This is a genomic window from Pseudonocardia sp. GCM10023141, from assembly GCF_042653605.1.
This window is the reverse complement of the sequence record NZ_JBHSIR010000075.1, coordinates 1-55,277: the sequence shown is the minus strand read 5'-3', so window position 1 is coordinate 55,277 and position 55,277 is coordinate 1. Positions and strand designations below refer to the sequence as shown.

General features: G+C 66.7%; 58 protein-coding genes and 3 pseudogenes (1 of these 61 running past the window's edge). 50 read left to right on the top strand and 11 right to left on the bottom strand.

Going from position 1 to position 55,277, the window contains the following annotated elements:
- The 12 genes from ACFPFQ_RS42700 to ACFPFQ_RS42645 form a co-directional block, all read left to right on the top strand.
- A protein-coding gene (locus ACFPFQ_RS42700; RefSeq protein ID WP_379628988.1) for an amidase crosses the window boundary here: on the top strand, positions 1–1,401 show its 3' portion. Its footprint begins 84 nt before the window's first position; the window shows 1,401 of its 1,485 coding nt (coding positions 85–1,485); its start codon lies beyond the left edge, outside the window; its stop codon occupies positions 1,399–1,401.
- A gap of 106 nt (positions 1,402–1,507) precedes the next feature.
- Positions 1,508–2,353, top strand: a complete 846-nt coding sequence (locus tag ACFPFQ_RS42695; RefSeq protein WP_379628987.1) for an ABC transporter substrate-binding protein — start codon at positions 1,508–1,510, stop codon at positions 2,351–2,353.
- A 179-nt stretch (positions 2,354–2,532) separates the two neighbouring features.
- Positions 2,533–3,768: an IS110 family transposase gene (locus ACFPFQ_RS42690; protein WP_379628986.1), complete on the top strand. Its 1,236-nt coding sequence runs from the start codon at positions 2,533–2,535 to the stop codon at positions 3,766–3,768.
- A 94-nt stretch (positions 3,769–3,862) separates the two neighbouring features.
- Complete coding sequence (locus ACFPFQ_RS42685) at positions 3,863–4,372, top strand: ABC transporter substrate-binding protein (protein WP_379628985.1); 510 nt, start codon at positions 3,863–3,865, stop codon at positions 4,370–4,372.
- Complete coding sequence (locus ACFPFQ_RS42680; protein ID WP_379628984.1) at positions 4,369–5,115, top strand: ABC transporter ATP-binding protein; 747 nt, start codon at positions 4,369–4,371, stop codon at positions 5,113–5,115. Before ACFPFQ_RS42685 ends, ACFPFQ_RS42680 begins: the two co-directional genes overlap by 4 nt.
- Positions 5,112–5,834, top strand: a complete 723-nt coding sequence (locus ACFPFQ_RS42675; protein WP_379628983.1) for an ABC transporter ATP-binding protein — start codon at positions 5,112–5,114, stop codon at positions 5,832–5,834. Before ACFPFQ_RS42680 ends, ACFPFQ_RS42675 begins: the two co-directional genes overlap by 4 nt.
- Before the next feature lie 4 nt (positions 5,835–5,838).
- Entirely contained in the window at positions 5,839–6,705 is an 867-nt protein-coding gene (locus ACFPFQ_RS42670; RefSeq protein WP_379628982.1) for a branched-chain amino acid ABC transporter permease, read from the top strand.
- Complete coding sequence (locus ACFPFQ_RS42665; RefSeq protein WP_379628981.1) at positions 6,705–7,709, top strand: branched-chain amino acid ABC transporter permease; 1,005 nt, start codon at positions 6,705–6,707, stop codon at positions 7,707–7,709. The genes ACFPFQ_RS42670 and ACFPFQ_RS42665 overlap by 1 nt, the downstream gene beginning before the upstream one ends.
- Positions 7,710–7,771: 62 nt before the next feature.
- Positions 7,772–8,446 carry a type 1 glutamine amidotransferase gene (locus ACFPFQ_RS42660; RefSeq protein ID WP_379628980.1) on the top strand — a complete coding sequence of 225 codons (675 nt, stop codon included), beginning with the start codon at positions 7,772–7,774 and terminating at the stop codon, positions 8,444–8,446.
- Positions 8,447–8,573: 127 nt separating this feature from the next.
- Positions 8,574–8,900, top strand: coding sequence for a hypothetical protein (locus ACFPFQ_RS42655; RefSeq protein WP_379628979.1), 327 nt, complete (start codon positions 8,574–8,576; stop codon positions 8,898–8,900).
- A gap of 884 nt (positions 8,901–9,784) precedes the next feature.
- Positions 9,785–9,922 carry a hypothetical protein gene (locus ACFPFQ_RS42650; protein ID WP_379628978.1) on the top strand — a complete coding sequence of 46 codons (138 nt, stop codon included), beginning with the start codon at positions 9,785–9,787 and terminating at the stop codon, positions 9,920–9,922.
- A gap of 68 nt (positions 9,923–9,990) precedes the next feature.
- The gene (locus ACFPFQ_RS42645; RefSeq protein WP_379628977.1) at positions 9,991–10,203 is read left to right on the top strand and encodes a hypothetical protein; all 213 of its coding nucleotides are present in this window, start codon (positions 9,991–9,993) and stop codon (positions 10,201–10,203) included.
- Positions 10,204–10,400: 197 nt separating this feature from the next.
- Here ACFPFQ_RS42645 and ACFPFQ_RS42640 read toward each other — a convergent pair whose 3' ends face one another.
- Positions 10,401–11,321 carry a LysR substrate-binding domain-containing protein gene (locus ACFPFQ_RS42640; RefSeq protein WP_379628976.1) on the bottom strand — a complete coding sequence of 307 codons (921 nt, stop codon included), beginning with the start codon at positions 11,319–11,321 and terminating at the stop codon, positions 10,401–10,403.
- 111 nt (positions 11,322–11,432) lie between these two features.
- Positions 11,433–12,395 (bottom strand): iron-containing alcohol dehydrogenase, encoded by a 963-nt coding sequence (locus ACFPFQ_RS42635; RefSeq protein ID WP_379628975.1) that lies wholly within the window; start codon positions 12,393–12,395, stop codon positions 11,433–11,435.
- A 186-nt stretch (positions 12,396–12,581) separates the two neighbouring features.
- Between ACFPFQ_RS42635 and ACFPFQ_RS42630 the strand changes: the two genes are divergently transcribed.
- The 12 genes and pseudogenes from ACFPFQ_RS42630 (at position 12,582) to ACFPFQ_RS42575 (ending at position 22,201) form a co-directional block, all read left to right on the top strand.
- Positions 12,582–13,136 carry a flavin reductase family protein gene (locus ACFPFQ_RS42630; RefSeq protein ID WP_379628974.1) on the top strand — a complete coding sequence of 185 codons (555 nt, stop codon included), beginning with the start codon at positions 12,582–12,584 and terminating at the stop codon, positions 13,134–13,136.
- 43 nt (positions 13,137–13,179) lie between these two features.
- A complete protein-coding gene (locus ACFPFQ_RS42625; protein WP_379628973.1) occupies positions 13,180–14,751 on the top strand; it encodes a 4-hydroxyphenylacetate 3-hydroxylase family protein in 1,572 nt (523 codons plus the stop codon).
- 44 nt (positions 14,752–14,795) lie between these two features.
- The gene (locus ACFPFQ_RS42620; protein ID WP_379628972.1) at positions 14,796–15,569 is read left to right on the top strand and encodes a dioxygenase; all 774 of its coding nucleotides are present in this window, start codon (positions 14,796–14,798) and stop codon (positions 15,567–15,569) included.
- 46 nt (positions 15,570–15,615) lie between these two features.
- Positions 15,616–16,380, top strand: coding sequence for a dienelactone hydrolase family protein (locus ACFPFQ_RS42615; RefSeq protein WP_379628971.1), 765 nt, complete (start codon positions 15,616–15,618; stop codon positions 16,378–16,380).
- Positions 16,377–17,495 carry a muconate/chloromuconate family cycloisomerase gene (locus tag ACFPFQ_RS42610; RefSeq protein ID WP_379628970.1) on the top strand — a complete coding sequence of 373 codons (1,119 nt, stop codon included), beginning with the start codon at positions 16,377–16,379 and terminating at the stop codon, positions 17,493–17,495. The genes ACFPFQ_RS42615 and ACFPFQ_RS42610 overlap by 4 nt, the downstream gene beginning before the upstream one ends.
- A gap of 27 nt (positions 17,496–17,522) precedes the next feature.
- Positions 17,523–17,828 (top strand): muconolactone Delta-isomerase family protein, encoded by a 306-nt coding sequence (locus ACFPFQ_RS42605; RefSeq protein ID WP_379628969.1) that lies wholly within the window; start codon positions 17,523–17,525, stop codon positions 17,826–17,828.
- Between the two features lie 73 nt (positions 17,829–17,901).
- Positions 17,902–18,375 (top strand): helix-turn-helix domain-containing protein, encoded by a 474-nt coding sequence (locus tag ACFPFQ_RS42600; RefSeq protein ID WP_379628968.1) that lies wholly within the window; start codon positions 17,902–17,904, stop codon positions 18,373–18,375.
- 263 nt (positions 18,376–18,638) lie between these two features.
- Positions 18,639–19,081, top strand: a pseudogene (locus ACFPFQ_RS42595) (transposase); the annotation flags it as partial.
- Positions 19,082–19,160: 79 nt separating this feature from the next.
- Positions 19,161–19,412 (top strand): annotated as a pseudogene (locus tag ACFPFQ_RS42590) (integrase); the annotation flags it as partial.
- A 175-nt stretch (positions 19,413–19,587) separates the two neighbouring features.
- Positions 19,588–19,935, top strand: a complete 348-nt coding sequence (locus tag ACFPFQ_RS42585; RefSeq protein WP_379629001.1) for a hypothetical protein — start codon at positions 19,588–19,590, stop codon at positions 19,933–19,935.
- A gap of 594 nt (positions 19,936–20,529) precedes the next feature.
- The gene (locus tag ACFPFQ_RS42580; protein WP_379628967.1) at positions 20,530–21,090 is read left to right on the top strand and encodes a hypothetical protein; all 561 of its coding nucleotides are present in this window, start codon (positions 20,530–20,532) and stop codon (positions 21,088–21,090) included.
- Positions 21,083–22,201 (top strand): XRE family transcriptional regulator, encoded by a 1,119-nt coding sequence (locus ACFPFQ_RS42575; RefSeq protein WP_379628966.1) that lies wholly within the window; start codon positions 21,083–21,085, stop codon positions 22,199–22,201. Before ACFPFQ_RS42580 ends, ACFPFQ_RS42575 begins: the two co-directional genes overlap by 8 nt.
- A 321-nt stretch (positions 22,202–22,522) precedes the next feature.
- On the opposite strand, the gene ACFPFQ_RS42570 is transcribed toward ACFPFQ_RS42575, so the two are convergent.
- Positions 22,523–22,798 carry a hypothetical protein gene (locus ACFPFQ_RS42570; RefSeq protein ID WP_379628965.1) on the bottom strand — a complete coding sequence of 92 codons (276 nt, stop codon included), beginning with the start codon at positions 22,796–22,798 and terminating at the stop codon, positions 22,523–22,525.
- Between the two features lie 287 nt (positions 22,799–23,085).
- Between ACFPFQ_RS42570 and ACFPFQ_RS42565 the strand changes: the two genes are divergently transcribed.
- Positions 23,086–23,280 carry a hypothetical protein gene (locus ACFPFQ_RS42565; protein ID WP_379628964.1) on the top strand — a complete coding sequence of 65 codons (195 nt, stop codon included), beginning with the start codon at positions 23,086–23,088 and terminating at the stop codon, positions 23,278–23,280.
- On the opposite strand, the gene ACFPFQ_RS42560 is transcribed toward ACFPFQ_RS42565, so the two are convergent.
- From ACFPFQ_RS42560 to ACFPFQ_RS42525, 8 genes and pseudogenes are all read right to left on the bottom strand, one after another.
- Positions 23,267–23,392: a hypothetical protein gene (locus ACFPFQ_RS42560; protein ID WP_379628963.1), complete on the bottom strand. Its 126-nt coding sequence runs from the start codon at positions 23,390–23,392 to the stop codon at positions 23,267–23,269. The two genes, ACFPFQ_RS42565 and ACFPFQ_RS42560, sit on opposite strands and share 14 nt — an antisense overlap.
- A 31-nt stretch (positions 23,393–23,423) precedes the next feature.
- Complete coding sequence (locus tag ACFPFQ_RS42555; RefSeq protein ID WP_379628962.1) at positions 23,424–23,831, bottom strand: hypothetical protein; 408 nt, start codon at positions 23,829–23,831, stop codon at positions 23,424–23,426.
- Positions 23,832–24,029: 198 nt separating this feature from the next.
- Positions 24,030–24,251, bottom strand: coding sequence for a hypothetical protein (locus ACFPFQ_RS42550; protein ID WP_379628961.1), 222 nt, complete (start codon positions 24,249–24,251; stop codon positions 24,030–24,032).
- A gap of 99 nt (positions 24,252–24,350) precedes the next feature.
- Positions 24,351–24,602 carry a three-helix bundle dimerization domain-containing protein gene (locus tag ACFPFQ_RS42545; RefSeq protein WP_379628960.1) on the bottom strand — a complete coding sequence of 84 codons (252 nt, stop codon included), beginning with the start codon at positions 24,600–24,602 and terminating at the stop codon, positions 24,351–24,353.
- Between the two features lie 572 nt (positions 24,603–25,174).
- A pseudogene (locus tag ACFPFQ_RS42540) lies at positions 25,175–26,279 on the bottom strand (aldehyde dehydrogenase family protein); the annotation flags it as partial.
- Positions 26,280–26,422: 143 nt separating this feature from the next.
- Positions 26,423–27,118: a type 1 glutamine amidotransferase domain-containing protein gene (locus ACFPFQ_RS42535; RefSeq protein WP_379628959.1), complete on the bottom strand. Its 696-nt coding sequence runs from the start codon at positions 27,116–27,118 to the stop codon at positions 26,423–26,425.
- Positions 27,119–27,273: 155 nt separating this feature from the next.
- A complete protein-coding gene (locus ACFPFQ_RS42530; RefSeq protein ID WP_379628958.1) occupies positions 27,274–27,516 on the bottom strand; it encodes a hypothetical protein in 243 nt (80 codons plus the stop codon).
- 113 nt (positions 27,517–27,629) lie between these two features.
- Positions 27,630–28,013, bottom strand: coding sequence for a MarR family winged helix-turn-helix transcriptional regulator (locus tag ACFPFQ_RS42525; RefSeq protein WP_379628999.1), 384 nt, complete (start codon positions 28,011–28,013; stop codon positions 27,630–27,632).
- 1,315 nt (positions 28,014–29,328) lie between these two features.
- Here ACFPFQ_RS42525 and ACFPFQ_RS42520 point away from each other — a divergent pair.
- The 25 genes from ACFPFQ_RS42520 to ACFPFQ_RS42400 all read left to right on the top strand — a co-directional run bounded on the left by ACFPFQ_RS42520 (position 29,329) and on the right by ACFPFQ_RS42400 (position 55,212).
- Positions 29,329–30,792, top strand: a complete 1,464-nt coding sequence (locus tag ACFPFQ_RS42520; RefSeq protein WP_379628957.1) for an MFS transporter — start codon at positions 29,329–29,331, stop codon at positions 30,790–30,792.
- Between the two features lie 482 nt (positions 30,793–31,274).
- Positions 31,275–32,900, top strand: a complete 1,626-nt coding sequence (locus ACFPFQ_RS42515; protein ID WP_379628956.1) for an ABC transporter substrate-binding protein — start codon at positions 31,275–31,277, stop codon at positions 32,898–32,900.
- 175 nt (positions 32,901–33,075) lie between these two features.
- Positions 33,076–34,239: an amidohydrolase family protein gene (locus ACFPFQ_RS42510; protein WP_379628955.1), complete on the top strand. Its 1,164-nt coding sequence runs from the start codon at positions 33,076–33,078 to the stop codon at positions 34,237–34,239.
- A gap of 53 nt (positions 34,240–34,292) precedes the next feature.
- Positions 34,293–35,462 carry an amidohydrolase family protein gene (locus tag ACFPFQ_RS42505; protein ID WP_379628954.1) on the top strand — a complete coding sequence of 390 codons (1,170 nt, stop codon included), beginning with the start codon at positions 34,293–34,295 and terminating at the stop codon, positions 35,460–35,462.
- Positions 35,463–35,479: 17 nt separating this feature from the next.
- On the top strand, positions 35,480–35,833 hold the full coding sequence (locus tag ACFPFQ_RS42500; RefSeq protein WP_379628953.1) for a Rieske (2Fe-2S) protein: 354 nt from the start codon (positions 35,480–35,482) through the stop codon (positions 35,831–35,833).
- Positions 35,834–35,941: 108 nt separating this feature from the next.
- Complete coding sequence (locus ACFPFQ_RS42495) at positions 35,942–36,700, top strand: hypothetical protein (RefSeq protein ID WP_379628952.1); 759 nt, start codon at positions 35,942–35,944, stop codon at positions 36,698–36,700.
- Positions 36,701–37,060, top strand: coding sequence for a Rieske (2Fe-2S) protein (locus tag ACFPFQ_RS42490; RefSeq protein ID WP_379628951.1), 360 nt, complete (start codon positions 36,701–36,703; stop codon positions 37,058–37,060). It begins immediately after the preceding gene.
- Between the two features lies 1 nt (position 37,061).
- Positions 37,062–38,159: an amidohydrolase family protein gene (locus ACFPFQ_RS42485; protein ID WP_379628950.1), complete on the top strand. Its 1,098-nt coding sequence runs from the start codon at positions 37,062–37,064 to the stop codon at positions 38,157–38,159.
- Positions 38,159–39,214, top strand: a complete 1,056-nt coding sequence (locus ACFPFQ_RS42480; protein ID WP_379628998.1) for a ketopantoate reductase family protein — start codon at positions 38,159–38,161, stop codon at positions 39,212–39,214. The genes ACFPFQ_RS42485 and ACFPFQ_RS42480 overlap by 1 nt, the downstream gene beginning before the upstream one ends.
- 40 nt (positions 39,215–39,254) lie before the next feature.
- On the top strand, positions 39,255–40,430 hold the full coding sequence (locus ACFPFQ_RS42475) for an amidohydrolase family protein (RefSeq protein ID WP_379628949.1): 1,176 nt from the start codon (positions 39,255–39,257) through the stop codon (positions 40,428–40,430).
- A 146-nt stretch (positions 40,431–40,576) separates the two neighbouring features.
- Positions 40,577–41,824 (top strand): CaiB/BaiF CoA transferase family protein, encoded by a 1,248-nt coding sequence (locus ACFPFQ_RS42470; RefSeq protein ID WP_379628948.1) that lies wholly within the window; start codon positions 40,577–40,579, stop codon positions 41,822–41,824.
- A gap of 7 nt (positions 41,825–41,831) precedes the next feature.
- Entirely contained in the window at positions 41,832–42,956 is a 1,125-nt protein-coding gene (locus ACFPFQ_RS42465; RefSeq protein WP_379628947.1) for an FAS1-like dehydratase domain-containing protein, read from the top strand.
- A 36-nt stretch (positions 42,957–42,992) separates the two neighbouring features.
- Positions 42,993–44,210, top strand: coding sequence for an acetyl-CoA hydrolase/transferase C-terminal domain-containing protein (locus ACFPFQ_RS42460; protein WP_379628946.1), 1,218 nt, complete (start codon positions 42,993–42,995; stop codon positions 44,208–44,210).
- Positions 44,210–45,172, top strand: a complete 963-nt coding sequence (locus tag ACFPFQ_RS42455) for a PDR/VanB family oxidoreductase (protein WP_379628997.1) — start codon at positions 44,210–44,212, stop codon at positions 45,170–45,172. Before ACFPFQ_RS42460 ends, ACFPFQ_RS42455 begins: the two co-directional genes overlap by 1 nt.
- 92 nt (positions 45,173–45,264) lie before the next feature.
- The gene (locus ACFPFQ_RS42450) at positions 45,265–46,056 is read left to right on the top strand and encodes an IclR family transcriptional regulator (protein WP_379628945.1); all 792 of its coding nucleotides are present in this window, start codon (positions 45,265–45,267) and stop codon (positions 46,054–46,056) included.
- Positions 46,057–46,388: 332 nt separating this feature from the next.
- Positions 46,389–47,393: an isocitrate/isopropylmalate family dehydrogenase gene (locus ACFPFQ_RS42445; protein ID WP_379628944.1), complete on the top strand. Its 1,005-nt coding sequence runs from the start codon at positions 46,389–46,391 to the stop codon at positions 47,391–47,393.
- An 83-nt stretch (positions 47,394–47,476) separates the two neighbouring features.
- Complete coding sequence (locus tag ACFPFQ_RS42440; protein ID WP_379628943.1) at positions 47,477–48,460, top strand: ABC transporter permease; 984 nt, start codon at positions 47,477–47,479, stop codon at positions 48,458–48,460.
- Positions 48,457–49,332, top strand: a complete 876-nt coding sequence (locus tag ACFPFQ_RS42435) for an ABC transporter permease (RefSeq protein WP_379628942.1) — start codon at positions 48,457–48,459, stop codon at positions 49,330–49,332. The genes ACFPFQ_RS42440 and ACFPFQ_RS42435 overlap by 4 nt, the downstream gene beginning before the upstream one ends.
- A gap of 8 nt (positions 49,333–49,340) precedes the next feature.
- Positions 49,341–50,300, top strand: coding sequence for an ABC transporter ATP-binding protein (locus ACFPFQ_RS42430; RefSeq protein ID WP_379628941.1), 960 nt, complete (start codon positions 49,341–49,343; stop codon positions 50,298–50,300).
- The gene (locus tag ACFPFQ_RS42425; protein ID WP_379628940.1) at positions 50,297–51,169 is read left to right on the top strand and encodes an ATP-binding cassette domain-containing protein; all 873 of its coding nucleotides are present in this window, start codon (positions 50,297–50,299) and stop codon (positions 51,167–51,169) included. Before ACFPFQ_RS42430 ends, ACFPFQ_RS42425 begins: the two co-directional genes overlap by 4 nt.
- 286 nt (positions 51,170–51,455) lie before the next feature.
- Positions 51,456–52,244, top strand: coding sequence for an alpha/beta fold hydrolase (locus ACFPFQ_RS42420; RefSeq protein ID WP_379628939.1), 789 nt, complete (start codon positions 51,456–51,458; stop codon positions 52,242–52,244).
- Between the two features lie 34 nt (positions 52,245–52,278).
- Positions 52,279–52,542: a hypothetical protein gene (locus ACFPFQ_RS42415; protein WP_379628938.1), complete on the top strand. Its 264-nt coding sequence runs from the start codon at positions 52,279–52,281 to the stop codon at positions 52,540–52,542.
- Complete coding sequence (locus ACFPFQ_RS42410; RefSeq protein ID WP_379628937.1) at positions 52,539–53,672, top strand: amidohydrolase family protein; 1,134 nt, start codon at positions 52,539–52,541, stop codon at positions 53,670–53,672. Before ACFPFQ_RS42415 ends, ACFPFQ_RS42410 begins: the two co-directional genes overlap by 4 nt.
- 46 nt (positions 53,673–53,718) lie before the next feature.
- Complete coding sequence (locus ACFPFQ_RS42405; protein ID WP_379628936.1) at positions 53,719–54,813, top strand: amidohydrolase family protein; 1,095 nt, start codon at positions 53,719–53,721, stop codon at positions 54,811–54,813.
- Positions 54,814–54,828: 15 nt separating this feature from the next.
- Positions 54,829–55,212, top strand: a complete 384-nt coding sequence (locus tag ACFPFQ_RS42400; RefSeq protein ID WP_379628935.1) for a Rieske (2Fe-2S) protein — start codon at positions 54,829–54,831, stop codon at positions 55,210–55,212.
- The last annotated feature ends 65 nt before the right edge of the window (positions 55,213–55,277 follow it).

The following is a 55,277-nucleotide window of genomic DNA, read 5'->3' as shown; positions in this document are numbered from 1 at the left end:
GTCGACGCGGTGCTGGACCGCATCGAGAAGCGCAACCCGTCGCTCAACGCGGTGGTCCACCTCGGCGTGGACGACGCGAAGGCCGCCGCACGTGCGGCCGAGCGGGACCTGCGGTCAGGCGAGACGACCGGGCCGCTGACCGGTGTGCCCGTGCTGATGAAGGACCTGTTCGACTTCAAGCCGGGCTGGCCGTCCACAATGGGCGGTGTACCGGCGCTCGCGGCGAACTCGGTCAACGATCGCTGCGTCTTCGTCGAGCGGATGGAGGCCGCGGGCGCGATCGTCGTGGGCAAGACCAACTCCCCGGCGCTGGGCGCGCGGGCCGTCACGGACAACCGGCTCTTCGGACCGACGTCCACCCCGTTCGACACGACCCGCAACGCGGGCGGATCGTCGGGTGGCAGCGCCGCCGCGGTCGCCGACGGGCTGGTCCCGCTGGCGGAGGGGACGGACGCGGGCGGCTCCATCAGGATCCCGGCCGCGTGGACCGGAACGTACGGGTTGAAGCCGTCGGCGGGGCGCGTGCCGACTGTCGCGCGCCCGCTCGGTTTCCTGAACTCCGCTCCGTTCGTCACCGAGGGGCCGATCACCCGTACCGTGGCGGACGCGGCACTGGCGATGACGGTGCTGGCCGGGCCTGATCCGCGGGCGCCCCACGGGCTCGACGGCAGCGTGGACTTTCTCGCCGCGCTGGACCGGCCGGTGACCGGGATGCGGGTCGGCTACAGCCCCGACCTCGGGACCTTTCCCGTGGACCCGGCCGTCGCCGCGGTCGTGGCCGAGGCCGTCGAGTCGCTGGCGGACACGGGCGTGGAGGTCATGCCCGTGGAGGTCGTGCTGCCGGTGGACCGGCTGGAGCTCGCGGCACTGTGGCATCGCACGATGGCGCAGCTCTACCTCGCGGGTCTGGAGGCCTTGCGCGACAACGGCGGCCCGGACCTGTTGGCGGCTCCGCACGTCCACTTCCCGCGCGCCCTCGCGGCGCAGCTCGACGAGGCCGCGGTCCAGTCCGCGGCCCGACTGCGGCAGGACGACGTGCTGCGCACCGAGATCTACGACCGGTTGCTCGTGGCGTGGGCGGGCATCGACGTCCTGGCGACGCCGACCGTGGGAAGCCTTCCGGTGTGCAACGCATCCACTGGGGACACTGTCGGTCCGGGTGAGCTCGCGGGCCGCGCGGTGGACCCGTTGATCGGCTGGACGCTCACCTTCCCGTTCAACTTTACCGGGAACCCGGCCGCGTCGGTGCCTGCGGGCCTGGCCGGGGGACTGCCGGTGGGGATGCAGCTGGTGGGCCGTCAGTTCCGGGACGACGACGTCATCTCGCTCAGCGCGGCCTATGAGCGCGTGCGGCCGTGGGCTGATTCCTATGCCGTGTGCGAGGCACGGTTGAACGGCTGACGGTTCAGCAGTCGAAGGGCGTAGCCGCGATTCTCTCCCGTCCGCATAAGAATAGACCGCATACGAAATGTGACATTCGGCCGAGGTAGTCCGAGAGAGGCGTCCCATGTCCGGTGATCTGCTAGCCAACTCCTTCAACCGCCGCGGTTTCCTGCGCGCGACCGGCCTGGGTGCCGCCGTCGCGGGCAGCTCCGCGTTGCTGGGTGCCTGCGGTGTCAAGGGCATCGCGGGCACGAGCAGTGACGTGCTCAAGATCGGTCTCGTCAGCCCGCAGACTGGGGCGCTGTCCAGTTTCGCGGCGTCCGACAACTACGTCGTGAAGCTGGTGCAGGAGTCCCTGCGCAACGGGTTCACCGCGGGTGGGCGGAAGCGCCGGATCGAGATCGTCGTCAAGGACACCCAGTCGAACCCGACCAGGGCCACCGAGGTGACCAAGGAGCTCATCGCCGGCGACGGCGTGGATATGGTCGTCGCGTCGAGCACTCCGGACACCGCGAACCCGGTCGCCGACCAGTGCGAGATCGACGGCGTCCCCAACACGACCACCATCGTGCCGTGGCAGTCCTGGTACTACGGCCGGGGCGGCAAGCCCGGCGGCGACGGATTCCAGTACGGCACGAACTTTTACAGCGGCATGTTCGAGTTCGCGGACGCCTATACGGCGATGATGGGCCGCATCGGGGCGGACTCCAAGAAGATCGCGTGTCTCTGGCCCGCCGACACCGACGGCAACGCGTTCCGCGACGGAATCGGTCCGTACTTCGCGAAGAAGGGCTATCAGGTCGTCGACGGCGGCCGCTACCAGAACGGCACCGCCGACTATGCCGCGATGATCAACAAGTTCCAGTCCGAAGGTGTCGAGCTCTTCAACGGCATCCCGATCCCGCCCGACATGCAGACCTTCTGGAAACAAGTGATCATGCCGGCTGGCGTCGGCACCCTGGCCGCATGAGAATCGGTGCGGTCGTCCGGCTCTGACGTCGGTGCTGCTTGGTGCCGTGAGCCCGTAAAAAAGTGTGACGCGGGGAGCCTGAGGCACCCTGACCTGCTGCTTCGAGCGCGAATATCAGTTTCTTGATCGACAGGTTCCCCATGCCGGGCGGCCCCTCCCATCGGCAGAAGGGGTGCAGCATGGATGTGTTGATCGAGCGGTGCGCGGGGTTGGACGTGCACCGCGACACGGTGGTGGCCACCGTCCGACGACCGGGCCCGGGTGGGACGCGCCGGTCGGAAACCCGGACGTTCGCGACGATGACCAGCAGGCTTGAGGAACTCTCCGACTGGCTGCTGGTGGAGCAGGTGACGCTGGTCGGGATGGAATCGACCGGCGTGTATTGGAAGCCGGTCTACTATGTTCTGGAGGACCACTTTTCGATCTGGGTGATCAATGCTCAGCATTTACGGAACGTGCCGGGACGCAAGAGTGATGTCGCGGACTCGGTGTGGATCGCGCAGCTACTTGAACATGGCTTGGTGTCGCCGAGTTTCGTGCCACCACGATCCGTTCGATTGCTACGCGATCTGACCCGGCATGGACGTCGGCTCACCGAGGAACGCACCCGGACGATCCAGCGCCTGGAGAAGGTGCTGCAGGACGCGGGGATCAAACTCACCTCGGTCGCCTCGACGATCCTCGGCAAGACCGGGCGGGCAATCCTCGCGGCGCTGCTCGAGGGCGAGGAGGACCCGGCGGTGCTGGCCGAGCTGGCGAAGGGCCGGCTGCGCCCGAAGATCCCCGCGTTGCGTGAGGCGTTGACCCATCGGTTCCGCTTGGAGCATCACGGCGTATTGGTCGCGCAGATGCTTGCCCATGTCGACTTCCTGGAGGCGTCGATCGCCGAGACCTATCAGCGAGTCGACCTGCTGCTGGGCCCGGTGGCCGACATCGTGGAGTTAGTGACGAGCATCCCTGGGGTTGGGCGTCGCGTCGCCGAGGTGTTGATCGCCGAGGTCGGTATCGACATGACCGTCTTCCCGTCCTCCGGACACCTGGCATCGTGGGCCGGGATCTGCCCGGGCAACAACTCCTCAGGCGGGAAGCGTCGGGCCGCGCGCACCCGGCACGGCTCGATGTGGCTGCGGATCGGGCTGACCGAGGCGGCGCAGGCCGCGGCCCGCACCAAGGGCACCTATTTCGCGGCGCATCATGCTCAGATCCGCGGCCGGCGGGGCACACAGAAGGCGATCGGCGCTACCCGCCACGACATCCTCATCGCCTATTATCACGTCGTCCGAGATAAGGTCCCGTTCAATGATTTGGGACCGGACTGGAACGATCAGCGCCGATCCACTGAACAGCAGGCCCGACGGTTGGTGCGGCAACTCGAGCGACTCGGATTGAATGTCACTGTCGAACCGGCGGCATAGGTCCGACGAGGCCCTGTCGGACAATAAGATTCCCAACCCTTCCGGGGCTTCGCCCCGGGGCACTGCCGTGCCCTGCGGTGGCCGGGTGATTCACATGTCAGCCGCGTCGCTGAACTTCCGCCCGAGGTTCGCCACCATCGCCAAGTCGATGCTCTTCCCGTCCGAGGCGCAGGCACTCGGCCCGCTGGCGAACAACCTCTCGGTGTGCGTGTGGTGGACGGACACGCTGCCCTACGTCTCCAGCATCGACGGCACGAAAGCCGGTGACCTGGCGAAGAACTTCAGCGCCGAGACCGGCGCCCAGTGGACGCAGGCGCTCGGCTCGCTCTACTCCCTGTTCGAGGTCGCAGTCGAGGCGTTCAAGGCGGCGAGTGACCCGAAGGACCGCGCCGACGTGGCCGACAAGCTCAAGAACCTGTCCTACCAAGGCATCAGCGGCCCGCTCGACTTCACCAACGGGCCGGAGAAGGGCATCGCGGTGATCAAGTGCGTAGGCGGCCAGTGGCGTCCCGGCGCCAAGTACCCCTACGAGATCGTGGTCGTCGACAACGCGACCAACCGGGACTTCCCGGTCGGTGGCGACCTGGAACCGCTGACCTCGTGAACCCGCCTCTTCTGGAGCTGCGCGGCGTCGGCAAGCGGTTCGGGCTCCTCGTCGTCGCCGACGAGCTGGACCTCGTGCTGCGCACGGGAGAGACGCTCGGGATCGTCGGGCCGAACGGCGCGGGGAAGAGCACGCTCTTCGCGATGATCTCCGGCGAACTGAAGCCGGACGGAGGCACCGTTCACATCGACGGGCGTGAGATCACCCAGCTGGCCGCGCACGAGCGGACGGTTGCCGGCATCGGCCGGACCTTCCAGATCCCCCGGCCTTTCGAGGGCATGACGGTGTTCGAGAACGTCCTGCTGTTCGCCACCGCGGGCGGTGGACTCCGTGGCACCGCGGCGATCGTGCGGGCCGCCGAGACGCTCGACCGCACGGGTCTCGGCGCGCGGGCGAACAAGCGCGCGGGCGAGCTCGGCCTGCTGCAGCGCAAACGGCTCGAGGTCGCGCGAGCGCTGGCATCCGGGCCGCGCGTCCTCCTGCTCGATGAGGTCGCGGGCGGTCTCACCGACCCCGAGGTCGCCGTGTTCCTCGACCTGGTCGAGGAGATCAAGGAGCAAGGCCTGGCGATCGTGTGGATCGAGCACGTGGTCCATGCCCTGCTCGCGGCCGTCGACCGGCTCGCCTGCCTGGCCGGTGGCCGCCTGATCGCCGACGGAGACCCGCACGAGGTGCTCAGGGACCAAGCGGTCCGCGACCTCTACGTCGGACACGCCGTGACGACCGAGGAGGACCTGGTATGAGCCTGCTGTCGATCAAGAACATCGATGTGCACCACGGACTCCTCAAGGCGATCAGCGACTTCAGCGTCGAGGTCGACAGCGGCAGCATGGTCGCGGTCATCGGCGCGAACGGCGCGGGGAAGTCCACGCTCATGCGCGCCGTCGCCGGAGTGCTTCCGGTCACGACGGGCAGCATCGAGATAGCGGGCGAGGACGTCACGAAACTCCCCGCGCACGCCAGAGTCCACAGTGGAATTGCACTCGTACCGGAGGGGCGCAGGCTGTTCAGGTCCCTGTCGCTGGAGGAGAACCTCCTCACCGGGGCGTACCGCGCGCGGCCGGGACCGTGGAATCTCGACGCCGTCTACGACCTGTTCCCGTGGATGCCCGAGCGCCGCGACCAGAGCTCACGGCTGTTGTCGGGCGGCGAGCAGCAGGCGGTGGCCATCGGCCGGGCCCTGATGAGCAACCCGCGCGTGCTGCTGATCGACGAGCTGTCACTCGGGCTCGCGCCCATCGTGGTCAAGCAGATCTACGCGTCGCTGCTGGAGATCGTCGCCAACGGCTGTGCCGTCCTGTTCGTCGAGCAGGACGTCACGCAGGCCCTCGCGATCGCCGACGACGCGCTGTGCCTGCTCGAGGGCCGCACCGTGCTAGCAGGCACACCCGCCGAGCTGAACCGACATGACGTGGAGACCGCCTACTTCGGCACCGCGGCCGCCGCTCCCGGAAGGCAGTGACGCCATGGACATCCTCAACGCCATCCTGCAAGGCGCACTGCTCGGCGGCGTCTACGCGCTCTTCGCCACCGGACTGTCCATCATGTTCGGCGTCATGCGGATCGTGAACCTCGCACACGGTGATCTTGCCGTGTTGGCGGCGTTCCTCGCGTTCACCCTAGCCACGGAGACCATGTTCCCCTTGTGGCTGGTGGTCCTCGTGACGATCCCGCTGTTCAGCGTCGTCGGCTACCTCGTCCAGCGGCTGCTGATCACCCCGAGCCTGTCCGCGGGCCCGCTGGCCACGCTGCTGTCGACCTTCGGCCTCTCGATCGTGATCCAGAACGCTTTGGTGGAGGGCTTCTCCGCGAACGTCAGGTCACTCGACGCGGGTGGTCTGGCGAGTGCGTCACTCGGCGTCGGCGGCGGGATCGCCCTCCCCGTCGTCGGGCTGGTCGGTCTCGCCGCCGCTGTCGTCGTCATCGCCGCGAGCCAGGTCTTCTTTGCGCTGACCCGGACCGGACGCATGATGCGAGCGGTGTCGGACGACGTGGAGACGGCAACGATCACAGGCGCGAACTCCAAGCACGTCTACGGTGTCGCGACTGCTCTCGCGTTCGGCACGCTGACGCTGGCGGGCCTGCTGTTCGCCACCCGTTCGTCCTTCAGCCCGACGTCTGGGACGATGACCTTGGTCTTCGCGTTCGAAGCGGTCGTCATCGGTGGACTCGGCTCGTTGTGGGGCACGCTGCTCGGCGGGCTGGTCCTCGGCCTCACCCAGAGCGTGGTCGCGAACTACGACCCGGCGGGCGCGATCCTCGCGGGCCATCTGATCTTCCTCGCGGTCCTGGCGTTCCGTCCGCAGGGCCTGGTCCCGGCTAGGAGCATTTGATGACGCTTATCGCACCTTACATCGTGCGCCGCTCGGAACGCGGCTCGAAGTTCGGCCCGTGGATCGGCGGAGTGGTCGTCGTCGCCCTCGCCTCGCTCCCGTTCGTTGTGTACCAGTCGACGACGAGCTCGTTCGTGATGTTGTTCGTGCTGATGGTGCTCGCCGGTATGTGGAACCTGCTGGCGGGTTTCGGTGGGCTGGTTTCGATCGGCCAGCAGGCGTACATCGGCATCGGCGCCTACACCGTGGTTGCCCTCGACGCGCAAGGCGTCAACCCGTTCCTCGCGGTGCTGTTCAGCGCCGTGACCGCGGTCCTGCTCGCCTACCCGACCTCGCTGCTCGCGTTCCGGTTGCGCGGCGACTACTTCGCCGTCGGCACCTGGGTGATCGCGGAGGTCTACCGGCTCGTTCTGATCAGGTTCGACAGCCTCGGCGGTGCCAGCGGCAAGACCCTGACCGGTCTCGGTGGCATCGACCCGGCTATGCGGGGCGCGATCGTGTACTGGCTCGCGCTTTCCGTTGCCGTGGTCACCGTGATCGGCTGCTTCGTGCTGTTGCGCGGCAGGATCGGGCTGTCGCTCACGGCCATCCGCGATGACGAGGTCGCGGCCCGTGCGGGCGGCGTCGACGCCACGAAGGTGAAGCGGATCGTCTACCTGGTCTCGGCGGCCGGCTGCGCGGTCGCGGGCGGCGTACTCGCCGTCGACTCCGTTCGAGTCCAGCCCGACGCGATCTTCAGCGTGCAGTGGGCGGCCTACATGATCGTGATCGTGGTCATCGGCGGCATCGGCCACCTCGAAGGCCCGATCGTCGGCGCGATCGTCTTCTTCGCGCTGCAGTACTTCCTGGCCGACCTCGGCACCTGGTACCTCATGATCCTCGGCCTGCTGGCCATGTTCTTCGCGATCGTCGTGCGCAAGGGGATCTGGGGTCTGCTCGTCGGCGCGACCGGCTACCGGATGTTCCCGACCGTTCATACTCTCAGCACGAAGGCGAGGAAATGATGACGACCCCGTTCACCGCTCTGGTGATCACACACGACGACGACGTGAGCCGAGGTCGGCGCATGCTCGGCTTGTTGCGCGACGCGCTGGTGGCCTCGGGTTACGAGCCGCGGACCTGTTCCGTCGTGGCAGGGGAGCCGCTCCCGCGGGAGGTCGACATCGTCATCGCACTCGGCAGCGAGGCGTCCGCGTGCGACGACGGTCTGCCCTGGCTGAACGTCGAGCTCGACTACCTCCGCGGGGCGATCGAGAGCGAGATCCCGATCCTGGGTGTCTGCTTCGGGGCACAGGTGCTGGCCCGCGCGCTGGGTGGAACCGTCAAACCGGGCGACGTTCCGGAACTCGGCTTCATCGAGGTCGACACCGATGTCCCCGACCTGCTGCCCACGGGTCCGTGGGTGTCGAGCCACTACGACGTCATCGACCCACCTCCTTCGGCTCGTGTCATCGCACGCACCGAGCTGGCTGTGCAGGCGTTCGTCTACGGACCGCATCTCGGCATCCAGTTCCATCCGGAGACCGATATAGGTGTCCTCCACGCTTGGCGAGGACGTCGGCTGGTCGGCCTTGAGGCGGGCGACGCACAGCTGGCCACCTGGCTGGACCTTGACGCGGTCGCCGAGGTGCTGGCCGCCGAGAGCGAGCGCAGGGCCGCGATGTGCCAAGGCATCGTCGACGCGTTCACCAGCGGCAAGTTCGCCGCGCTGCAGCCCTCATCCGGCGACTCGCGCGCGTAGGAAGACCCGTGCGGTCGCACGCTATAAGCCCGGTGACGTCGGTGGTCATCCCCGCGGCAATGGCCGATGTGGAGAAGGTCGAGTCGTCGTCGCCCATCACGAGCGCGCGACCCAGCGCGCCGGCGACGTGTTCCTGAAGATCGACGCTGATCAGACGCGCACCGACGTCGAGGTCGAGGCGATGGCCATGGCGCCGATCCCGACTCCGGAGGTCCTGTGGCGGAAGCCGCCCGTGCTCGCGCTCGCCGCCCTCCCAGGGGCGGCGCTCGGCCGCCTCGGCGAGCCGTCGGTCGCGTCGTCGTCGGCGTGGGGCGCGGCGGGTGCCGCCGCACGGATGCTGCACGACGCGCCGCTGCCGCCATGGCCCGGTCGGAGCCCCGACGGGGTCACGTCGCACCTCGACGGCGAATGCGAGTGGCTCGTCATGAACACTGCGTCTGGCGCAGCGCTTTGACCGGGTCCGCCAGGGTTGACAAACAACGTGCCGATCCGCTTGTTCTTGTCAGCAGCGGGTTTCCGTGCCATCGCGATCTGCGTCTTCGGCCCACGCGGGTCGCCGTAGTCCAGCGGTACATCGACTTTCGCGCACTCGAAACCGGGGCGGTCCGGTCCGCACCCCTCCCAGGTGATGAACGGGACGACCGGTTTTGGGGATGCGGCAACGGGAAGGGCCTGGAGGGTACTGCCGAGCAGCGCCCCCGCGAGGCGAACGTCGGAGCGGAAGCCTCCGTGCTGCGCACCGGGGTGAGCGAGCCGCCTGCGGCGCGGCCTGTCGGCCCCTAGCACGGCCGCACTCACGGTCAAGGGCGCTGCGCTGCGCATCGCTTCGCGACGACCGGTGGGCCGCCCTTGACCGTGAGCCTCCGCGGCCGCGCTGGGTCGCCTTACGGCGGCGGGGAACACAGCGGCCCGGCCACCCCACGGGGACGGGCCGACAGGCCCCACGGCATCGGGAGGCCACCTTGACCACACGTACCCAGCCCCTCAGCGGCACCGACCCGGCGCGGATGATCGACCGCGTCCTCGGTCGTCACAAGCCTGGTCGTTCGAGCTGCCGGGAAGGTCCGGGCCCGGATCGACCTCAACCACGTCGGCACACCAGACCAGCAGCTCGGTCTGGTTCTCGGTACCGCTTGGTCTACGTGCGGACCGGGGGGCACCGCGCGGGCGGCGGCGGATGGGTGGAGCGCTGCGGCGGTGCTGGCTCGGCCGGTGGGCCCGGCGGTGGCGGGGCGGCGCCCGCTACCTAGTCGGGCCGACGAAGGTGGCGGCGATGGTCAGGTTCGCCGGACTGCGCCGGGTGAGTCGGCGTTCTAGCCTGCCCGGGCTGGGGGAGCGGTGCCCGCGGTGTTGCGGATTGCGATCGGGCCGGTCACATGGGAGGTCGTCGAAGCGACCGCCTATACCTCGATGCTGCGGGCGTGGCGTCAGGCGGCCCGGCTGCTTGGGGACAACCTGACCGACGACGAGGAATAGCCGCCTGGTTGTGGACAACCCGCTACGGTCGATGATGCGGCCGCGCCGGAATTGGCCATCCTCGCCGGATGGACAACACTACGACGTGGACGGTGGGCGTGCTCTGCTCGGGGGCGGAGCGCACGCTGGCACTTGCCGGAGGTGTCGAGAACCAGCCGTGTCGAGGCGATCGAGACGCGGCCGGCGCTCTCGTCGTGGCCGCGACCGATCGCGGCCGTCAGGAGTACCGGCTGACCGTGGCCGACACCTGCGTCATCGTTGTTCCCGGCCTGACCGAGTAGGCCAGGTCGATCTCATTGATCTGTACGAGGCCCTGCGGTCAGTCGTCTGAGGCCGCTGATCCTCGTCGTCCTGGAGGACGCGGCATGCAGCAACGTCGGCTTCCCGACGGTCGAGGTGTGCGCCCGCGGCGCGAATGAGCGCGCCGTCCGCATCCGCGCCGCCGACGGTGGGCTCACAGCCCCGGCCCACGCCAGACTCAGCTCCTGCGCAGCCCCCGGTCCGGCGCCGACCTCGCCTCGAAGATCCGCTCCGCCGTCTTCAGGAATCGCGTAACCACCGGCGACGGCCGGCCCCGCAGCCACGCCACGGCCAGCTCGATCTGGGTATCCGACGGGGTCAGCGGCCGCAGAACGGCCCCGGTCACGTGGATGTAGCGGACCGAGAGCGGTAGCAGCGCCACCCCGACCCCGGCCGCAACGAGGCTGGCGATGACTGCTGTCTCCGACGCCTGCTGGACGACCTTCGGCCGGAACCCGGCGTCCAGGCACGCCTTGAGGGTGATCGAGAACATGGCGCCGCCGACGTTCGCCGGATGGGTGATGAACTGCTCCTCGGCGAGATCGGACAGGTCGATCTCGGCCTGCTGGCAGAGCCGGTGCCGTTCCGGGAGTAGCACGCCCAGGCTTTCCCGGCGCAGCACGCGCAGCTCCAGGTCGGGGGCCGTCACGGGTGGCCGCAGGAACGCGACGTCGAGGGTGCGGGTGAGCAGCGCCGTCACCAGATCGGGCGTCAGCATCTCCCCTTGCAGCACCAGCTCGACGTCCGGTGCTTCGGCGCGGAACTCCCGTGTGACGATTGGCAGCAGCTCGTAGGTCGAGGTTCCGGTGAAGCCCACGGCGAGCCGGCCGAGCTCGCCGCGCGAGGCCCGCTCGGCGGCGACGACCGCGTCGTCCACCGAGGCGAGGATCGAGCGGGCGCGGTCGAGGAATTCCCGGCCCGCCGAGGTCAGCTCCACCTTGCGCGTCGTCCGCTCGAATAGCACGACGCCGACGTCGCGCTCGAGCCGCTTGATCTGCTGGGTCAGCGACGGCTGGGTGAGGTGCAGCAGCTCCGCCGCGCGGTTGAAGTTGAGCTGCTCGGCCAACACGGTGAACGACCGCAGGTGACGAAGCTCCATGCCACTACCGCCTCATCCGGTGCGCATCGCCGGCCCACGCGGCGTGCACGGTCTCGTGCAACGATGCTTCGGTCACGGGCACCGGCCTGTCCGGGGGGACGACCGGCAGGGTCAGCGAGACGACCGTCCCGATCTGCTCGTCGCGCATCCCCACCTCCCGCAAGGCCATCGGCGCGCCCACCACTTCGGCCAGCTGCCACCGGCCGTCGACGGCGTCGAGCGCGCCGGTGGCGTGTGCGAGGCTCCTGGCAGTCCCGGCATCTGCGACCGGGTGAACGCCGCGACGTGAGGCAGCACGATCGCGTGCGTGGGGGCGTGCGGCAGCCCGACGGTGCCGCAGGACACACGACACAGCTTGTGGTGCAGCCCGCTACCGGTGACCGCGATCGCCGACGCCGCCAGCCAGCCGCCGCGCATTTTGGCCGCGCGGTCGTTCGTGCGAAGACCCGTTGCGAGAGCGGAGATCCCACTCGCCGGGTTCCGTCCGAGCGTCCACAGCGTCCACAGCGCCCACAGCGCCTCCACGCCGTGCGCGAGGGCGTTGAACGCGCTCACCACGGCCATGTCGGCGGAGAGCGAGGCGGCGAGCTCCGGGTCGTAGACGACGGTGCATGGCGGCACCCGCGGGTCCATCCCCGTCCGTTTGCCCCGCTCGTCCGTGAGCCCCCACACGGCCGTCACCCCGGAGCCGGAGAACGTCGTGGGTATGGCATGTCGTGGGCATGGCGACGATCGGAGCCCGGTCGTCAGTGCGACTGCCTTGGCCGTGCCGACGGCCGATCCGCCGCCGACCGCCAGCAGTGTGTCCGCCTCGGCGTCGGTCGCGGCCTGCCGCGCTGCCTCAGCGGCCGTCTGCGGTACGTGCTCGCGCACCTCGGAGAACACGCTGGCGACGATCCGCCCGAGTTCCTCCAGCGGCGCGACCACCCGCCGGACCTCGCGCTCGGAGGCTACGACGAGCACCCGAGCCGCGCCCAGCTGCACGAGTTCATCGACCAGCTGTGAGCCCGACGTCCCTGGCCCGGAGACGATCTGGGCGCCGACGGGCTGATACTCGAACCGTTCGATGGCCACCTGTACCTTGCCCTCCCTCTGTGCCGGGGCCGGACGCTACACCCGGGAACTGGGCAGCAGCCCCCGATCGGTAGGTCCTGCGACACAGGCTATTTATCGCGCGGCAAGCTCCTATTTCTCTTCCGATCACGGCCTCCTTAACATCGGGGCGCACCTGAGTTGCAGCGACGCTCCCGAGGAGGACCGATGGCTGTCGAACCCGGCGATCTGCGGACGTGCCTGGGGCATTTCGCGACGGGGGTCACCGTCATCACCTGCGACGAGGGCGAACAGGTCCACGGGTTGACGGTGAACTCGTTCACGGCGGTCTCGTTGTCGCCGCCCCTGGTGCTGGTGTCCATCGACCGCCGGGCCAAAGCGCTCGACAAACTGCGGAGCAACCGTTTCACCGTCAATGTGCTCTCCTCCGAACAGGCCGCGCACGCGCAGCATTTCGCCGGCCGCCCGGACGCCGCGCTCGATCTCGGCTGGGAGGAGGGCCCCCTTGGCGGCCGGCTGAGAAACTGCCTCGCCTACGTTGGCTGCTCCCCGTGGCGCGACTACGACGGTGGCGACCACGTGTTGTTCCTGGGCCTGGTGGAGCAGATCGAATGGTGCCCGTCGAAGCCGCTGCTGTTCTACCGCGGCGGGTTCGGCAGCCTCAGCACCTTCGACGAGATCGAACGCCCCCTGTGGGAGAGCGACGCGACACCCGGCTGGATGAACGCCGGAGGGCTGGTGGTCCCGCAGCTCGAGCCTTGATCACCGCCCCAGTCACCTGATCACGAAGACGAAGGAGTCACCCGTGTCCCAGCAGACCGTCTCGAGCACCGAGCACACGACCACCGACGCCACCCCGCGCCCCCTGAACGGGGCGGAGTACCTGGACTCGCTCCGCGACGGCCGCGAGGTGTGGATCTATGGAGAGCGCGTCGAGGACGTCACCTCGCACCCGGCCTTCCGCAACACCGCCCGGATGATCGCGCGCCAGTACGACGCGCTGCACGATCCCGCGATGAACGCCGATCTCGTGTGCCCGACCGACACCGGGAGCGGGGGCTACACCCACCGCTACTTTCAGGCCCCATACACCAAGGAGGATCTGAAGGCAAGCGCGAAGGCGATCGAGACCTGGGCCCGGATGTCGTACGGTTGGCTGGGCCGCAGCCCCGACTACAAGGCCGCCTTCCTGTCCACGTTGGGCTCGAACACCGAGTACTACGCGCCATACGCCGAGAACGCGAAGCGCTGGTACAAGGAGGCCCAGGAGAAGGTCCTCTTCTTCAACCACGCCATCGTGAACCCGCCCGTCGACCGCAACAAGGGCATGGACGGCGTCCGCGACGTCTACATGCACGTCGAGCGCGAGACCGATGCCGGGCTGATCGTGAGTGGGGCGAAGGTCGTCGCCACCGGATCGGCTTTCACGCACTACAACTTCATCGGGAACTACGGGCCGATCCCGGTGAAGACGAAGGAGTTCGCCGCGTCCTTCATCGTCCCGATGAATGCCGAGGGATCGCGGCTGCTGTGCCGGCACTCCTACGAGTACGCCGCTGCCACCAGCGGCAGCCCGTTCGACAACCCGCTCACGAGCCGGCTCGACGAGAACGACTCCATCTTCGTCCTCGACGAGGTGCTGGTGCCGTGGGAGAACGTTTTCTGCTACGACGTCGACAAGGCGAACGACTTCTTCGTCGGCTCCGGCTTCGTCTTCCGCGCGATGCTGCACGGCTGCGTGCGGCTCGCGGTGAAGTTCGACTTCCTGGTGGGCCTGCTGCTCAAGGGTCTGGAGATGACCGGGGGCGGGGACTTCCGCGGCGTGCAGACCCGGATCGGCGAGCTGATCTGCTACCGGAACCTGTTCTGGACCTGTGTGGACTCCATGGTCAACGAGCCGGTGGCGTGGACGGACGGCACGCTCGTCCCGAACCCGAATGCTGCGTCGGTCTACCGCCTGATGATGACCCAGGCCTACCCCCGCGCGAAGGAGATCTTCGAGCAGGATCTCGGCAGCGCACTGATCTACGCGAACTCCAACTCCGTCGACTGGAGCGTTCCGGAGATCCGCGAGTACCTCGACAAGTACGTCCGGGGCTCGGGCGGACGCCCGGCGGTGGACCGCGTCAAGATCATGAAGCTCATCTGGGATGCCATCGGGTCGGAGTTCGGCGGGCGCCACGAGCTCTACGAGCGCAACTACTCCGGTAACCACGAGAGCATCCGGCTCGAGGCGTACTTCGGCCAGCTGCAGAGCGGCCAGACCGAGGCCTACACGGGCTTGGTCGACAAGTGCCTCTCCGAGTACGACGTCGACGGCTGGACCGTCCCGGACCTCATCAACCCGGATGACGTCAGCACTATCAAGAAGTCCTGAGCTCGTCCGCGCCGAACCCACCCAAACACTGTGAGGAGCTGACAATGTCGTCCACCGTCATTGAGCGCCGGCACCGGATCATCGACCGGGTCGTCTCGTCGCTGAACACGATCATCCTCGAGGAGAAGGTCACCTACGCCGAGTACAAGGCTGCCGTGGCGTGGCTGATCTCAGTCGGGGAGAAGGGCGAGTGGCCGCTGGCCACGGACGTCCTCCTGGAGCACTCGGTGGAACAGGTGAACGCCGAGACCAACAAGGGCAGCCAGAGCACCATCGAGGGCCCGTACTACATCCCGGACGCCCCGGAGCTCACCGAGCCGTACACGATGCCGATGCGCGAGAACGAGAAGGGCGACGCACTCGTCTTCCACGGCACGGTCGTCGACGAGCACGGGGCCCCCCTAACGGACGTCCAGCTCGACATGTGGCAGGCGGACTCCGACGGCGAGTACTCGTTCATCAACCCGGCATTGCCGGACTACCTGTTCCGCGGCAAGGTGCGGACGGACTCCGAGGGCCGGTTCACCCTGCACACAATGGTCCCGGCGCCTTATCAGATCCCGCACACCGGCCCGACCGGCGAGCTGCTCGACGCGGCCGGCTGGCACCCGTGGCGCCCTGCACACTTGCACTGGATCGTCACGAAGGAGGGTTACGCACCGTTGACCACGCAGCTCTACTTCCGGGGCGGGGAATGGACGGACTCGGACGTGGCCAAGGCGGTGAAGCCCGAGCTGCTACTCGACCTGGAAAAGCAGGATGACGGCGCGGGGGCGTACTACGTGACCCGTTACCAGTGCTCGCTCGGAGCGCTCTGACCGGTAATGCCCGCACCGACCGAATGAAGTAGGGGATCCACCCAAGATGTGCCATGTCCACAGCCTCGCGGGTGAAGTGCCCGCGGTCACGCAACGCGAGGACCTGATTCCCGTGCGGGACGGGGATATGCCGGTCACGCTGCACCTTCCGCCGGGAGGACCCGGCCCTGGAATCGTGCTGCTCACGGACGTCTACGGACGGCTACCGTTCTACCAGGGACTTGCCGCGAGGCTGGCCGGCATCGGCTTCGTCACCGTGGTGCCCGACTACTTCTTCCGACAGGGTGCGCTCGTTGAGTACACCCGCGGCGCCGCTTTCGCGCGGCACTCCGGGCTCGACGAGGTTGGGTCGGTCTCCGACGCCGGCTCCGCCGTGGCCTGGACGAGCCGGCTTGACGCAGTCCGCGGGGACCGCGTCGGCCTGCTCGGCTTCTGCCTCGGCGGCACGATTGCGCTCGACCTGGCGGCGACCGGGATCGACGTGGCCGTGGCCTGCTTCTATCCCTTCCCCCGTGGGTTCGGCAACCCGTCCGTCGCCAAGGCGCCAAGGCCCGTCGACCTCGCGGCCGACATCCGTTGTCCGACGCTCTGCCAATGGGGCGACGCCGACTACATCCCTCTGGACGACATCGAGGAGTTCTCGGCGGCCATGCACGCCCACGGACATCCCTACACGGGCCACGTCTACGAGGGCGCGGGCCACGGGTACCTCGCCGGGCTCACCGAGGAGCGGCCGGACTCGGCGGTGGCCCGCAAGTCCTGGGACCGCACGGTCGAGTTCCTGAGCGTGGAGACGGACGTGAACCGATGACGGACACCACGATCACCGAGGTACACACGACGATCGTCGACCTCCCCAGCAAGCGGCCGCACCGGTTCGCCGCCACGACGATGAGCCAGCAGAGCATCGTCGCAGTCCGGGTCCGCATCGCCGGCGGGCTCGAGGGTGTGGGCGAGGGCGTCACGCCCGGCGGCCCCTGGTGGGGTGGGGAGTCCGTCGAGACGATCAAGTCGGTGATCGACAGGTACCTCGCGCCGCTCCTCGTCGGGCACGACTCCCGCGCGATCGGAGCGGCTGTCGACCGGATGGACGGCTTCGTCGCGGCCAACCCGGTGGCGAAGGCCGCCGTCGAGACTGCGCTCTGGGATCTGCGCGGCAAGCTACTCGGCGTCCCCGTGTCGGACCTCCTCGGCGGGCTCCGCCGCGACCGGATCCCCATCACCTGGGCCTTCAGCGCGGCGCCGGTGGCGGACCTGGTCGATGAGCTCGCCGAGAAGCTCGAGGTGGGGCACCGGTCGTTCAAGTTCAAGATGGGAGCCGAGCCGGCCCATCTGGACAGCCGGCGCGTCCTGGAGGTGCTGGAACGGATCCCGGACGAGTGTGCGGTCTTCGTCGACACCAACGGGCGCTGGTCCGAGATCGACGCGATGCGCTGGCTGCCCGTGCTCATCGAGGCCGGGGTCACCGTGGTCGAGCAGCCGATCGCGCGCTGGGACATCGCTGGTCTGGCCAACCTGACCCGCCGCCTTACAGTGCCCGTAATGGCGGACGAGACGGTGGCGAGCGCCCAGCAGGCGCTCGATCTGGTGAAGGCCGGAGCGGTGAACGCGTTCGCGGTGAAGATACCGAAATGCGGAGGGCTGAGCCGGGCCCGTGAGGTCGCCGCCGTGGCGGACGGGGCCGGCCTGGCATGCTTCGGCGCCGCGACGCCCGAGACGTCGATCATGGCGTCCATCAGTAGCCAGCTGTACGGCACCATGCACGATCTCTCGCTGGGCTGCGAGCTCTTCGGCCCCGCGCTGCTGGTAGACGAGGTCGTCGAGCAGCCCATGGTGTTCGAGGGCGCGGACCTCGTGATCCCCACCGGGCCCGGGTCCGGCGTCGTCCTCGACGAGGAGAAGCTGCGCAAGTACGCGCGGGACTGAGCAAGGAACCCGAGAGATGAGATGAGCATGGCGCTGTTCCTCGTCCGGATGACCGTCGAGCTACCCGCGGACCTCGATCCGGGGCAGCGGAAGGAGTTGCTCGACTCCGAGAGCGAGTATTCCCAGCGGTTGCAGCGCAGCGGGCGCTGGCGGCACCTGTGGCGGGTGGCCGGAAGGTTCGGCAACGTCAGCGTGTTCGACGCCGCCGACAACGACGAACTGCACGCGATGCTGTGGGACCTTCCGCTCTTCCCGTACCTCTCGCTGGAGATCACGCCGCTAAGCGCGCATCCCTCGCGGATCCCGTTCGACGAAATCGCGTTCAATGACTAGAGATCCTTAACGGCGAGGGTTGCGAACCTGGTCGGGCGGGTGACGGCTGACCAGGGTGCGCTATGCCGGAGGGATGAGGTATCCCGATGGCGGTGGGCTGACCGCCGAGGAACGGGCCCGGCGCGAGCAGGTGCGGTTCGCCGCGGCCGAGATGATCGAGGCGGGGGCCAGCAACCGGGAGGTGGCCCGGCGCTTCCGGGTGACCCGGATGTCGGCGAACCGCTGGCGTCGGGCCCTGGCCGCCGGCGGGAGGCAAGCCCTGGCCTCGACGGGGCCAGGCAGCGCCCGCTGCAAGCTCAGCGTCGCCCAGCTCGGGGAGTTGGAGAGGGAGTTGGATCCCGGGCCGACCGGGCACGGCTGGGATGAGGATCGGTGCTGGACGCTGGCGAGGATCACCGAGGTGATCCGCCGCAGGTTCGGCGTGGGCTACACCCTGGCCGGGTGGACCTGCTGCTGCACCGGATCGGCTGGAGCGTGCAGGTCCCCCCCGCCGAGCGGGACGAGACGAAGATCGCCGAGCGGAGGGACGAGCAGTGGCCGGTCATAAAAGGGCGGCGGCGAACCTGGGCGCCTGGCTCTGCTTCGAGGACGAGGCCGGTCAGGGGCTGAGGCCGCCCAGGGCCGCACCTGGGGTCGGCGTGGTTGGACTCCTGTGGTGCGGTGACCGCAGCGGGCATCAAACGGGTCTCGCTGGCCGCGCTGATCTGCACCAGGCCGGGCTGCCGACCGCGGCTGGTCTACCGCACCCACGTGGATCGCGGTCCGCGCACGGGCTGGCCACCGCGATCGCGCTCGCGACCGTGGCCCTGGCTGTCGCAGGCCGGTGGGGTGCTGCTGACCTAGACGATCCGCACCGTCGGGCTCGACCGGGCGCTCTCGGCTGAGCTGGCGCGCTGGCACGGTCCGAACGCGGTGCACGATCCTGCGAAGGTCGTGCTCGATCTCGCGGTGACGCTCGCGTTGGGCGGGGACTGCCTCGCCGATATTGCCGTGTTGCGCGCTGAACCGGGCGTCTACGGCCACGTCGTCTCGGATCCGACGGTGTCACGCGTGGTCGACCGGCTCGCCCAGGAACCCCCGGCGGCGCTGCGCGCGATCAACACCGCCCGGTCCACAGCCCGAGCCCGGGCGTGGGAGCTTGCCGGGGAGCACGTCCCGACCAGCACACCGATGCCACCAACCCGTTGATCATCGATCTCGACGCCACCCTGATCACCGCGCACAGCGACAAGGAAGGCGCCGCTCCGACGTTCTCCTGTTGACTGAACTACTGGAGTCGTCGGTCGTGTCGCTGGGCATCGGGCGGGTCGGGCGGGTCTACGTCCCGGGGCAATGATCGACGGAGGTGGTGGAGATCGTGATCTGTCCGCCCTGGTTGTGCCGACGGCTGGTGCGGTCGTGGCGGGATTCGATCTGTGGGAGCCGGTGCGGCTGATCGACAGCGACGGCGAGCAGGTCGTCGCGGTGATGGCGTTCCTGCGTGAGCTGCAGGCCTCGGGTCGTTCGGCCGGAACACAGCGGACGTATGCGATGGATCTGCTGCGGTGGTTCCGTTTCGGGTGGGCCGTCGGCGTCGGGTGGGACCATGCGACTCGGGTCGAGGCTCGTGATTTTCTGCCGGTGGTTGGCGTTGCGGGACAAGCCGACCCGAGCGGGCGGCGGGCGTCGTCGTGTTGTGTCGAACGCGGTGACCGGCAAGCCCGGTCCGGGGCCGAAGTACGCGGCGTCGACGCGGGCACACTCGGAGACGGTGCTGCGGGTGCTATACGACTTCCATCGCGATGCCGGGACGGGCCCGATGGTCAACCCGTTCCCTCTGTCGCGGGAACGGGCCGGTGGTCGGGCGAACGCCCATCACAACCCGATGGAGCCCTTCCGCAACGAGCGGGTGGGGCTCTATCGGCCGCGTGTCGCACAGCGGATCCCGCGCGCCATTCCCGACGAGTTGTTCAACAGGGTGTTCGCCGAGCTCGGCTCGCATCGGGACCGGGCGCTGATCACTCTGTGGGTGTCGACCGGGTCCTGGCCCGTTGCCGGCTTGGGGGATAGTCGTCTGGATCATCGGAGCTGCAACGTGATGGGCAGAATGTCAAGGAATCTGCGATAGACTTTGTCAGAGTGCTGGCCCCATATGGACGTTTCACCCCTTAGCTCGCTTATGTCCCGAAGTCGCGGCACCGCGCGCGTTGTCACCCTTAAACGGCCTGACTCGCGCACGCTTGGCAGCAATGCGAGTCACGTCCGGAGCTGACCGGGGCGCCGAGCGATTGTGCCAGGCCCGCGGTTCATTGGCTGATGGCGGCGGGCCGTCACGCCACTGGTGGTGTTGTCCGCCGACATGCCGCTCCAACACCGGACAGTGTGGTAGGTCCTACGATGTCGGGCACGCCGGGCGGCGCTACGCGGTGATCGAATACCGAAGCAGCGCAGGGACTGCGTGGAACAAGATCGGGAGCACACGAGGCGCGTCCGCAGGGGCACGCCTGAAGCGGTGATGCGCGAATCGTGTGCCATACTAAAGTCACGTCACGCCAGCAGGCGACTCGGACGGGCTTCAGGAGGTTCATCCATGGTTCCGGACTCGCCCGCCGACGCTCTCGGCGCTGAGGCCCCCGCCCTCCGCGACCTGCTCGTCGAGATCGTACGGGCGCGCCACGACCTTGCGGCTGAGGCGCACCTGCTCTCCGCGTCCCGGTACGCGATGGGCTTCGGCACCCAATGGCGGGACCTGTTGGACGACATGTGCGACGCCCTGCGGGCCCGGGGCTTCCGGTCTTGCAAGCTGACCCCCGGCGGCCATGAGATCCCGGTCGTCAACGACTGCCTGGTGTACGTCTGGCGAGTCCCGAAGCACCTGGACGCGGTGAGCGAGTTCGCGTCGAGCCCGACCCGCAAGAACGGGTTCACAACCCCGCCGCTCGACCCGGTGCTGTGGGAGCCGAGCCTGGCGGAGGAGCAGGAGGCGACTGACGACGGCCCGGTGGAGGGCGAGCTGGGCCCTGTGCTCAATGCGGTCGAGAACAGCATGCCTCTGGTGCTCGTCATGGTCGAGTCAGCGCCGCGGCAGCTGCAGTCGATCGAGTGGGCCGTCGCCATCCTCGACGGTGAGGGCAACGTCGGGCTGCGCGGGCGGGAAGCCATCTGGGTGCCGGAGCCGGTCGCCGATGGCAACGCATCGGGTATCGCATCGTTCGACAGCGGTGTGCCTGTCTCGCCGAAGGTCGAGCCGCGCGTGAAGGAAGGCCCCGGGCCGGATGCCTGAGGACGGCCCAGATCTGTTCGAGCTGCCGGTCGGTGGGAGCGGGCGGTTCGAGCCGGCACGGCTGACCCAGGCCCGAGCTCGCCTCGGCGTGAGCAAGACCGACCTGGCTGGTGAGGTCGGCGTCTCGGCCGCGGCGATCGGACAGTACGAGGCGGGCGTGAACTCCCCGCGGCCCGAGGTACTGGACCGGCTGGCGGCCGCCTTGAATGTCCGCCCGGAATTCTTCGGCGTCGGCCGGCCACTCGCGCGCATCGACACGGTGAACGCGCACTTCCGCAGCCTTCGCTCCGCCCGCGTCAGCGACCGCCAGAAGGCACTTGCGACGGCGTCGCTGGTGTGGGAGCTGACTTTCACGCTTGAGCGGTACGTCAAGCTGCCGGAGGTGGATCTCCCTGTCCTCCCCGCTGGCGCGACGCCACCCGAGACTGCCGCCGTCCTCCGCAGGCACTGGGAACTGCCCGACGGTCCGGTCAGGCACCTGGTGGCCACGGCCGAGTCCCGCGGCATCGTCGTCGCAGTGCGCCCCCTTCGCGAGATCGAGGCTGTCGACGCCTTCTCGGTCGTAATCGTCGACCGTCCGGTCATCATCACCTCGCCCCGCCGCAGCGAGAACGTCTTCAGGCACAGATTCTCGACCGCGCACGAGATCGGGCATCTGCTGTTGCACAGCGACTCCAGTGAGCACGGCGCTGCGGTCGAGAAGGAGGCCGACGAGTTCGCGGCCGCGTTCCTGACGCCTGCAGCCGCCATGGATGCGGCACTGCCGCAGCGACTCGACCTGGCGGCCCTGGACAGGCTTGGGCGGACATGGGGCGTCTCGCCGATGTCTCTTGTCCGCCGGATGGTCGAGCGCGGGCGCACTACCGAGTCTTCGGCCCGGCGGGCCTACCAGCGTCTGGCCATGACCGAAGACCCGCTGGCCGACCCGACAAGCGCGTATCCGGGGGAAATGCCGTCGTTGCTGAGGAAGGCCGCGGACCTCGCGGGTGACTACGGCGCCGGGGTGCCCGTTCTCGCCGAGGCGCTGAGACTCAACACCGCGCAGGTGCGTGACTTGCTCGGCGACGCCGACCCGCGCCCTGTCCTTCGCCTCGTCGGCGGGGAGAACTGACTCCGTAAACGAATGGGCTGGCTACTCGCCCCGGAAGGGCACACCGTGCCACTGATCCCGAGTTGAACGGAGATACTGGGATCCGGGGGCCATCGAGCCTGTACTTCGTCATGCCGCGAGAATTGAGACCCAGTCGACCTGAGACTGTCGTCAGCGTCTGGCGGTTGTACATACACCCGGCTGTCGTCGACGCCTACTCTGCTTTGACACGCCCGGTTCTCGCCGATGCTGCGATCCCAGTCGGGGGCGTTTCCCGCGACGGCGTTCGCATCTGTTGACGAACTCGGGGCCGGCTCGAGTGTCGGCGGCCGAGAGTGGGTGTCAGGTGCCGGTGGAGCGGCTCCGTCCGATGGCGCGGTCGACCGCGTCGACGACGGCGAACACCTCTTGGGCCATCAACGGCGAGATGTTGGTGTAGTGCAACGCGCACGCCTCGATCAGCCCAGCGAGGGCCAGGCTGACATCGCCACGGTGGGCGTCGATGTCCCCGTCGTGCTTGGCGACCTGGCGCAGCACATCCGCCTCAATTTTGATCTCGGTGCTGGGGGCGCGGGCGTCGGCGACGAGGTGTTCGGCGCGGGTGTCGGGTGAGGTCATCGGGGCGCCTCCAGAGGATCAGACCAAATGGCTGGTGTGGTCGGTCTGCCTGGCCCCTTCCCCGGCCCTTGCAGACCGCGACACAGAGCGCGGGCCGATGTCCGCTCGATCGGAACATCGGCGTGACGGCTGATGGCTGGCGACACGCGGAGGAGGTTTGCCCATTCGCCCCACGGGGGAGTGGCGGCCCTCGAACGTGCTGGGCTGCGCCCAATCGGAGTGATGTCGATCTCCGTGAGGGGCCGGGCCTCTCGTTGTGTGAGCAAAGTTCGTGCACACTTGTAGGTATGAGCATTCGGGTGAAGTTCGAGGGCGGCCCTGCTGATGGGGTGGTGCAGGAGTACCCGTCGATCAACCGGGCGTTACCGAGCTTGTACTGGCATCGCGACGAGCCCACCGAGCTCCGGGCGGTCTATCACCTGCTCGGTGCGGATCCGGACCCGATGACGGGGCTGTGGCGTTACGCGTTCACGTCGCAGTGACGCGGGTGCGCAGGGGCACCTGCGCCAGCCGGTAGCGCAACTCGGTCTCCGGCGCGATGTCGTACTTAGCCGGGGTCAGATAGATCGTGGCGGTGCCGTCGGTGATGGCCACGATGTCACCAGGCGCTCCCGGCGGGGCCGACTCACCCAAAGGGTTCTGCAACATCCGGGTGATCGAGAGCGGTTTCATGGTGATGCGACACCTCCTGGGGCGATACGCGTAGTTGCTCGGTACAAACCGATGATCCATTACATCCGGTCGCCGGCCGCCTCGCGTCCCCGCCAGCGTTGTGGGCGGCTCTCGCGTTGAGGTGGCGGAAGCGCTGATCGAGCCACGCCCGGCGGCAGTGGTGCCAGCCGATGTCCGACGCAGGATGCGCGGCGCCGGTCCAGCCACAGGTGCAACCGGGGTGGTAGGCGGTGAAGGTGCGCTCGGCACAGCGGCGGACATCGGTCCAGGCATCGCTGAAGGCGCCGTCGCGATAACGACCGGCGACGAACCCGGCGTGTCCGTCCGGGGCCGTGGGGCCCAGCGCGACGGTGAACAACATCGGAACACGATTGCGCAGATTCGTGAACCAGCAACAACATTCGCGCACAGTTCACCTGATCCACTGCCGCCATACTCGACCCGACAGATACTCACCCGGGGCAAGACCTGACGGCCGCAGAGACAGCGATGCCGAGCTGCAGCCGACGTCGGCTGGGGGGTGCACGGCTCCGCGCCGAACCGGTGGAGCCGGGGTCGGCTATGCGGCTGGAGTGGGTACGAACGAGGACGACAGGGGTGCACGGGCGAGGCTGAGGTGGCGCACGATCTCACCGGTGATGCGTTCGGCGTCTGCGGACCACGCCTGGCGGCGCTCGGTGTCGGGCGGCGCCTGGTCGCGGATCATCAACGCTTCGACGGCGTCGAACAGATCACCGAAGGCGGCAGAGCGCACGGTCGGGACGGGGACGAGACGGGTCACCGGATCAGACATACCGGCCCGCCGGGGTGGTTGCGGGTGTCGTCGGCGGCTGCGGGGTGAACGCCGGGACACGGCCACGCGCTGGGGGATCACGTGAGTTCAGGTGGGGAGCGAGGGGATCGCGAGTTGGGTGCGGACCGCGCGCTCGACCAGGACCCCGATGTAGGAGCGGACCGGTGCGTCGGTGAACTGGTGGGCGGCGTCGTCGACAGCTTGCCGGACGGTGTGTTCCTCGACCCTGTGGGCGGCGCCGTCGCGCGCCAGGCGGGCGCGGACTTCGTCGAGTTGGGTGACGACGGTGTCGCTGATCTCGGTGCCCTGCGGGTGGGGGTCGGGTGTCGCGGAGGTCATTCGGTGGGCGTTCCTTTCCTGTGCGCCGGTTCCCTTGCGCTGGCATGTCGGACCGGCGCAGGCGGGGTGGGGGCTGCGGGTGTCGCCCAGACCAGATCGGATCCGGGCGTGATCTGCCTGTCGGGGCATCCTTGCCCGTGACATGCCTCAACAGTCACAATGCGCGTCGAGTTGGCCTCAGGTTCGTGACCCCGCACCGCACCGGCCATGCGCCGTTGGCCGGCGGTGGCTGCACTGACGGTGCTACCTGGGGCATCGACGTCGGTGACGGCGCCGGTATCAGAGGCCGGCACGGATGACTCTGTGCAGGCAGGCGGTGCTCGCGCTGCGGCGCTGGTCGCCGTCGCGGATCGCATCGGTTGGATAGCTGTCTCGTGTCTGTCTGTGTCGTGCCTGTCTGGGAGTTGAGATACCTGCACCTCGCTACACGGTGATCACCGGCGAGTTCTACCTCCTGTATCCGGACCTGCCCCGTAACGGGCCCCAGCCGGATGGGGACACGATCAGCTTCCTGCCCGACAACGACGACTTGGTCCAGGCGTTGCCGCAGTTCAACGGCCAGTCCGCGGAGCGGAGGCACCGGCGCGCACGCACGCTCCCGCGGACACGGTCTCGTCGACCAGAGCGGCGACCCGGCTGCGCTGGCGGCCGTCGATCATCGGTCCGAGATCGGTGTCGGGGTCCGTACCGGGCCCGACCGTGATCGTGCTCATTCGGTCCACGAGCCTGTCGCTGAACTCCTCGACGACGGCGGCGTCGACGAAGAAGCGGTTGGCGGCGATGCAGGCTTCGCCGACGTTGCGAAGCTTGGCGGTCATCGCGCCCTGCACGGCGGCGTCGATGTCCGCGTCGCGGCAGACGATGAAGGGGGCGTTGCCGCCGAGCTCCATCGAGGTGCGCAGCACGGTGTCGGCGGCCTGGGACAGCAGCAGGCGCCCGACGGGAGTGGATCCGGTGAAGGAAAGCTTGCGCAGCCGGCCGTCGCGCAGGAGGGGCTCGGTCACGGCACCTGCCCGGGTGGTGGGGATGATGTTGAGTACGCCGTCGGGCAGGCCCGCCTCGGCCAGTACGCCGGCGAGTGCGGCGGTGGTGAGGGGTGTCTGTGGGGCGGGCTTGACGATCATCGTGCAGCCCGCCGCGACGGCGGGGCCGATCTTGCGGGCCGGCATGGCCAGGGGCGCGTTCCACGGCGTGATCAACAGGGCGGTCCCGACGGGCTGGCGGAGGACGAGCACGCGGGCGGTGCCGTCCTCGCTGACCTTCCAGGTCCCGTCGATCCGAACGGCTTCCTCGCCGAACCAGCGCAGGTAGTTCGCGCCGTACTCGACCTCGGCGCAGGACTCGGCCAGGGACTTGCCCATCTCCAGTGTGATCAGCAACGCAAACTCGTCCCGGCGTTCGATCAGCAGCTCGCAGGCTCGACGTAGGATCTCCCCCCGCTCGCGCGGAGGGACGGCTGCCCACGTGGTCTGCGCTGCGCTGGCGGCGTCGAGGGCTGCCAGCGCGTCGGCGGGCGTCGCGTCGCTCACGGTGCACAGTGTCCGGCCGGTGGCTGGGTTCTCCACGGGGAACGTCGCGCCGTCACCACCTGGACCCCAGCGTCCGTTGATCAGCACCCCGCTTCTCCACACGCCCGACGACGTCAGACTCGGAGAGGGTTGTCGTCACAGAACTCATCCTTGTTCCTGCGCAGGTCATGGTGATGGTGGTGCGGTTGTCACTGCACCGGCCCCGGCGTCACCCCGGCCCTCGGGCTGGGGTGACCGCCGCGGGATGGTGCCGCCCGCCAGCAGCGCAGGTTGTGACGCCCGATGCAGGTGCTACTCGGCGAGGGCGGCGATCATGGCGTCGGCCATGGGCGCGCTGGAGGCCGGGTTCTGACCGGTGAACAGGTTCCCGTCCTGCACGGTGTAGGCCTCGTAGGGCGCGCCGCCGGAGTGCTTGGCGCCCTTCTCGCGCAGGGTGCTGGCGAGCAGCCACGGAGCGCCCTCGGCCGTGCCGAACATCTGCTCCTCCTCGTCGGTGAACGCCGCCATCGCTCGTCCGGCTAACAGCCAGTTGCCCTCGGCGTCGACCGCGGAGAGCAGAGCGGCCGGCCCGTGGCAGACGTCACCGATCGCATTGTCTGCTGCGTTCGCTTCGATGAGCAGTCGGCCGAGGTCGGCATCCTTGTAGAGATCGACCACGGGGCCGTGCCCGCCGGGCAGGATCACCGCGGCGTAGTCGTTGATGTCGATCTCGTCGAGCTTGAGCAGCGGTCCGAAGTCCTGGAGGGCTTTCTGCGCGATTTCCACCCAGCGCGGGGCGTCCGGGCCGGCGATCGAGGTGTCGGCGCTGTGCTCGTCGAGGGGCTGCAGCACCCCGCCGGGGGAAGCGAAGTCGACCGTGTGGCCGGCCTTGACGAACTGCTCGTACGGTGCAGCCAGCTTCTCGGCCCAGTAGCCGGTCGGGTAGGCCGATCCGTCGGTGCGCTCCCAGACGCTGGCGGCGGACATGACGATCAGGATCTTGCTCATGACGTTCCTCTCGGTCGGACGGGGGCCGCGGCGTTATGCGGCCGAACAGCTGGTGGCGGGTGCCGTCTGCGGGGGCGAGGCTGAACCGCGGGGCCGGCCGGTCGTCCCGCTTCGGCGCGACTCAAGAGTGGCGTACGACAACCGCTCGAACGGGCTCATCCCAAGCCCTGTGGAACGCCGTGCGCCTGCAGCGTCTGCGGGTCCTCGCCCATCATCCGGTTCTCGGTGGCCTCGAGCAGCAGATCGGTCGTCGCAACGCCGTGCCCGGGCAAGCCGGTCGATCTTGGCCCGAGAGCGAGCGCCTGGGCGCACTTCGGACGCCGCGCCCACCGCCGCAGCGTCTGTCGTTCCTCGTCTGACAGCGCCAACTTCGCGACCGGCCGCCCTGTCCTCGCCATTGACCAAGACTAGCGAAATCAATGCGAATTAGCGACTCAGGACACTAACATGGAGAAGTCGGTAATATGTCGCGCATCGGGTGAGGAGCGCAGCGACATCGTGGCGAAGCGCGCTATGGCGGTGAAACTGCTCTTCGCATCGCATGAGAGAATTCCTCGAGCGCGGGGAGTGCAGCATGTAGATGAGTGACAGTCTCGGATGGCAGATCGTCAACGACACGTTGTAGTGCCGCCACGCGGAACAACTGGATGTGCGCGCTTCTCTCGCGGCCAGCAGGCGTCGGCGAGATGATGACCGTTCGCGCATCGGCGTCGGCAGGAAGGCGATCCACCAGGCCGTCGGCGCACAACTGGGTCAAGATTCGAGATACCATTGTCGGGTTCAGGCCCTCAGTCTCGGCGATGGTCGACGCCCTGACTCGTTCTCTGTCGACAACTATGCTGAGTATCGACGCCTGCGTCTGACTGAGTCCGGCTACCGACGACGATCTATTCATTGCGCGAGTAAGCCGGTTGATCACATGGCGGAGTCTGGTCGCGGTATCCGCGTCAAAAAGCTGGCGACCTGGTAGGTTTGGCTCCATTTCCGAGACTCCTCTATGTCGTCGCGATGGGAAGGAGTCGGCGTGGGATCGACAGAAGGGGTCGACCGGAGGCGCGCGACAGCTTTGTCTCGCAGCACGTCAATCCTTGCGCTGCCCATGGAATCGGGCAGGGTGTGATCGTACTGCCTGGTCCTGTGAGGCTGCGAGGCTTTGCGATAGGGTTGAGACTTCTGCAATCAGTCCTTTCAAGTGGTGCTCCGTGCTGTTGCCTCGTTCGAGGGCTACCGCTCCGTCGACCTCGGGGCGTGGCGGCTGTGTCTTGCCCGTCAGCAATGTTCTCCTAGCTGTTGCCAGCCCGGACGCTGTGGTGGTGGTGGTGGTGGTGAGGCCCGTGGGCGGGGTGCGAGGCGGCTGATGCCTGCGATCACGGTGGCGTGCCACCTCAGTGTGACGCTGTCGACGTCGGCCGAACATTCACGGTTCCTGATCAATACCGACTTCGGGGGCCGAATGAATCTCGAGGAGGGTTGCAGTGGCGTATTTTGCCGGATAGATTCTGAGATGGTGGAATCTCGATGAATCGAGCAGACCCCCTTCTTGGCGGCGAAGTTTGGTCCGGAGTAACACGCCATTGACGGCAGCGGAGCGCCATGCTACCGTTTTTATGGTAGCACATCGGTCTACTAGCAGAACGAACCTCTCGGTTGAATCTATGCAGGGGTGCCGCCTGTGCCGCAATGTTTGCGCGCGCTACGCACCTGGGTTTGCTCTGGAAAGATCGGAAAAGGGTGTCCAGATCTCGCCCGCACTTGGCCGGGACTCCAGGTGTCCAGGTCGTTGCTCGCATTTTCGCGTTCGTGATCTACCCGAAGGGTCGGAGGGAGAGTGGTGCGACGGGTTGGGGCAGAATCGACCTGGGACTTAACCGGTTGGCAACGGGCTGATGCTCGACGTTTCGCCCCTTGTGTTGTAGGGCGCGAGACCGGGTCTGGGCGACATCCGGTAACGTTCCCAAGTGGCGATTTCCTTGGAGGTTTGTGCGCCGAGGTCGCCGGTGCAACTGGCGCGGAAAGGAAACGTCCGGCTCTCAGTCTAGCCGTGAAATTGGTTCCCGCTACGCAGGACAGGGCAGGGTGAATCTGGTCGGACTGATCCTGTCATGCCGCACCGATGATGGACGTTGTTGGCGTGTGAGCCGAGGGCACGCGCCTCATGTTGGCGGCCTGCCAATTCATCGCCGGGAGCCGCACTGTCGCGCGCGGGCCCGGTGGGCCGTCAGCCGCCAAGGCCAGCATCTGCGCGCCGTGAAGACCACTTCTGGACGTGGATCAACCACGTCGGAGTACCTGGCATGATCGCGGCGGGGGAGCAAACTCCGTCGCGCCACCGGTGGGTGGTGCTGACCGTCGTCGGCGTGGCTCTCCTCATGGTTTCGGTCGACCAGACTTCTGTCGCTACGGCCCTGCCATCCCTTCAGGCCGACCTGCAGGCCGATTTGAGCTGGGCGAGCTGGACGATCACGATCTACTCGGTCGGTCAGATCCTGGCACTGCCGGTGACCGGCGGGATCACCCAGCGCCGAGGCCCCCGCCTCGTCTTCCTCGTCGCCATCATCGGGTTCACCGTGGCCTCGTTGCTCTGCGCCGTCACCGTGAACCTCGAGCAACTCGTCGTCTGCAGGTTCGTCCAGGGCGTTGCCGGCGGCACCCTCATGCCGGCGGCGACGGCCATCGTCGCCGTGGCGTTCGGGCGTGACCGAGACCGCGGCATTGCCCTGTTCACCAGCATCTTTCCGATCGGCGCCATCGTGGGGCCGATCGCAGGCGGGGTCATCCTCTCGGTCTACTCGTGGCGTGGCATCTTCTTGATCAACATCCCGATCGGGATCGTGGTGATCGGCGCGGTCCTCGCCTTCATCGGCGAGCTGCCCCCGCTGCACCCGCGGCCGATCGATCTCATCGGCGTCGGGCAGCTCATGGTGACCCTGTTGGGCGCCATGGCGGCCATCACGCAGATCGACGCCCTTGACGGCCGGGCGATGGGCATCGTCGCCGTCGCGGTGCCCGCGCTCCTGGCGGGCGGGTGTGGGTGGGCGTTCTTTCGTCGAGCGAGCAAGCATCCCAACCCCGTCGTACCGGTCGGGCTGATCACCGCCCGTGGCCTTCGATCGATGAACGCCATCAACGTGCTGTTCGGTGCTGCCGCGCTCGGGTTCTCGGCCCTGATCCCGAACTACGCACAGGTTCGTTTCGGCATCGCCCCACTGGCCGCCGGCGGACTGCTCACCGGACGGGCCGTCGGGATGATCGCCACTTCGACCCTGTCCGTTGCACTTCTGCGCCGGACAGGCTTTCGGCCTCTGCTGTTGGTCGGGTTCCTCGGCATCGCAGGCGGGCTCCTGATGACCGGCCTGGAGCCGACCGGCTTCGGGCCGGAGCTGTGGCTCCTGCTGTCCTCGTGTGTGCTGGGCCTCGGCATGGGACTGGCTGGGCCGGCCGCCAACAATGCCGGTATGCACCTCGCTCCCGACCACACTGCGTCGCTCACCGGCCTGCGGATCCTTTTCCGCCAGGTGGGCTCGATTCTTTCGGTGTCGATCGCGACAGCGGTCACGTCGGCGAGCCTGCACCCGGCCGCGACGAACTCGTGGGTGTTCTTCTCGATGGCAATCCTGATGGTGACGGCGACGGTGCTGACGTTCCGTCTACCGAACATGCGGGGACGCTGGTGATTGGCACTGTCATTGCTTCGACCACGTGACGTGGCATTTGCCGGCGGGCGTCGGGATGCGATCCGGAGCTGCTCGACCCTCCCGTGGCGTCAATACGTGGGTACCCTTACATCGCCATCGAACATCGCCATCGACGGCTCCCGACGGAGCACTTGCGGTTGGCCAGTTCGTGCCCGCGCAGCCTCCTGGGGAGGCGTGGGAATTCGTTGACCAGCCTAGAGCCCCGTGCTATCCTCGGAACCGCGTTCTCTTGACAGTACGATGGCGAGGGCCTGGTTGGGCTTGGCTGTCGGCGACGACACGTGCGCAGGCGACGACCAGTACGCCGGCGATGGCACGTTGCCGACGGCGCGGGGGCAGTCCTGCCATCGTTGTCCCCGCTGTGCCGTCCGTGCTGCATCGCTCCCCGGGTGAACCCCAAGAACTGCGGCGACCATCAAGTGAACCGAATCCCACCAATGATGATGGTTAAGGGGACCCGGATGAACGAGCTTCGGCCGTCCGAATGGCTGACTTCGCGCACGCTCTCGAGACGTAGCCTGCTGGTCGCGGCGGGGGGCCTAGCGACCACGGGAATGCTGGCAGCGTGTTCGACCGGCAGCTCACCTGCCGCTGGCAGCAGTGGATCGGCGACATCGTCCACGGACACGCTCGTTGCGGGTATCGGGACGCTGCAGGACGAGCTGGTCGATCCGCACCTCATCCTGAACAATTCCAATATGCGCCCGATCCTCTGGGCACTCTCGGAGTCGCTGGTCCGGCGGGACGACGACGGCAAGCTCACGGCGAATCTTGCCTCGAAATGGGAGACCAGCACTGACGGCCTGACCTGGACGTTCACCCTGCGGCCCGACGTCAAGATGCAGGACGGCTCCGTGTTCTCGGCGCGAGATGTGAAGACCGCCTTCGACCGGGTGACCGGGAAGAACGACTTCTCGTTCTTCTCCCAGCTGCGGGACAAATACGTCGGCACGACGGACCTCGGTGACGGGAAGGTTCAGGTCAAACTCAAGGCGGCCTATCCGAACCTGCTCGACGAGATGCCTGATCCAATTCCCACCGACTACTACAACAAGGTCGGCGATGAGGCATTCCGGAAGCAGCCGATCGGAGCCGGTGCGTTCAAATTCGTATCCCAGAAGATCCACGACAGCGTGACGTTCGAACGATTCGATGGATTTTTTGACCCGTCTCGTATGCCAAACTTCAAGACCTTCGTCCTACGCATCGTACCTGATGTCACGACCCGGGTGGCGGGCCTGCTGAGTGGTCAGCTCGACCTGGCGCATGGGTTGAACGCGGCCTCGGTCAAGCAATTGGAGAGCTCGAAGGACGTGCGTGTACTCCGCAAGGACGACACCTCGTTCGGCATGGTGCAGTTCGAGGACACCTACTTCCCGGACCGACCGTCGCCGCTCTTGGACAAGCGTGTTCGGCAGGCGCTGGTGTACGCGCTGGACCGGCCGAGCATGGTGAATTCCCTGTATCAGGGGTTCGCGGGGGTCGTGGCCAATGCCACCTTGCCGATCACCTTCGGCAACGATCCGACGCTGCAGGCCTATCCCTATGATCCGGCGAAGGCCAAGCAGTTGCTGGCCGAAGCCGGTCATCCCAACTTCTCGTTCGTCTTCAGGTCCGCCTCCGTGGACAACACGCTGTCAAATGTCCAGCGGCTGTGTCAGGCGATGGTGAGCTACTGGCAGGCGATCGGCGTCAACGCCACCTATCAGCCGTTGGACAACGCTGTGATCGTCGCGGACCACCGCGCCCACAAGGTGACCGGTGCGCGGCTCGGCGGTTGGCCTTCGAGCTGGTACTACACGCCGTATTATGTGCCTCACAACAGTCTCTACAGTTCGGCGTACAACACCGGCGTCAAGGATCCGTCCTGGGATGCACTGATCGATCGCCTGGACTCATCGGCCCCGGACCCGACCAAGGCAGAGCAGGTTGCACTCGAATACAGTCGAAAGCTCTATGACGAGCTTCCGATATTCCCGGTGCTCTCCTACCCAACGTTGGTCGGCGTCGGCCCGAAGGTGCAGGACTTCAAGCTCCAGGCCGGCAATCCCTACTTCGGTCCGTGGGGATCGCTGCGTGCGGTCTGAGCGGAGGGGATAATGGTGCCCCGGCACCGTGGAGGAACTTGACCCGTGCTAAAGACCTACCTATAATTGGAAACAGCGTTCTCCTGGCGGGAACGCTTGGCGTCAATGTGAGCCTGCGGTTTCTCCGGTGCGGGTAGATGCGCGTTCGCGAGCAAGATCGACGAGGAGGCAGGAAATGCCGTCCAGCGATGTCGTGGTGGATGCATGTGTCTATCATGAATGGACGTCGACACATGATTTGGCGCCGTATCTGAGTGCGGGATGGCGGGAGCTGCTCCTCAAGCCGACCGGTGTCGGGCCGCCGGCGGAGGTGCGCACCAACCCGCTCTATGTGGACCCCTTCGGGGCGAAGGATGTGAATGCGTACCCGGTACAGGGGCCGCCCGGATCCGACCTCGAATTCATGGTCGATCAGGTTCTGGCGGATGGTCGGCGGAACCGGGCCGTGCTGTGCTTCGACGACGGGCTGCTGAGCACGGCCTACGCGAACCACTACGTGGCGCGGGTTGCCGCAAGGGCGGCGAACGACTGGACGATCGATCAATGGCTCGGCCGGGACGAGCGACTCCACGGCTTGGCAATGGTTGCCTCCGCGCTGCCGGACGAGGCTGCGGCGGAGATCCGGCGAATAGGCGCGAACGATCACATCGTCGGCGTCGCACTCGGATCGAGCGGGTTCTCCAAGCCGTTCGGCCATCCCGTCTATCACCCGATCTACCAGGCTGCCGTGGAGATGGCGCTCCCGGTTGTCATCCAGGCCTCCGGTGAGAATGCCGGCAGCGTCCTGACGTCGCCGGTGGCAGGCGGGATGCCCGTGACCTACGCCGAGTACGACGCGCTGTCATGGCAGCCGTTGATGAGTCACGTGGCAAGCATGATCACCCAAGGCGTCTTCGACCTCTTCCCCGACCTCAAGGTGCTGTTGGTCGGCGGTGGTGTCAGCTGGGTACTGGGCTTCCTCGCCAAGCTCGACTACTGGTACAAGATCGATTCGCAGGAGGCGACGTGGCTCACGCGGCTCCCGAGTGAGTACTTCCGTGATCATTTCCGAGTGGCGACGGTTTCCATGGAGGCGCCCCCGGACACCGATCGGTTCAAGGACGCACTCCAGACGATGTCCGGCATGGACGAGATCCTGATGTACGCGAGTGGTTATCCGAATCGTGGGTGGGAGGAGCCGGCCGCCATATCGGCCCGGTTGCCGTCCGACTGGCAGCGCAACGTCATGGGACGCAATGCCATGGAGTTCTTCCGGTGGCCCGGCATCGCACGACCGGCACGGAGTGCCGGCGTCAGCCGGTCGAGTATTGCCGAGGTCAGCGTGGCGAGTCCGAGGTAGGGAGCCGGCCGAGGTCGATGTGCGTCGAAAGGTAGCTCGAGGCGAAGGAGGACATGGCCGTGGCGAACTATGAAGGACCGATTGTCGATACGGATGTTCACAACCAGTTCCGAGGTGACTCGTCGCTGGCCCAGTACCTGCCTCCCGAGTGGCAGTCCTACGTGCAGGCCAACGGACGTAGCACCGTTCCCCTGATGCCAGCGCGCGCGTTTCCCGGCAGCCTGATCGGCAACGGTGGCAAGCTTGCCGACTCCTATCCGGCAGATGGCTTCAAACCCGGGTCCGACTACGAATTGCTGCGCGAGCAGCTCCTTGATCGCTACGGCTACTTCCGCTGCGTGTTGACCCACGACGTGGGCGAGTACCCGACGCAGCTCAATCCCTACTTCGCTCAGGCGTTGTGTCGTGCCGTCAACGACTGGAGCATCGACACCTGGCTGAACCTCGGTGACGAGCGGCTGACTACGGTGATCGTCGTACCCTCCGCCACGCCCGTCGAGGCGGCGGCGGAGGTGCGGCGGGTGGCCGATCACCCCGGCATGGTCGGTGTCCTCATGGCCGGCAACACGCTGGGACGACCCCTCGGAGATCCGCTCTATCACCCGATCTACGAGGCTGCGGCGGAGTGCGGCCTCCCGATCGTCGTCCACCCGGCAAATACTGATCGACCCAGCACTCACCAGATTCGGGCGGTGGGCGGGACGAAGGCGACGCCGATCGAGTTCGTGCCACTCACCGGCCAGGCAAGCATGCACTACATCTCGAGCCTCATCGTGCACGGTGTCTTCGAGAAGTATCCGACGTTGAAGTTCTTGTTCAACGAGTACGGGATCAGTTGGCTTCCCAGCCTGATCTGGCGTCTGGATCAGAACTACGACCAGTTGCGCGTCGAATCGCCCTGGGTTCGGCGCTGGCCCAGCGAGTACATCCACGACCACGTCAAACTGAGTACGCAACCGTTCGAAGAGGCTGCCGACGACCGCACCAGCCTGACCAGGCTGCTGGCCACGATCGAGGGTGTCGAGGACATGTTGTGCTTCTCGACCGACTACCCCCACATCTCGTTCGACGAGCCATTGTACGTGTCGCGGCTGATACCCGTCGAATGGCATGAGAAGGTCTTCTTCCGGAATTCCTGCGATATCTTGGGGTTCAGCGGTGCGGAGGAGTTCCTGAGGCTTCGCCGCCGTGCCGCGCAGGTGGTCTCGACGGGAGTGGGCTGATGCTGCACGAGATCGGAGTGCTCGACGAGCTCAGTCACGGAGTCCCGACCGGGGTGAAGGTGGCCGGTGGAAATGTGATGCTGGTTCGGTGGGGCGACGAGGTCTTCGCCTCCAGAGGGATATGTCCGCACCAGGCCCGGTCCCTGATCGACGGTGGACAGGTTCAGGCGCAGCTGCGCAGCCGCGACGAGGTCGGCGAGGTGAGTGTCGATGCCTCGACCCCGACGATCTCCTGCCCGTGGCACACCTGGAAATTCGATCTCCGGACCGGGGAGTGCGCCGTCGATCCGAAGCGGCGGATGCGGACCTATCCGGTGACGATCGAGGACGGTCGGGTCTTCGCCGACCTCCCAGGTCGAGCACGCGGCTAGAAGCACGTCGATCGAAGACAGCGCGATGCTGGATGCCGATCTCGTCGGGCACCCGAGGTGGCGCTGGAAATCATTTTAATGCCTGATGGACAGAAGCGGAGAGATCTCATGAGCGTGGCGGTCGAGGTTCGTACACCCTCCGACACCGTTATCCGTCGGCCCAAGGCCGATGAGGAGGTGTACATCCACGAGTACTTCGGAAACAGCAATGTTCAGCAGCGAGGCCCCCAAGGATTCCTGGTGGACATCCGGACCCCGGGATATGTGATCAAGCCGCACTTCCATCGGGTGGACCAGTTCCAGATTGCGGTCGACGGCGGGGCGACGATCGGTGCGCACGACATGGACCCGGTCTCGGTCCACTACACCGACAGCTTCTCCCCGTACGGGCCGATCGTGGTTCGCGACAGTCTCAAGTTCTTCAACTTCCGCAGCGCCGCCGATCTGGGGGCGCAGTGGATGCCCGGTGCCAACGACAAGCGGGAGCGCAAGCCCGGCCGCAACGTGGTCGCAACGGCAATCCTCGGGCCCGAGGCAGAACCTGCGACCGTCCGGGTTCGGAACATGATCGATCTGCACGACGACGGACTGCACGTCTTCGAGGTCTCGGCCGGACCGGACTCGGTCCTGTTCCCCGACGTCGCCGGTGGTGGTGGCCGCTTCCAGATCGTCCTGCGCGGTGAGTTGCACATGGACGGGGAGGTGCTCCCCGAGATGTCCTGCAACTTCGTTGCGCCCGGCACCGCGCTCCCGGAGCGGAAGGCCGGCCCCGCGGGACTGCAGCTTCTCGAGGCCCAACTGCCCGGCAACTTCATCGCGGCGAGGCCGATCGACGCGGGCGCCGGCCTTCCTGGCGCGGAAAACTGAGTGTCTGGCGCCGATCTCGTGACGGTGTGCCGGCAGGAGGATCTCCCGCCCGGGTCATGGCGGATCGTGCCGCAGGGTCGGTGGGGGATCGGGGTCTACAACACGGGCCGCGAGTTCGTCGCCTTCGTCAATCGCTGTCCGCACGAGGGAGCCCCGATCTGCCTGGGGAGGGTCACTGCGACGACGCGGCCGGCGGGACCTTACCAGCGGGCGTGGGTGCGGGAGGGAGACATCCTCGCGTGCCCCTGGCACGGGTGGGAGTTCGACCTGTCGACCGGAGAGAGCCTGAGCAAGCCGGTGCGACGTCTTCGGCGCCACCGCGTGTCCGTTGTCGATGGATGGATCACCCTGGAGTTGTAGCGTGGCCGTAGCCGGACGGATCATCGATACCGCAGTGCACCCGGCCCTGCCGGATGCGCAGGCTCTGCGGGAGTACATGGCGGAGCCCTTCCGCAGCCGAAGCTTCTTCCCGGGTCCGACCCGACAGTTCTATCCGCCGTCGAGCGGGGAGTTCCGGACCGACAGCGCGCCCGATGGGCGGACGCAGCCCGGTTCGGATCTCGGACTGCTGAGACGTCATGTCCTCGAGGACGGCGGGGCCGATCTGGCGATCCTGCTGCCCCGGACCCGCGGCCTGCTCCCGGACAACGACCTGGCCACCGAGATCTGTGCCGCGACCAACCGTTGGCAGGAGATGGTTCTCGCAACTGAGGAGGGGGCAGGCGACGCACAGCTGCTCGGCTCCATCCGGATCAATCCGCAGGACCCGGGTGCCGCGATCAAGGAGATCGATCGATGGTGTGACCATCCGCGGATGGTCCAGGTGGCCGTGCCCGTCCAGTCGCACCACCCCTACGGGCAGCGCATGTACTACCCGATCTGGGAGGCGGCGGCCGAGCGCGGCCTGCCCGTGGCCATCGTTGCCGATGCCGGCACGGGCATCGAGTTGTGGCCGACGATGGCCGGGTACCCGCGCAATTTCGTCGAGTACGCGACCCAGTATCCCCTTTCCTTCATGTATCACCTGATCAGTCTGCTCGCCGAAGGGGTACTGGCGAACCTGCCCGCGTTGCGGGTCGTCTTCGCGGACGGCGGCTTCGAAGTTCTGGCGCCGATCATGTGGCGATTCGACAAGGACTGGCGGGGCTGCCGCTGGGAGACCCCGTGGCTGACCGAGCCACCGTCGTTCTACGTGACGCGACAGGTCCGCTTCACGACCACCGGCTTCGAGAATTTGGAGAACGTTCAGGTGGACCGGTGGTGCGACGTATCCGATGCCGCCCGGCTCCTCCTGTTCGCCTCCCACTACCCGAGCTTGTCACCGTTCGTCTCCGGGCTTCTGACCAATTCCGACGGCGCCACTCGCGACGCGATTCTTGGCGCGAACGCACGTGACTGGTATCGGCTCGGTGAGTCGGCGGCAGGAGAATCGTGCTCCGAACGAAGGAGGAGTCGCTGATGGACTACTGGTTGGTAGGGGCAGGTGGCATCGGGTGTTCGATCGGTGGCCCGTTGGCGCTGCGCAGGGACGTCCTCATCGTCGACCGGTGGGCCGATCACGTTCGCGCGATCAACGAGGGCGGACTCCGCGTCAGTTTTCCGGGTGGTGACATCCACGTCCGAACGCCCGCGTTGACCTGGGACGAACTCGGCGACGACGTCGCAGTGCCATCTGCGGTGCTGCTGGCCGTCAAGTCCATCGAGACCAGGCAGGCGTGCGCCATGCTGGCGGCGGTGCTGCCACCCGGCGTCCCCGTCGTGTCGCTGCAGAACGGCCTGAACGAGGAAACGATCAGCGACATTCTCGGGCCGGAGCGCACGATCGGCGCCGTGTGCGTCTTCGGTGGGAGCGTGGTCGCCCCGGGGCACACCCGCTCGACGTCGCGGAGCGGTGAGCTCATCATCGGCGAGCTGGACGGCCGGATGAGTGATCGACTTCGCCGGTTGCGGCAAGACCTGTCCCGCAGCGTCGAGGTCACGGTCGTGGAGAACATCTGGGGGCAGCTCTGGTCGAAGCTGATTCTCAACACCATGATCAATGCGATCTCCGGTGTGACGAGTCTCAGCATGGCCGCCTTTGCCGAGCGCCCCGTCGCGCTCGCGCTCGCCGTCGCGGTCGGTGCGGAGGGGATCAGGGTGGCCGGTGCCGCTGACGTGCAGGTGGATGCCGACTATCTCCTCGGATACAGCACCGACGACTTCCTCGAGCCCATCGGCAGCCCGACCCGGCGGCGGATCGAGGCGAGCTTTCGGGAGTACTACCTGCGCTATCCGACCGCCATGCCCTCCATGTGGCAGGACGTGATGACCGGCCGGCGCAGCGAGATCGACGAGATCAACGGGTATGTCGCACAGGTGGGCGACCGAGTGGGGGTGCCCACGCCCCTCAACGATGCACTCGTCGCATGGATGAGGGAAGTCGACGGGGGGTCCCGGACGCCCGACCCCACCGTCGTCGACAAGGAGTTCGCCGAGCTCATGGAGAGCGTGCACGGCTATCCGACGTACGCGTGACCGGGGCCCGCTACGGGCGTAGTGATGAGCGAGGGCAGCAATGATCACTGGTTCGGGGATCGAAGGAAATGCGGCCGTGGACGCGGCGCGAGACGGCGGCACGACGGGGGCCGAGTCGGTCCGGCCCGTGACGATCGTGGATTGCGATGTGCACGTGGTGCCCAGCCCGGACGAGGTCCGGGAGTTCATGCCCGACCAGTTCCGGGGTCCGTGGCTCGATCACCTGACGATGGGGCTGAGCGGCATCTACGCCACCCCCAACCCGTTGGCAGGTATGCGGGAGGACAGCGTGCCGACGGGAGGCGGAGCTCCGGGCACCGATCCCGCGTTGCTCGAGAAGCAGTTGTTCGTCGACGCCGGTGTCGACATCGCCGTACTTCTCCCCGTCGGCACGCCCGGCACGGCCGACCCTCGCCACGATGCCGGACTGCGGGCGGCGCGCAACGCCTGGCTCGCGGAGACCTGGCTGGGGCGCTACAACCAGCACGGGCGGTTCCGCGGGTCGATCTGCGTGTCTGCCACCGATACGGACCTTGCGGTTGCCGAGATCGAGAAATGGGCCGGTCATGAGGGGTTCGTCCAGGTTCTGCTCGACCCCTACCTCATTAACCCGCCGCTGGGCGACCCGCGCTACCGCAAGCTGCATGATGCTGCCGCCCGGCACGGTCTTCCGATAGCGCTGCACATCGCGCGCACGCCGGGCATGGCGAACCTGACGCCAATGGGGTTCGGGAGCTACTACTCGGAGATCCATCCCCTCTACTCGTTCGTGTACATGCCGCACCTGGTCAGCTTCATTGCCGAGGGTGTATTCGATCGGTATCCGGATCTGACGCTGGTACTCGTGGAGGGCGGCGTGAGCTGGGTGGGGCCGGTTGTCGACCGACTACAGGGAATCTACCGGACCTTCCCTGCGGAGTTGCCTCGCCTGCAACGCCCGGCTCGGGACTACCTCGCCTCGAATGTTCGCGTGACCACCCAGCCCATCGAGGAACCGGCCAGGGCGGCTGACCTGCATCTGTACCTGGACTGGATGAGTGCGGGCGAGACCCTCATGTTCTCGTCGGACTATCCGCATTGGGACTTCGACGACCCGTCCTTCGTCGCGGCGCGGCTACCGGCCTCGATTCGGTCGTCTGTCATGTACGGCAACGCATCGAGGCTCTACCGGCTGCCCGACCACATTCGAGTCCCGAGCAACGAATCGGCCCGCTGATATGACGCGTCGCCGGGGGAACTCTGCGCAGCGGTGATATCGGACTCACTAGCCCTCTCGACGGCTGTGGCGACGTTGACACCAGTGACTCATGAAAGTATCGTAGATGGAACGATGGTCTATATGGAGAACGCACGGAGGCGTGGATGACCCAGGTCCCGACAGTGCCTGTTGGCCCATTGCCCCTCGAGGGCGTGCGGGTGCTCGATCTGACCCGCGTCCTCGCCGGACCGTTCGCCACGTGCGTCCTCGGCGATCTGGGCGCGGACGTGATCAAAATCGAGGAACACGATGTCGGCGATCATGTCCGTAGTCTGCCGCCGTTCTACCCGGGCGATGTCAGTCATTACTTCCTCGCCGTGAACCGCAACAAGCGCAGCATGGTCATCGACCTGAAGAGCGAGAGCGGAAGGGCTCTCGTGCTCGAGCTGGCGAGCAAGTCCGATGTCGTCATCGAGAACTTCCGGCCGGGGGTGATGGATCGGCTGGGGATGGGGTTCGCGGAGCTGAAGAGGTCGAACCCGAAGATCATCCTCTGCTCGATCAGTGGTTTCGGCGCAACCGGGCTAATGCACGCTCAGCCCTCGTTCGACCTCGTTACCCAGGCCCGCAGTGGTGTCATGAGTATCACCGGAGATGCCGCCGGTCCGCCCATGAAACTGGGGCTCCCGATGGGGGATCTGGGCGGCGGTCTGTGGGGGGCCATTGCCATCCTGGCAGCCCTGAACCGTCGTCAGACCGACGCTTCGCCGCAACACATCGATATCAGCTTGCTCGAGGGTCTGATCAGCCTGTTGGGCTACCTCGGCCAGTTGGCGCTGATGCAGGGGGAGAGCCCCGGCCGGGTCGGCAACTCGCACCACACCATCGTTCCCTACGGTGTCTTCGATGTGGCCGACGGTCACCTCGCGCTGGCCCTGCACATGGGATCGTTCTGGCGCAGCTTCTGTGAAGCGATCGAACGGGCCGATCTCATCACGGATCCGAGATTCGCCGCGACAGGGGATCGGCGGGACAACCGGGAAGAGCTGCTGGGGATCCTCGACCCGATCCTCCGGGGAAGGACCCGAGCCGAATGGGTGCAGCTCCTCGAAGAGGCTGACGTCCCGCACGCCCCGATCCTCGATGTGGTCGAGGCGTTGGATCAGGCCCAACTGAAAGAACGCGATGCCATCGGGATGATGCGGCATCCAACGGCGGGCGACGTTCCCGTCGTGCGTATCCCGATCGTGTACACCGATCAAGGACGGCCCGAGATCCGTCCGTCCCCACTGCTCGGAGAGCATACGAGGGAGATCTGCCGGGACCTCCTCGGTTGGGACGATGAGAGGATCGACGCGCTGAGCGCGGCCGGCGTCATCGCTGGTCCGCGCGCGACAACAGCCAATGAATAGGACTGGTATGACGGTTCAAGAAAGCGCGAAGATTACCGACGGAGAACTCGATCGGCTCCGGCAAAAAATCGGTCAGGTCATCAAGATATCTGAAGTGCCCTATTTGACGGAGACCAGCCGGGACGCCGTTCGGCGGTGGGCGCTCGCCACCGGGGACCGGAATCCCCTGTACTTCGACGAGGCGGCCGCGACACGGAGTCGCTACGGCGGATTGATCGCTCCGCCGTGCCTGCCGTACGCGTTCAGCCGCCTGTCGATCGGCTACCGGGGTGGGTTGCCTGGTGTCCACTCGATGTTCGGCGGATCGCACTGGAAATGGCATCGACCGGTCTCGGTGGGGAAGCAGGTATCACACGAGACGCGGTTCGAGGACCTGATCGAGCTGCAGGGGCGCTTCGCGGGACGGATGTTCCGGCAGGTCAGCCTCACCACTTTCACGGCGGAGGGCGAGAGTTCGCCTTTCGCGGAGGTTCGCGGCTGGGGCATGCGGGTGGAGCGAGACACGGCGCGGAAGAAGAAGAAGTATCAGCAGACCGATCCTCCCTCGTACTCGCCCGCCGACATCGCGGCGATCGCCGACGAATACGCCAACGAATTCATCCGGGGTGCCGACCTGCTGTACTGGCAGGATGTCGAAGTCGGTGAGCGGCTGCCGGCGACGGTCCGGGGGCCCTACACGCCGACGATCGCCGTGGCCTTCGAGCAGGCCTTCGGAGGCCTTTTCATCCACGCGCACGGCTACTGGTTCGACTTCTTGAAACAGCACCCAGCAGGAATGATTCTGAATGACTTCGGTGTGCCGGAACCGCCGGAGGCGGTTCATTGGGACAACGCGTTGGCGCGTGGTGTCGGCGTACCGCAGGCCTACGATTACGGGCCCGAGAGGATCTCCTGGATCGCCACCACCTTGACAAACTGGATCGGGAGCGAGGGGTTCCTGGAGGAGCTCTATTGCGAGATCCGGCGGTTCAACCTGGTGGGTGATCTGACGCGATGCCAGGCGGAGGTCGAGAATGTGCTGGAGCCGGAGGCCGACGGGCGTGGCCGGGTCCGGCTGCGGGTGTGGGCCGAGAACCAACGTGGCGAGGAGACGGCCAAGGGTTGGGCCGTCGTCAGCCTTCCGTCACGGTAGGATGTGTGCGGCCGTGACGTGGAGCAAGGCGCACCGATGAGCGCCCCGACCTCGTTCGACGACATCGTCCGAGACGGTGATCGAATACTGATCGGCACCGGTGCGGGTGAGCCGAGCGCGCTCGTCGCAGAGTTGCTCGACCATGCCGCCGAGACGGGGAAGCGCCTCGAGTTCGTCCAGGTCACCACCGGGTCCGAGATGAACATCGGAGCCGCGGCGGAGGCAGGCCATCGGGTTCTGCTCCCGGTCGCAGCACCCGGATCGAGCCCGGGTGACCTCGTCGAGTCGCTGCCCCTGTCGATGCGACAGTTGGCCCAGGCGATCGATGACGGGTCGCTGCGCATCGATGGCGTCCTGTTCTCGGGCTCGCTGCGCGAGCCGGCGTCGATATCGGCGGGGACGTGCGTCGACGTCGTCCCGGTGGCCTTCGATCGCGCCCGTTTCCGGGCGGTGGAGATCAACGCGGGGCTACCCGACGTCGCCGCCGAGCCGCTGCTGCCGTTGCACCGCTGTGACCTGGTGCGGCACGCCGATCGGCCACCCCATCCGTACGCATCCGCCGTCGGTGAAGAGGTCGGTCGTGCCATCGCCAAGCATGTTGCGTCGCTTGTCGCCGACGGTTCTGCCATCGAGCTGGGTGTCGGAAGGGCGCTGGCCCTGGTACCGGCGGCGATGGCGGAGGCCGGCCTCAGATTGTCGGTTCACTCCGGCATGATCAGCGACTGGACCCAGCAACTGGTGGCTGATGGAGTGGCGAGCCTGCCGCTCGCGTGCGGTGGCGGCCGGCCGGTGATCGGCGCTGTCGCCATCGGATCTCCGGCGTTCTACACCTGGCTCGACGGCAGCGAGGCTGTCCTGCTCGTCGATTCCCGGCACGCGCACGACCCGCTGCATCTCGGTTCACTGGGGAACTTCGTGGCCATCAACGGAGCTTCCGCGGTCGACCTCACCGGTCAGGTGGGGGCGACGCGAGGCCCAGGGGACCGGCGCGGACCCGGTGGTCTTCCTGACTTCGCGGTCGGCGGCATGTATGGGGGACGATCGATCATCGCGATCGAGTCCACCGATTCGCGCGGGCGCAGCAGGATCGTGCCGCGGGTCGACGTCGTGCACCTGACGGGAACGCTCGTGTCCCATGTGGTCACCGAGCACGGTGTGGCGGCGCTCGCCGGGATGAGCTGGAGCAGGCGCCGTCGAGCACTCATCGACGTGGCTCACCCCGACCATCGGAGGGCGTTGGAGGTGACAGTGTGATGGTCGCATCGCTTGCCCCCGGAGAGCACGAGCTGGATCTCGTGGTCACCGCCAAGCGTCGCGTGGCTCGTGACGCCGTGCAGCTCGAGCTCCGGGACGCGCAGGGAGCCGAGCTTCCGGCGTGGACCCCGGGGGCGCATGTCGACGTGGTCCTCGGTGACGACGTGGTCCGGCAGTACTCGCTTGCCGGCTCGCCGAACGACCGATGTGTGTGGAAACTCGGCGTGCTGCGCGTCGCGGACGGGCGCGGCGGGTCGATCCTCATCCATGACTCGCTGGTACCCGGGGCCAAGGTCCGACTACGGGGTCCGCGCAATCATTTCGAACTCGTGAAATCGCCTCGGTACATATTCTTGGCCGGCGGTATAGGTATCACGCCGATCTCTCCGATGGTCGCTGCCGCACAAGCGGCCGGCGCCGACTGGAGCCTGCACTACGGTGGTCGCTCCCGCGATTCAATGGTGTTCGCAGACTCGCTCGTTGCCGCCTACCCGGACAATGTCACACTCTGGCCTGAGGACCAGTGCGGCCTGTTGGATCTCCCGTCCTTGGTCGGGGCGCCGCAGCCTGACACGAAGGTCTACTGCTGTGGGCCCGAGGGTCTGCTGCGCGCGACGGAGCAACTCTGCGCCCAGTGGCCATCGGGCTCACTGCACGTCGAACGGTTCTCGCCCAAGGAGGTCGCACCGACCAAAACGGCTGCGTTCCACGTCCGACTCGAGCGATCCGGAATCTCCGTCGAGGTGCCGCCCGGCACGTCTATTATGGAGGCTCTTCGGGAAGCGGGTGTCGACGTGCCGTCCTCGTGCGAGGAAGGGATCTGTGGAACCTGTGAGACCGGAGTACTTGGCGGCGCGCCCGAGCATCGGGACTCGGTGCTCACAATCGAAGAGCAGACCATGAGCCACACGATGATGATCTGCGTGTCTCGTGGGCTCACCGATCTGGTCCTCGATCTGTAGACTTGGGCTGGTGCCCGGGGCGTCGCCTGCCAGGGGAACGCTCGGCACCAGCCTCTGCTATAGTTCTGTACCCCGACAGACATAGGACAGGGATGACCGCGAGCGTTGATGGATCGGCCCCCCAGTCGGACCGACCCAAGTCGCTTGTTCCTGCGGTCTCGTCGGCGGTCCGAATCATCAACTACATCATGGCTGTCGGAGACGGTGCTGGAGTCTCCGAAGTGGCCACCGCGCTCTCGATCAACAAGAGTACGTGCTTCAACATTCTAAATACTCTGACGTCATTTCAGGTTCTGAGTAAGGATACGCGACACGCGGTCTACCGACTCGGTCCGTTATTGGTGGAATGGGGTGCAGGTAGTCGTCGGCAGTTCTCCGGTCGTGCGGTAATCCTTGATCGGGTCAATGCCCTCGTCAATGACGTCGATGTGACGTGCATTGTCGGCCAGGTACTCGCGGACGATCGAGGAATCGTTGTTGTCGACCGCGTCGTGCCGCATCGCGATAAGGTCGCCACGCAAGCCATCGGGCGTGTCATCCCGCTGTCTGGTCCCGCGATGGGAAGACTTGCACTGGCGTACCGGGAAGAGTCGGAGGCGTTGGAAACGGCCCGCCGGCTCGGCATGGTCGCACAGGGCCGCGATGAGGATCTCCTGCAGGCATTGGCCCAGATTCGGAGAAGGGGCTACGCCACCAGTGTGGGGGAGTACAGCCCCGACACTAACGCCGTAGCGGCAGCTGTGATTCGCGGAAATTCTCAGGTCACGGCTATTCTATGCGTCATCGGTTATGCGGCCGACTTGCCGGCTCAAGATTTGCCGAGACTTGGTGAGCGTTTGGTACGACTCACCCGCGAGTTGAGCGGGCAGGACCTCGTCTTCTGAGGTTGTTCCTTCCGGTGGTGCTCGTTATTGATCAACGTGGCATATCTGCAGTCCCGCAGGCCTAGGGGTATTGACCGTCCCAGCGTCAAACTGTATCGTCTGGAAAGAACAGCTGTCTGTCTGCAGAACGCGACCTTGCGACCGGCTTGCAGCGGTCACGAGGCCACGACGATGACCCGGTGGATTCTGGCTGCAGAGCACGCTCCCCGGTTAGGGGAGGCAATGTACGAATGCCACATCCCGCAATGAGGCGGATCACCGTCATGGGTGCGGTCCGCGATGACTTCAGCCGGGACTGCCTGCTCATGCGGCCGGACAAGGGTAGGTAGTGGATGCCAGCAGTTACTCTCATCCCAGGCGATGGAGTCGGCCCGGAGGTGGCGTCGGCCGCGCGATCGGTCATCGACCACGTCGTGAACGGGATCGATTGGGAGGTTGTCGACGCTGGGGCTGAGGCGTTCCGACGAACCGGTCGCGCCGTTCCCGACCGCGTCGTCGAGTCGCTGGCCAGAACCCGGGTTGGTCTCAAGGGCCCCATGACGGTTCCCGACAGCGGGTACTCGAGCCCGAACACGGAGATTCGCGAGCGTATGGGCCTGTGGTGCAACATGCGCCGGGCCACGTCGTTCGGCGGCGGAGCGGCGGACTTCACCGGAACCGATGTCCTGGTGGTGCGCGATGTGACCGAGGATCTGGGCCGTGGGGTTTCGCAACACGTCGGGCCGGATGCCGGAGTGGCCCTGAAAGTCGTCACCCGGTTGGCCGCGCATCGGCTCGCCGAATTCGCCTTCACGTATGCCGCCGCGCAGGGAATCAGCCAGATAACGATCCCGCACCAAGCTCCGACGAACCGCTCCACCGACGGGCTGTTCGTCTCGGAAGTCATGGATGTGGCGTCTCGGCATCCCGGTCTCACCGTCACCGATGAGGCCATGGACGTCGTGTGCATGCATCTGTGCATGCACCCGCAGCGGTACCAGATGTTGCTGTGCCAGAACTTCTACGGAGGAATTCTCACCGGGCTGTGCTCCGGACTCGTCGGTGGGGTCGGACTCATTCCCGGAGTCAACCTCGACGATCGTGGAACCGCCGTTTTCGAGGCTGGCCACGGAAGTGCTCCGAAGTATGCGGGGCTGGACAAGGTAAACCCGACTGGACTCATTCTTTCTGGCGCGTTGCTACTCGAGCACATCGGCGAGTTCGATGCCGCGCGAGCTGTCCAGACGGCCGTCCGGACGGTGCTCGCCGACGGTCAGAACGTCACCTACGACCAGGGTGGCTCGGCAAGTTTGTCCGATTTCACGCAGGCCGTCGTACGTGCCATTGACAAGTCTTGAGTGAAACGAAAGGTCGTGGTCAACGATGACTTTCGCGGCGAGCAAGCACGGCCCTCCGGGGCCCCGGGACGGGGTGTAGGGCCATGTCCTCCTCCCGGTCCACACCACGGTCGCGGTCGGCGATCACCGCACGCTATTTGGTCGGCCGACTCTTTCAGGCAGCAGTCATCTTGTTGCTCGTGGTCTCGGCGGTATTTCTGCTGGCCCGGCTGAGCGGTGACCCGGCCCAGCTTCTCGCGCCCCAGAACGCATCCGAGCAGGACATCGCCGACATTCGGCAGAACCTCGGCCTGAACGATCCGCTCATCGTCCAGTACCTGCGCTACCTCGGCGATCTGCTGACGGGGGACCTCGGGGCCTCGTTCGTGTATCGAGCACCGGTGCGAGACCTGATTGAAGGCGCCTTTCCCAACACCCTGCTCTTGGCCATGAGTGCATTTCTGCTCGCCGTCGTGGTGGGCGTGCCGTTGGGGATCGTCTCCGCCCTGCGACCGAGTTCCGTGCTCGACTACGTGAGTCGCTTCACCGCACTCGTCGGGCAGTCCGTGCCATCCTTCTGGCTGGGGATGGTCCTGATCTGGGTACTCTCGGTGCTGTTGGGTTGGCTCCCGGCGTTCGGTGCTGGCAGCCCCAGCCAGCTGATACTTCCCACCATCGCGCTCGGCGCCTACCCGGTCGCCGTGATCGCCCGTCTCTCCCGGTCGGCCGCGCTCGACGTACTGAGGTCCGATCACACGCTCTTCGAGCGGAGCAAGGGCGTGAGCGGGTTCGTCTTCATGCGTCACGTGCTGCGCAACGCGTCGCTCCCGGTCGTCACGCTCTCCGGCATCCAACTAGGACATCTGCTGGCCGGCACCGTGATCGTGGAGACACTCTTCGCCTGGCCGGGGATGGGTCAGCTGGCCATCCAGGCGACGTATTCGCGGGACTTCAACGTCGTGCAGGGCACGGTGCTCGTCTTCGCCCTGACCTTCGTCGTCCTCAACCTCCTTGTCGATCTCTCCTATGGCTGGCTCGATCCGCGCGTACGGGTATCGGGCGGATCGTCGAGGGGTGCGCTGCGATGACGACCACCGTGTTGGAACCTCCGCCGTCACCGGCCTTCCGGCCGCTGAGCAGGATGCGTCGGCTCCCCTTGTTCTCCGGCGCCATTCTGTTCGTCTTCATCGTCGCGGGCGCCTTCGCCTCCCTGCTGGCTCCGCACGATCCCGATCAGGTCGACCTTGCGAGCAGTCTCCGGCCACCGGTGTTCGCCGGCGGCACCTGGACCTTCCCTCTCGGCACCGACGACCTGGGGCGGGACATCCTGAGCCGCCTGATCGGCGGAGCGCGCACGTCGTTGCTGGTCGGGGTGGCTGTGGTCCTGATATCCGGCCTCGTGGGGCTGGCGTTCGCCGTCCTTTCCGGCTACCTCGGCGGCTGGGTCGATTCCCTGCTCATGCGGATCACCGATGCCGCGCTGGCGTTTCCGGTCCTGCTGGTGGCGCTGGTCATCGTCGGGGTCTTCGGTCCGAGTGCGCAGAACGTCGTGATCATCTTGGCGTTGACCGGGTGGGCGAACTACGCGCGGGTGCTACGCAGCGAAGTGCTCCTGCTGCGATCTCACGACTTCGTGACGATGTCCGTGGTGATGGGAGCTCGCTCCTGGTGGGTGATCCGCAGGCACCTCGTCCCGAACATCGTCAGCACGCTACTGGTGCTCTCCACCCTGCAGCTCGGACTCGCGATCGTCGCAGAGGGCTCGCTCAGCTTCCTGGGGCTGGGGGTGCCGCCGCCGGCACCGTCGTGGGGCGGAATGCTCTCGGACGGACGTCAGTACCTGCAGGACGCGTGGTGGATCCCGCTGTTCCCCGGGCTGGTCCTCAGCTTGACGGTGTTGGCAGCCAACCTGATGGGGGACTGGCTGCGCAATCAGGCCGACCCCACCAAGAAGCGATAGGAGCCCGCGTGCTGAAGGTCAAGCAGCTCGCTGTCGCCTACGGTCACGGCGCCAGCCGCATGGCCGCCGTTCGTGGCGTCGACTTCGAGGTACCGCGGGGCGCTGCCGTCGCCCTCGTCGGCGAGTCCGGGAGCGGGAAGTCGACCATTGCGTTGAGCATCATGCGGCTGATCGACGCGAACATCGGGGAGATCACCGGAGGCGATGTCCTCTTCGAGGGCGAGAGCCTGGTCTCAGCCACCCGAAATCGAATGCGAGAGGTTCTCCACAAGGCGATTGGATACGTGCCCCAGGACCCGATGACGGCCCTGGATCCCTTATGCACGATTGGCCGGCACATCGATGAGACCCTCACCTCGGCCGTTCCCAAGAATCGACGGAAGGCGGCCATCGCCGAGCTGCTCGAGTCCTTGGGCATGCCGCAGTCGGCGAGCCGACTGGGCTCCTACCCGCACGAGATGTCGGGCGGGCTGAAACAGCGGGTCGCCATCGCGACCGCGCTGGCTCGCGAGCCGCGGCTCATCATCGCAGACGAGCCGACCTCGGCCCTCGATGTCACGACCCAGTTGGCGATCCTGCGGGTCTTCCACACCACGATGCAGGAACGCCAGCTGTCGCTTCTGTTTGTGACCCACGACCTGCTGGTGGCCCGAGCACTGTGCCAACAACTCGTCGTCCTCTACGCCGGCCGGGTCGTGGAGTCGGGCGCCACGAGAGACCTGATGAGCTCGCCGCAGCACCCGTACACGCACGCTCTGGTGAAGGCGATCCCGGCCACGGCTGCCCCCCGCAGCCGGCTGTTCGCCGTTCCGGGAACTGCTGCCTCTGCTCGCAGCACGACAGATGCCTGCCAGTTCGCGCCTCGTTGTCCGCTGGCGGACGACCGCTGCCGCTTCGAGGTCCCACCGGTGATAGAGAACCTGTCTGGCACGGTGGCATGTTGGAAGCCGGGGGAGATGGCCTCATGAAGGGCAACGAGACGATCGACATCGTGTCCGCCAACCATGTCTCCAAGGTCTACGCGGACCGCCACGTCGTCGTGAACGCGCTGGACGACGTCACGGTGAGTGTGCTGCCCGGCGAGGCGCTCGGGATCGTCGGGGAGAGCGGGTCGGGAAAGACCACGCTGAGCCGGCTCCTTCTGGGTATCGAACGGCCCACGAGCGGAACGGTCCGCTACCGCGGCACCGACCTCACCGACCTCAACCGCGCGGGCGTGCTCGGCTACCGCCGCGCAGTGACGGCGGTGTTCCAGAATCCGTACAGCTCGCTCGATCCGCGTATGCGTGTCTGGCAGATCGTGATGGAGCAGTCGTTCATCGAGGGACGACACAGCAAGCCGGAACGGGAGGGCCGAGCCGCGGAGCTGTTGGAGTTGGTCGGTCTACCGGCCAGCCTGACCCGCCGGTTTCCCCATCAGCTCAGCGGCGGCCAACGACAGCGAGTTGCGATCGCACGCGCGCTGCAGTCCGATCCGGAGTTGATCGTCCTCGACGAGGCGACGTCCGCACTCGACGTCTCCGTGCGTGCTCAGATCGTCAACCTGCTGCTCGACCTTCAGGACCGGCTGGGACTCACCTATCTCTTCATCGCTCACGACCTGTCGCTCGTGCGTCACCTGTGCCAGCGGACGATCGTGATGTATCAGGGACGGGTTGTGGAGCAGGGTGATACGGCCAGCGTCCTCGCCGATCCGTCACATCCCTATACGGCCGCGCTGCTGGAGGCATCGTATCTCTCCCCGGAAGCCATCGCCGGACCGTCGAGCAATGTTCCGGACGAGGCCCGCGAGGTCCTGCCACTGCCGGTTTCGGTTTCCTCCGACCGATTGATGTAGTCCCGAGTCGGCCCCTTTGCAGCGCCATCCACCGAGAAGTGGAAATCTCTGATCCGTCAGAATCACCCTGTCCGTCAGCCCGTCGAGACCGCGAGAGAAACGCCTGACCGCGGGGTCGATTCCGCGTCATCTGGCATGCCGTACCTGAACTCGATATGTCACTTCGAGCATCGCAGTTTCGTTGACCAAGGGGCGCAACCGTGCTATCCTCAGAACCAGGTTCTCTCTACAGTACGACCAGGCTCGATGATAGGAGACTCAGATCGAACACTCGCTGTGTGTCCCAGTGGAAGAAGGCGTCGAGCTCCGGTGCTACGTCGACGATTTCCTGTGGCCATGGCAGACCGCCACGCCGGTCCTGTTGAGCCATGGCATGTCGCGCAATGCGCTTTTCTGGGATCCGTGGATCCCGTGGATTGCGCGCAAGTATCGGGTCTATCGCCCCGATTGGCGCGGCCAGGGCGATTCCTACAAGCCGCCGCCCGGCTACGTGCATGACTATCGGGAAGGGGCGCGGGATGCCTTGGCTCTGATGGATCACCTCGGCCTGGAGCGGGTGCACTTCGTCGGCGAGGCGTCCGGCGGGATGATCGGATGCACCCTGGCGCAGATGGCGCCGGGCCGGCTGGCGAGCATCGTGCTGTGCGACACGCCGCTGCGGCCGGTTCCCGAGTCGCACAAGGAGCCGGAGCGGGACTTCATCATGAGTGCAGGCGTCCGAAAGTGGCACCTGGACACGATCGGACAGCGACTGGACCCGGTCACCGCACCGGCTGAGCTGGTCGACTGGTACGGGGAGCAGATGGCCAAGACGCCGCCCGACGTCGCGGCCGCGATCATCGAAGGCTCGGACCACTTCCTGGACGAGCCGATCACGACGCTTCCCGTCCCCATCCTGATCCTGGTGGGCGATCGCAACCCGGATCGGGTGGCCGAGCAGCGCGAGGTGTCGTCGTTGCTGCCGAAGGGTCACCTGGGAGTCGTGTCCGGGCATGCGAAGGGAATATTCACGTTGGCTCCCGATGACTGCGCCAGGCAGGCGCTGGCCTTCTGGGACGCCCTCGATCAGACGTAGCCCGGCGACCACCGCAACGACAAGGGACGGATAGATGCAGACGCCGATTGCCGAACTCTTGAGCCCCATCACGTCCGCACTCGAGGCCGATGGCTACTCGGCACACGTCACCGAGGGGCCGGGGACGCTCGAAATGCGGATCATCGCCGGCGCCGGGGTGTGCGCGGACTGCTTGAGTCCCCGGTCCGTCGTCGAACCGATGATCAATCGGCTGCTCCAGAACGGAGGCATCACGCGCAAGGTGACGTTGATCTATCCCGACACGGATCCGGGACAGCCGAAGGACGTCACTCCATGATGGTGGCGGATCCCGGAACCACGGGTCACGACGAGCCGGTCGGTGAGCTGTCGGGGCTGGTGGACTCCTGTGTCTTCCTGGGCTGGAAAGCCCCGCAAGACATCATCTCCTACCTCCCGAGCGGATGGCGCGAATACCTGACGCCGGTCGCGGGACGTCCCTACCGGCGGGTCGTCCCGGACCGGCAGCTGGAGAATCCCGAAGGTGAGCGGCTGGCCGCACCGCTGCACGAGGAACGCGGCTGGCGGATTCCGGACGCCGACCTCGCCGCGGACGTCCTGTCCGCTCCGCAGGTGTCGAGCGTCATCGCATGTCCCGACCAGGGACTCATGGCGTCGGTGGGATCACAGCCCACGCTGTCGCTGGAGGTCAGCAGGGCGTCGAACCGGTTTCTCAGCGATCAGGTGGCCGCGCTCGGCGACGATCGCGTCCGGAAGGTCATGGTCATCCCGACGCACCTGCCCACCGAGGCGGTGGCCGAGATCCGGCGCAACTCCGGCGACGACACGTTCGTCGGAGTCGCGATGGGAGCCAACGGCCTGGGCAAGCCGTTCGGCCACCCCGTCTACCACGACATCTATCGCACGGCGGCCGAGCTGGACCTGCCCGTCCTCATCCACGTCGGTAGCGAGTGGCAGCCCAACGTCCTGAGCCACCCGACGGGCGGCGGCATCCCCAACACCTTCGCCGAGCTCTACGCCCTGCGGGCCCAGTCCGTCATGGGACATCTGACCAGCCTGGTCGGCATGGGTGTGTTGGAGGACATCCCGAATCTCCGGGTGATGGTCGTCGGCGCGGGTGTCACCTGGCTGCCCAGCTTCCTGTGGCGTTTCGACAACGACTACAAGGCGCAGGGCGGTATCGACTCGCCGTGGCTCAAGCGGCTGCCCAGCGAGTACCTCAGGTCCCACCTCCTGGTCACGACGTATGCCATCCCCGGGTCCACGATTCCGCCGCCCCAGGTCCGGGCGTTGCAGACGATCCCGTGGCTGGGCGAGATGATCACCTACGCCAGTGGCTACCCATCCTGGGATGCCAACCATCCTCAGGATGTCGTGGACTGCCTGCCGGCCGGCTGGCGCCACGCCATCATGAACGCGAACGCCCGGAAGATGTTCCGCCTCCCCTGAACGACGAATGTCGGTGATCCGTATGTACGACGGTCCGCGTATCGATGTGGACGTTCACCACCGGTGGGCGACCGACGCCGAGCTGCTCGAGTACCTCCCGCGGAAATGGCGCGATTTCATGGACCTCCCGGGTGGCCGGCTGATGCCGATGTCGCCGGGTGGGGGCGCCTTCAACATTCCGAAGAGCACGGCCTTCCGCATGGATGCGTGGTCGCCCACCGGGCAGGTCCCCGGTTCGGACTACGAGATGTTTCGCAGCCAGCTGCTGGATCCCTACCGCATGGCTGCCGTCGTGCTGTCCTTCGACATCGGACAACAACAGGGCATCTTCAACGGCCGGATGGCGACCGCGGTGCTCCGGGCCGCGAACGACTGGTCCATCGAGCGGTGGCTGAGCCGGGATGATCCACGCCTCTACGGGGCCATGCTGGTGTCGACCCAGGAGCCGGAGGAGGCCGCGGCCGAGATCCGCCGGGTCGGCGCGCACCCCCGGATCGTCGAGGCGCTCCTGGTCGTGAACGGGATGGGCAAGCCGTTCGGGCATCCTGTCTACCACCCCATCTACGAGGCAGCGGCCGAGCTGGATCTGACCATCGCGATCCACATCGGCGCGGAGAACCTCGTCACCGGTGGCCAGGCGAACGCCGCAGGAATCATGGGCAGTCGGTTCGAGCAGCACAGCACGAACATGCATCCCATCCAGACGCACCTCAGCAGCTTCATCGTCAACGGCGCCTTCGAGAAGTTCCCGGGGCTGCGGTTGTTGCTCGTGGAGGCCGGGGTGGCATGGGCGCCGTGGCTCCTGTGGGAGCTGGATGCCCAGTACGCGGCGCTGAAGAAGGAGAGCCCGTGGGTGAAGAAGCTGCCGAGCGAGTACTTCCGTGAGCACGTCAGGCTATCGACCCAACCGCTCGAACTGACTCCGCAACGCGGGCAGCTGATCGAGCTGCTCGACTCCTTCGGGGGCTTCGAGAACATCCTGTGCTTCGCGACCGACTATCCACACTGGGACTTCGACAACCCCGACTTCATCTCGACCCGCTTCCCCGAGTCGTGGTGGCCGGGTCTCTTCTTCGACAATTCCGCCGTGTTCTACCGGTGGTCGGTCGGTGCACACCAACACGAAGCACTCAGGGCCTGAGGAGCTGACCGGCGCATGTGGGTGGAGGTGTGTTCCTTCGATGAGCTCGAGCACGGCCGGATCCGTGTCGTCGACGTACCCGGACTCCCGGTGGGAGTCATCCGCTGGGGCGACGAGGTGCACGCCCTGCGCATGACGTGCACGCACCAGATGGCCTCGCTGGCCAACGGCGTGGTGCGCCCGCGTTTGACGTGCGACAGCCTCATGTCCGCTGTCGAGGCCGACCCGACGAGCCCGGTCGTCACATGCCCATGGCACCAGTGGGAGTTCGACGTGCGAACCGGTCGCCCGACCTGGAATCCGTCGCTTCCGGGCCTGCGGACCTACCCGGTCGGGATCGTCGACGGCCTCGTCCAGGTCGACCTTCCGGTCAAGCTCGAGTCGAAGGTCCAGGCCTAGTGGCAAAGCCGTTCAGTTAGGCCGGTGGCTGTGCTGTCAAGACCGGCTCTATTTCGATGGTGATC

Coding starts and splice junctions, on each gene's coding strand:
- ACFPFQ_RS42695 (WP_379628987.1), top strand. CDS start 1,508: ATGTCCGGTGATCTGCTAGCCAACTCCTTCAACCGCCGCGGTTTCCTG.
- ACFPFQ_RS42690 (WP_379628986.1), top strand. CDS start 2,533: ATGGATGTGTTGATCGAGCGGTGCGCGGGGTTGGACGTGCACCGCGAC.
- ACFPFQ_RS42685 (WP_379628985.1), top strand. CDS start 3,863: ATGTCAGCCGCGTCGCTGAACTTCCGCCCGAGGTTCGCCACCATCGCC.
- ACFPFQ_RS42675 (WP_379628983.1), top strand. CDS start 5,112: ATGAGCCTGCTGTCGATCAAGAACATCGATGTGCACCACGGACTCCTC.
- ACFPFQ_RS42670 (WP_379628982.1), top strand. CDS start 5,839: ATGGACATCCTCAACGCCATCCTGCAAGGCGCACTGCTCGGCGGCGTC.
- ACFPFQ_RS42665 (WP_379628981.1), top strand. CDS start 6,705: ATGACGCTTATCGCACCTTACATCGTGCGCCGCTCGGAACGCGGCTCG.
- ACFPFQ_RS42660 (WP_379628980.1), top strand. CDS start 7,772: ATGCTCGGCTTGTTGCGCGACGCGCTGGTGGCCTCGGGTTACGAGCCG.
- ACFPFQ_RS42645 (WP_379628977.1), top strand. CDS start 9,991: ATGGACAACACTACGACGTGGACGGTGGGCGTGCTCTGCTCGGGGGCG.
- ACFPFQ_RS42640 (WP_379628976.1), bottom strand. CDS start 11,321: ATGGAGCTTCGTCACCTGCGGTCGTTCACCGTGTTGGCCGAGCAGCTC.
- ACFPFQ_RS42630 (WP_379628974.1), top strand. CDS start 12,582: ATGGCTGTCGAACCCGGCGATCTGCGGACGTGCCTGGGGCATTTCGCG.
- ACFPFQ_RS42620 (WP_379628972.1), top strand. CDS start 14,796: ATGTCGTCCACCGTCATTGAGCGCCGGCACCGGATCATCGACCGGGTC.
- ACFPFQ_RS42615 (WP_379628971.1), top strand. CDS start 15,616: ATGTGCCATGTCCACAGCCTCGCGGGTGAAGTGCCCGCGGTCACGCAA.
- ACFPFQ_RS42610 (WP_379628970.1), top strand. CDS start 16,377: ATGACGGACACCACGATCACCGAGGTACACACGACGATCGTCGACCTC.
- ACFPFQ_RS42605 (WP_379628969.1), top strand. CDS start 17,523: ATGGCGCTGTTCCTCGTCCGGATGACCGTCGAGCTACCCGCGGACCTC.
- ACFPFQ_RS42600 (WP_379628968.1), top strand. CDS start 17,902: ATGAGGTATCCCGATGGCGGTGGGCTGACCGCCGAGGAACGGGCCCGG.
- ACFPFQ_RS42580 (WP_379628967.1), top strand. CDS start 20,530: ATGGGCTTCGGCACCCAATGGCGGGACCTGTTGGACGACATGTGCGAC.
- ACFPFQ_RS42575 (WP_379628966.1), top strand. CDS start 21,083: ATGCCTGAGGACGGCCCAGATCTGTTCGAGCTGCCGGTCGGTGGGAGC.
- ACFPFQ_RS42570 (WP_379628965.1), bottom strand. CDS start 22,798: ATGACCTCACCCGACACCCGCGCCGAACACCTCGTCGCCGACGCCCGC.
- ACFPFQ_RS42565 (WP_379628964.1), top strand. CDS start 23,086: ATGAGCATTCGGGTGAAGTTCGAGGGCGGCCCTGCTGATGGGGTGGTG.
- ACFPFQ_RS42555 (WP_379628962.1), bottom strand. CDS start 23,831: ATGTTGTTCACCGTCGCGCTGGGCCCCACGGCCCCGGACGGACACGCC.
- ACFPFQ_RS42545 (WP_379628960.1), bottom strand. CDS start 24,602: ATGACCTCCGCGACACCCGACCCCCACCCGCAGGGCACCGAGATCAGC.
- ACFPFQ_RS42535 (WP_379628959.1), bottom strand. CDS start 27,118: ATGAGCAAGATCCTGATCGTCATGTCCGCCGCCAGCGTCTGGGAGCGC.
- ACFPFQ_RS42530 (WP_379628958.1), bottom strand. CDS start 27,516: ATGGCGAGGACAGGGCGGCCGGTCGCGAAGTTGGCGCTGTCAGACGAG.
- ACFPFQ_RS42525 (WP_379628999.1), bottom strand. CDS start 28,013: ATGAATAGATCGTCGTCGGTAGCCGGACTCAGTCAGACGCAGGCGTCG.
- ACFPFQ_RS42515 (WP_379628956.1), top strand. CDS start 31,275: ATGAACGAGCTTCGGCCGTCCGAATGGCTGACTTCGCGCACGCTCTCG.
- ACFPFQ_RS42510 (WP_379628955.1), top strand. CDS start 33,076: ATGCCGTCCAGCGATGTCGTGGTGGATGCATGTGTCTATCATGAATGG.
- ACFPFQ_RS42505 (WP_379628954.1), top strand. CDS start 34,293: ATGGCCGTGGCGAACTATGAAGGACCGATTGTCGATACGGATGTTCAC.
- ACFPFQ_RS42495 (WP_379628952.1), top strand. CDS start 35,942: ATGAGCGTGGCGGTCGAGGTTCGTACACCCTCCGACACCGTTATCCGT.
- ACFPFQ_RS42480 (WP_379628998.1), top strand. CDS start 38,159: ATGGACTACTGGTTGGTAGGGGCAGGTGGCATCGGGTGTTCGATCGGT.
- ACFPFQ_RS42475 (WP_379628949.1), top strand. CDS start 39,255: ATGATCACTGGTTCGGGGATCGAAGGAAATGCGGCCGTGGACGCGGCG.
- ACFPFQ_RS42470 (WP_379628948.1), top strand. CDS start 40,577: ATGACCCAGGTCCCGACAGTGCCTGTTGGCCCATTGCCCCTCGAGGGC.
- ACFPFQ_RS42465 (WP_379628947.1), top strand. CDS start 41,832: ATGACGGTTCAAGAAAGCGCGAAGATTACCGACGGAGAACTCGATCGG.
- ACFPFQ_RS42460 (WP_379628946.1), top strand. CDS start 42,993: ATGAGCGCCCCGACCTCGTTCGACGACATCGTCCGAGACGGTGATCGA.
- ACFPFQ_RS42455 (WP_379628997.1), top strand. CDS start 44,210: ATGGTCGCATCGCTTGCCCCCGGAGAGCACGAGCTGGATCTCGTGGTC.
- ACFPFQ_RS42450 (WP_379628945.1), top strand. CDS start 45,265: ATGACCGCGAGCGTTGATGGATCGGCCCCCCAGTCGGACCGACCCAAG.
- ACFPFQ_RS42445 (WP_379628944.1), top strand. CDS start 46,389: ATGCCAGCAGTTACTCTCATCCCAGGCGATGGAGTCGGCCCGGAGGTG.
- ACFPFQ_RS42440 (WP_379628943.1), top strand. CDS start 47,477: ATGTCCTCCTCCCGGTCCACACCACGGTCGCGGTCGGCGATCACCGCA.
- ACFPFQ_RS42435 (WP_379628942.1), top strand. CDS start 48,457: ATGACGACCACCGTGTTGGAACCTCCGCCGTCACCGGCCTTCCGGCCG.
- ACFPFQ_RS42425 (WP_379628940.1), top strand. CDS start 50,297: ATGAAGGGCAACGAGACGATCGACATCGTGTCCGCCAACCATGTCTCC.
- ACFPFQ_RS42415 (WP_379628938.1), top strand. CDS start 52,279: ATGCAGACGCCGATTGCCGAACTCTTGAGCCCCATCACGTCCGCACTC.
- ACFPFQ_RS42410 (WP_379628937.1), top strand. CDS start 52,539: ATGATGGTGGCGGATCCCGGAACCACGGGTCACGACGAGCCGGTCGGT.
- ACFPFQ_RS42400 (WP_379628935.1), top strand. CDS start 54,829: ATGTGGGTGGAGGTGTGTTCCTTCGATGAGCTCGAGCACGGCCGGATC.